61 protein-coding genes and 8 tRNA genes (2 of these 69 running past the window's edge) are annotated in these 55639 nt (G+C 51.2%); 44 read left to right on the top strand and 25 right to left on the bottom strand.

Going from position 1 to position 55639, the window contains the following annotated elements; translation table 11 throughout:
• On the top strand, nt 1–519 hold the 3' portion of the coding sequence (locus tag GWK77_03755; GenBank protein QHU93258.1) for a hypothetical protein. Its footprint begins 3 nt before the window's first position; 519 of the gene's 522 nt are visible here — the last part of the coding sequence; its start codon lies off the left edge, out of view; the stop codon is at nt 517–519.
• 11 nt (nt 520–530) lie between these two features.
• Here GWK77_03755 and GWK77_03750 read toward each other — a convergent pair whose 3' ends face one another.
• Complete coding sequence (locus GWK77_03750; GenBank protein ID QHU93257.1) at nt 531–1064, bottom strand: hypothetical protein; 534 nt, start codon at nt 1062–1064, stop codon at nt 531–533.
• A gap of 58 nt (nt 1065–1122) precedes the next feature.
• Here GWK77_03750 and GWK77_03745 point away from each other — a divergent pair, with 58 nt between their 5' ends.
• The 5 genes from GWK77_03745 (at nt 1123) to GWK77_03725 (ending at nt 3524) form a co-directional block, all read left to right on the top strand.
• Nucleotides 1123–1887, top strand: coding sequence for an A/G-specific adenine glycosylase (locus tag GWK77_03745; protein ID QHU93256.1), 765 nt, complete (start codon nt 1123–1125; stop codon nt 1885–1887).
• A 94-nt stretch (nt 1888–1981) separates the two neighbouring features.
• A complete protein-coding gene (locus GWK77_03740) occupies nt 1982–2203 on the top strand; it encodes a hypothetical protein (GenBank protein ID QHU93255.1) in 222 nt (73 codons plus the stop codon).
• Between the two features lie 50 nt (nt 2204–2253).
• Nucleotides 2254–2529: a hypothetical protein gene (locus tag GWK77_03735; GenBank protein QHU93254.1), complete on the top strand. Its 276-nt coding sequence runs from the start codon at nt 2254–2256 to the stop codon at nt 2527–2529.
• A 43-nt stretch (nt 2530–2572) separates the two neighbouring features.
• Nucleotides 2573–3115, top strand: a complete 543-nt coding sequence (locus GWK77_03730) for a hypothetical protein (protein ID QHU93253.1) — start codon at nt 2573–2575, stop codon at nt 3113–3115.
• The gene (locus GWK77_03725) at nt 3108–3524 is read left to right on the top strand and encodes a hypothetical protein (protein ID QHU93252.1); all 417 of its coding nucleotides are present in this window, start codon (nt 3108–3110) and stop codon (nt 3522–3524) included. Before GWK77_03730 ends, GWK77_03725 begins: the two co-directional genes overlap by 8 nt.
• 7 nt (nt 3525–3531) lie before the next feature.
• On the opposite strand, the gene GWK77_03720 is transcribed toward GWK77_03725, so the two are convergent.
• Nucleotides 3532–4434, bottom strand: coding sequence for a mechanosensitive ion channel (locus tag GWK77_03720; GenBank protein QHU93251.1), 903 nt, complete (start codon nt 4432–4434; stop codon nt 3532–3534).
• Nucleotides 4435–4455: 21 nt separating this feature from the next.
• Here GWK77_03720 and trmB point away from each other — a divergent pair, with 21 nt between their 5' ends.
• On the top strand, nt 4456–5166 hold the full coding sequence (gene trmB, locus GWK77_03715) for a tRNA (guanosine(46)-N7)-methyltransferase TrmB (GenBank protein ID QHU93250.1): 711 nt from the start codon (nt 4456–4458) through the stop codon (nt 5164–5166).
• On the opposite strand, the gene GWK77_03710 is transcribed toward trmB, so the two are convergent.
• A complete protein-coding gene (locus GWK77_03710) occupies nt 5142–6293 on the bottom strand; it encodes a hypothetical protein (GenBank protein ID QHU93249.1) in 1152 nt (383 codons plus the stop codon). The genes trmB and GWK77_03710 overlap by 25 nt on opposite strands.
• Nucleotides 6294–6381: 88 nt before the next feature.
• Between GWK77_03710 and GWK77_03705 the strand changes: the two genes are divergently transcribed.
• Both GWK77_03705 and GWK77_03700 read left to right on the top strand, forming a co-directional pair.
• The gene (locus GWK77_03705; protein ID QHU93248.1) at nt 6382–7086 is read left to right on the top strand and encodes an NUDIX domain-containing protein; all 705 of its coding nucleotides are present in this window, start codon (nt 6382–6384) and stop codon (nt 7084–7086) included.
• Nucleotides 7076–7417 carry a hypothetical protein gene (locus GWK77_03700; GenBank protein QHU93247.1) on the top strand — a complete coding sequence of 114 codons (342 nt, stop codon included), beginning with the start codon at nt 7076–7078 and terminating at the stop codon, nt 7415–7417. Before GWK77_03705 ends, GWK77_03700 begins: the two co-directional genes overlap by 11 nt.
• Here GWK77_03700 and GWK77_03695 read toward each other — a convergent pair whose 3' ends face one another.
• Complete coding sequence (locus tag GWK77_03695) at nt 7418–8056, bottom strand: HAD-IA family hydrolase (GenBank protein ID QHU93246.1); 639 nt, start codon at nt 8054–8056, stop codon at nt 7418–7420.
• Nucleotides 8057–8140: 84 nt separating this feature from the next.
• Between GWK77_03695 and GWK77_03690 the strand changes: the two genes are divergently transcribed.
• The 12 genes from GWK77_03690 to GWK77_03635 all read left to right on the top strand — a co-directional run bounded on the left by GWK77_03690 (nt 8141) and on the right by GWK77_03635 (nt 18007).
• Complete coding sequence (locus GWK77_03690; protein ID QHU93245.1) at nt 8141–9922, top strand: type II/IV secretion system protein; 1782 nt, start codon at nt 8141–8143, stop codon at nt 9920–9922.
• Nucleotides 9923–11149, top strand: a complete 1227-nt coding sequence (locus GWK77_03685; protein QHU93244.1) for a type II secretion system F family protein — start codon at nt 9923–9925, stop codon at nt 11147–11149.
• Nucleotides 11150–11209: 60 nt separating this feature from the next.
• A complete protein-coding gene (locus GWK77_03680; protein QHU93243.1) occupies nt 11210–12259 on the top strand; it encodes a pilus assembly protein PilM in 1050 nt (349 codons plus the stop codon).
• The gene (locus tag GWK77_03675) at nt 12252–12812 is read left to right on the top strand and encodes a hypothetical protein (protein QHU93242.1); all 561 of its coding nucleotides are present in this window, start codon (nt 12252–12254) and stop codon (nt 12810–12812) included. The genes GWK77_03680 and GWK77_03675 overlap by 8 nt, the downstream gene beginning before the upstream one ends.
• Nucleotides 12809–13438, top strand: coding sequence for a hypothetical protein (locus GWK77_03670; GenBank protein ID QHU93241.1), 630 nt, complete (start codon nt 12809–12811; stop codon nt 13436–13438). The genes GWK77_03675 and GWK77_03670 overlap by 4 nt, the downstream gene beginning before the upstream one ends.
• Entirely contained in the window at nt 13435–13722 is a 288-nt protein-coding gene (locus tag GWK77_03665; GenBank protein QHU93240.1) for a hypothetical protein, read from the top strand. Before GWK77_03670 ends, GWK77_03665 begins: the two co-directional genes overlap by 4 nt.
• 27 nt (nt 13723–13749) lie before the next feature.
• Nucleotides 13750–14334 carry a hypothetical protein gene (locus GWK77_03660; GenBank protein QHU93239.1) on the top strand — a complete coding sequence of 195 codons (585 nt, stop codon included), beginning with the start codon at nt 13750–13752 and terminating at the stop codon, nt 14332–14334.
• Nucleotides 14331–14807, top strand: coding sequence for a tRNA (adenosine(37)-N6)-threonylcarbamoyltransferase complex ATPase subunit type 1 TsaE (gene tsaE / locus GWK77_03655; protein QHU93238.1), 477 nt, complete (start codon nt 14331–14333; stop codon nt 14805–14807). The genes GWK77_03660 and tsaE overlap by 4 nt, the downstream gene beginning before the upstream one ends.
• Nucleotides 14804–15178, top strand: a complete 375-nt coding sequence (locus GWK77_03650; protein QHU93237.1) for a hypothetical protein — start codon at nt 14804–14806, stop codon at nt 15176–15178. The genes tsaE and GWK77_03650 overlap by 4 nt, the downstream gene beginning before the upstream one ends.
• A gap of 155 nt (nt 15179–15333) precedes the next feature.
• Nucleotides 15334–16824, top strand: a complete 1491-nt coding sequence (gene rny / locus GWK77_03645; protein QHU93236.1) for a ribonuclease Y — start codon at nt 15334–15336, stop codon at nt 16822–16824.
• Nucleotides 16824–17348, top strand: coding sequence for an NUDIX domain-containing protein (locus GWK77_03640; GenBank protein ID QHU93235.1), 525 nt, complete (start codon nt 16824–16826; stop codon nt 17346–17348). The genes rny and GWK77_03640 overlap by 1 nt, the downstream gene beginning before the upstream one ends.
• A 20-nt stretch (nt 17349–17368) precedes the next feature.
• On the top strand, nt 17369–18007 hold the full coding sequence (locus GWK77_03635) for a 2,3-bisphosphoglycerate-dependent phosphoglycerate mutase (GenBank protein QHU93234.1): 639 nt from the start codon (nt 17369–17371) through the stop codon (nt 18005–18007).
• A 13-nt stretch (nt 18008–18020) separates the two neighbouring features.
• Here GWK77_03635 and pncB read toward each other — a convergent pair whose 3' ends face one another.
• The 3 genes from pncB to GWK77_03620 form a co-directional block, all read right to left on the bottom strand.
• Nucleotides 18021–19259 carry a nicotinate phosphoribosyltransferase gene (gene pncB / locus GWK77_03630; GenBank protein QHU93233.1) on the bottom strand — a complete coding sequence of 413 codons (1239 nt, stop codon included), beginning with the start codon at nt 19257–19259 and terminating at the stop codon, nt 18021–18023.
• Nucleotides 19256–19894: an isochorismatase family protein gene (locus tag GWK77_03625; protein ID QHU93232.1), complete on the bottom strand. Its 639-nt coding sequence runs from the start codon at nt 19892–19894 to the stop codon at nt 19256–19258. The genes pncB and GWK77_03625 overlap by 4 nt, the downstream gene beginning before the upstream one ends.
• A gap of 135 nt (nt 19895–20029) precedes the next feature.
• The gene (locus GWK77_03620; GenBank protein QHU93231.1) at nt 20030–20707 is read right to left on the bottom strand and encodes an NUDIX domain-containing protein; all 678 of its coding nucleotides are present in this window, start codon (nt 20705–20707) and stop codon (nt 20030–20032) included.
• Nucleotides 20708–20797: 90 nt separating this feature from the next.
• Here GWK77_03620 and GWK77_03615 point away from each other — a divergent pair, with 90 nt between their 5' ends.
• The gene (locus GWK77_03615; GenBank protein QHU93230.1) at nt 20798–21286 is read left to right on the top strand and encodes a hypothetical protein; all 489 of its coding nucleotides are present in this window, start codon (nt 20798–20800) and stop codon (nt 21284–21286) included.
• Here the strand turns inward: GWK77_03615 and GWK77_03610 are convergent.
• Both GWK77_03610 and GWK77_03605 read right to left on the bottom strand, forming a co-directional pair.
• Entirely contained in the window at nt 21256–21690 is a 435-nt protein-coding gene (locus GWK77_03610; protein ID QHU93229.1) for a hypothetical protein, read from the bottom strand. The genes GWK77_03615 and GWK77_03610 overlap by 31 nt on opposite strands.
• A 123-nt stretch (nt 21691–21813) precedes the next feature.
• Complete coding sequence (locus GWK77_03605; protein ID QHU93228.1) at nt 21814–22284, bottom strand: CPBP family intramembrane metalloprotease; 471 nt, start codon at nt 22282–22284, stop codon at nt 21814–21816.
• Between the two features lie 264 nt (nt 22285–22548).
• Here GWK77_03605 and GWK77_03600 point away from each other — a divergent pair.
• A tRNA-Pro gene (locus GWK77_03600) sits at nt 22549–22625 on the top strand.
• A gap of 90 nt (nt 22626–22715) precedes the next feature.
• Here GWK77_03600 and GWK77_03595 read toward each other — a convergent pair.
• Together GWK77_03595 and GWK77_03590 are read right to left on the bottom strand one after the other, a co-directional pair.
• Nucleotides 22716–23435: a glutamine amidotransferase gene (locus tag GWK77_03595; protein ID QHU93227.1), complete on the bottom strand. Its 720-nt coding sequence runs from the start codon at nt 23433–23435 to the stop codon at nt 22716–22718.
• Nucleotides 23432–24697 (bottom strand): DUF1727 domain-containing protein, encoded by a 1266-nt coding sequence (locus GWK77_03590; protein ID QHU93226.1) that lies wholly within the window; start codon nt 24695–24697, stop codon nt 23432–23434. Before GWK77_03590 ends, GWK77_03595 begins: the two co-directional genes overlap by 4 nt.
• A 44-nt stretch (nt 24698–24741) precedes the next feature.
• Here GWK77_03590 and GWK77_03585 point away from each other — a divergent pair, with 44 nt between their 5' ends.
• The 3 genes from GWK77_03585 to GWK77_03575 are packed head-to-tail and all read left to right on the top strand — an operon-like array spanning nt 24742 to nt 29013.
• Nucleotides 24742–25122 carry a hypothetical protein gene (locus tag GWK77_03585; GenBank protein ID QHU93225.1) on the top strand — a complete coding sequence of 127 codons (381 nt, stop codon included), beginning with the start codon at nt 24742–24744 and terminating at the stop codon, nt 25120–25122.
• A complete protein-coding gene (locus tag GWK77_03580) occupies nt 25098–27587 on the top strand; it encodes an AAA domain-containing protein (GenBank protein QHU93224.1) in 2490 nt (829 codons plus the stop codon). Before GWK77_03585 ends, GWK77_03580 begins: the two co-directional genes overlap by 25 nt.
• Before the next feature lie 37 nt (nt 27588–27624).
• Entirely contained in the window at nt 27625–29013 is a 1389-nt protein-coding gene (locus GWK77_03575) for a hypothetical protein (GenBank protein QHU93223.1), read from the top strand.
• A 5-nt stretch (nt 29014–29018) separates the two neighbouring features.
• Here the strand turns inward: GWK77_03575 and GWK77_03570 are convergent.
• Both GWK77_03570 and GWK77_03565 read right to left on the bottom strand, forming a co-directional pair.
• Nucleotides 29019–29095 (bottom strand) — tRNA-Arg (locus GWK77_03570).
• A 50-nt stretch (nt 29096–29145) separates the two neighbouring features.
• Nucleotides 29146–29222, bottom strand: a tRNA-Arg gene (locus GWK77_03565).
• 56 nt (nt 29223–29278) lie between these two features.
• Here GWK77_03565 and murB point away from each other — a divergent pair.
• The 5 genes from murB (at nt 29279) to GWK77_03540 (ending at nt 32572) form a co-directional block, all read left to right on the top strand.
• The gene (murB, locus tag GWK77_03560) at nt 29279–30298 is read left to right on the top strand and encodes a UDP-N-acetylmuramate dehydrogenase (protein QHU93222.1); all 1020 of its coding nucleotides are present in this window, start codon (nt 29279–29281) and stop codon (nt 30296–30298) included.
• Nucleotides 30299–30345: 47 nt separating this feature from the next.
• Nucleotides 30346–30933 (top strand): prepilin-type N-terminal cleavage/methylation domain-containing protein, encoded by a 588-nt coding sequence (locus tag GWK77_03555; GenBank protein ID QHU93221.1) that lies wholly within the window; start codon nt 30346–30348, stop codon nt 30931–30933.
• On the top strand, nt 30903–31316 hold the full coding sequence (locus GWK77_03550; protein QHU93220.1) for a prepilin-type N-terminal cleavage/methylation domain-containing protein: 414 nt from the start codon (nt 30903–30905) through the stop codon (nt 31314–31316). Before GWK77_03555 ends, GWK77_03550 begins: the two co-directional genes overlap by 31 nt.
• Nucleotides 31294–31959 (top strand): hypothetical protein, encoded by a 666-nt coding sequence (locus GWK77_03545; GenBank protein ID QHU93219.1) that lies wholly within the window; start codon nt 31294–31296, stop codon nt 31957–31959. Before GWK77_03550 ends, GWK77_03545 begins: the two co-directional genes overlap by 23 nt.
• A 187-nt stretch (nt 31960–32146) precedes the next feature.
• A complete protein-coding gene (locus GWK77_03540) occupies nt 32147–32572 on the top strand; it encodes a prepilin-type N-terminal cleavage/methylation domain-containing protein (protein QHU93218.1) in 426 nt (141 codons plus the stop codon).
• Between the two features lie 89 nt (nt 32573–32661).
• Here the strand turns inward: GWK77_03540 and GWK77_03535 are convergent, their stop codons facing one another.
• On the bottom strand, nt 32662–33084 hold the full coding sequence (locus GWK77_03535) for a prepilin-type N-terminal cleavage/methylation domain-containing protein (GenBank protein ID QHU93217.1): 423 nt from the start codon (nt 33082–33084) through the stop codon (nt 32662–32664).
• A gap of 29 nt (nt 33085–33113) precedes the next feature.
• Nucleotides 33114–34385: an aminotransferase class I/II-fold pyridoxal phosphate-dependent enzyme gene (locus tag GWK77_03530; protein QHU93216.1), complete on the bottom strand. Its 1272-nt coding sequence runs from the start codon at nt 34383–34385 to the stop codon at nt 33114–33116.
• A gap of 67 nt (nt 34386–34452) precedes the next feature.
• Between GWK77_03530 and GWK77_03525 the strand changes: the two genes are divergently transcribed.
• Nucleotides 34453–35976: a UDP-N-acetylglucosamine 1-carboxyvinyltransferase gene (locus GWK77_03525; protein ID QHU93429.1), complete on the top strand. Its 1524-nt coding sequence runs from the start codon at nt 34453–34455 to the stop codon at nt 35974–35976.
• A gap of 24 nt (nt 35977–36000) precedes the next feature.
• Here GWK77_03525 and glgP read toward each other — a convergent pair whose 3' ends face one another.
• Together glgP and GWK77_03515 are read right to left on the bottom strand one after the other, a co-directional pair.
• Nucleotides 36001–37770 carry an alpha-glucan family phosphorylase gene (glgP, locus tag GWK77_03520; GenBank protein QHU93215.1) on the bottom strand — a complete coding sequence of 590 codons (1770 nt, stop codon included), beginning with the start codon at nt 37768–37770 and terminating at the stop codon, nt 36001–36003.
• A gap of 35 nt (nt 37771–37805) precedes the next feature.
• Nucleotides 37806–37880: transfer RNA gene (locus tag GWK77_03515), tRNA-Gly, on the bottom strand.
• Nucleotides 37881–37923: 43 nt separating this feature from the next.
• Between GWK77_03515 and GWK77_03510 the strand changes: the two genes are divergently transcribed.
• Nucleotides 37924–38000: transfer RNA gene (locus tag GWK77_03510), tRNA-Arg, on the top strand.
• 22 nt (nt 38001–38022) lie between these two features.
• Complete coding sequence (locus GWK77_03505; protein QHU93214.1) at nt 38023–38433, top strand: hypothetical protein; 411 nt, start codon at nt 38023–38025, stop codon at nt 38431–38433.
• 59 nt (nt 38434–38492) lie between these two features.
• On the opposite strand, the gene GWK77_03500 is transcribed toward GWK77_03505, so the two are convergent.
• Nucleotides 38493–38569: transfer RNA gene (locus GWK77_03500), tRNA-Lys, on the bottom strand.
• A 73-nt stretch (nt 38570–38642) separates the two neighbouring features.
• Nucleotides 38643–38719: transfer RNA gene (locus GWK77_03495), tRNA-His, on the bottom strand.
• Between the two features lie 80 nt (nt 38720–38799).
• Between GWK77_03495 and GWK77_03490 the strand changes: the two genes are divergently transcribed.
• On the top strand, nt 38800–39609 hold the full coding sequence (locus GWK77_03490) for a hypothetical protein (GenBank protein ID QHU93213.1): 810 nt from the start codon (nt 38800–38802) through the stop codon (nt 39607–39609).
• A 4-nt stretch (nt 39610–39613) separates the two neighbouring features.
• Here GWK77_03490 and GWK77_03485 read toward each other — a convergent pair whose 3' ends face one another.
• Complete coding sequence (locus GWK77_03485; protein ID QHU93212.1) at nt 39614–39985, bottom strand: response regulator; 372 nt, start codon at nt 39983–39985, stop codon at nt 39614–39616.
• Between the two features lie 58 nt (nt 39986–40043).
• Here GWK77_03485 and GWK77_03480 point away from each other — a divergent pair, with 58 nt between their 5' ends.
• On the top strand, nt 40044–41198 hold the full coding sequence (locus tag GWK77_03480; protein ID QHU93211.1) for a hypothetical protein: 1155 nt from the start codon (nt 40044–40046) through the stop codon (nt 41196–41198).
• A gap of 13 nt (nt 41199–41211) precedes the next feature.
• Nucleotides 41212–43383, top strand: a complete 2172-nt coding sequence (locus tag GWK77_03475) for a hypothetical protein (GenBank protein QHU93210.1) — start codon at nt 41212–41214, stop codon at nt 43381–43383.
• A gap of 7 nt (nt 43384–43390) precedes the next feature.
• Here the strand turns inward: GWK77_03475 and GWK77_03470 are convergent, their stop codons facing one another.
• Together GWK77_03470 and GWK77_03465 are read right to left on the bottom strand one after the other, a co-directional pair.
• Nucleotides 43391–43606 (bottom strand): hypothetical protein, encoded by a 216-nt coding sequence (locus GWK77_03470; protein ID QHU93209.1) that lies wholly within the window; start codon nt 43604–43606, stop codon nt 43391–43393.
• 65 nt (nt 43607–43671) lie between these two features.
• Nucleotides 43672–44916 carry a DUF11 domain-containing protein gene (locus tag GWK77_03465; protein ID QHU93208.1) on the bottom strand — a complete coding sequence of 415 codons (1245 nt, stop codon included), beginning with the start codon at nt 44914–44916 and terminating at the stop codon, nt 43672–43674.
• Between the two features lie 136 nt (nt 44917–45052).
• Here GWK77_03465 and GWK77_03460 point away from each other — a divergent pair.
• From GWK77_03460 to GWK77_03435, 6 genes are all read left to right on the top strand, one after another.
• Nucleotides 45053–45127: transfer RNA gene (locus GWK77_03460), tRNA-Glu, on the top strand.
• A 144-nt stretch (nt 45128–45271) separates the two neighbouring features.
• On the top strand, nt 45272–46075 hold the full coding sequence (locus GWK77_03455) for a hypothetical protein (GenBank protein ID QHU93207.1): 804 nt from the start codon (nt 45272–45274) through the stop codon (nt 46073–46075).
• Nucleotides 46076–46399: 324 nt separating this feature from the next.
• Nucleotides 46400–47446, top strand: a complete 1047-nt coding sequence (locus GWK77_03450) for a LysM peptidoglycan-binding domain-containing protein (protein QHU93206.1) — start codon at nt 46400–46402, stop codon at nt 47444–47446.
• Between the two features lie 64 nt (nt 47447–47510).
• Complete coding sequence (gene obgE / locus GWK77_03445) at nt 47511–48830, top strand: GTPase ObgE (GenBank protein ID QHU93205.1); 1320 nt, start codon at nt 47511–47513, stop codon at nt 48828–48830.
• Nucleotides 48831–48868: 38 nt separating this feature from the next.
• Complete coding sequence (gene sbcB, locus GWK77_03440; protein ID QHU93204.1) at nt 48869–50284, top strand: exodeoxyribonuclease I; 1416 nt, start codon at nt 48869–48871, stop codon at nt 50282–50284.
• Nucleotide 50285: 1 nt separating this feature from the next.
• On the top strand, nt 50286–51254 hold the full coding sequence (locus GWK77_03435) for a ketopantoate reductase (protein ID QHU93203.1): 969 nt from the start codon (nt 50286–50288) through the stop codon (nt 51252–51254).
• A 203-nt stretch (nt 51255–51457) separates the two neighbouring features.
• On the opposite strand, the gene GWK77_03430 is transcribed toward GWK77_03435, so the two are convergent.
• Nucleotides 51458–51877, bottom strand: coding sequence for a hypothetical protein (locus GWK77_03430; protein ID QHU93202.1), 420 nt, complete (start codon nt 51875–51877; stop codon nt 51458–51460).
• Between the two features lie 145 nt (nt 51878–52022).
• Here GWK77_03430 and uvrA point away from each other — a divergent pair, with 145 nt between their 5' ends.
• Nucleotides 52023–54857, top strand: a complete 2835-nt coding sequence (gene uvrA / locus GWK77_03425; protein QHU93201.1) for an excinuclease ABC subunit UvrA — start codon at nt 52023–52025, stop codon at nt 54855–54857.
• Between the two features lie 42 nt (nt 54858–54899).
• Here the strand turns inward: uvrA and GWK77_03420 are convergent, their stop codons facing one another.
• A complete protein-coding gene (locus GWK77_03420; protein QHU93428.1) occupies nt 54900–55553 on the bottom strand; it encodes a DedA family protein in 654 nt (217 codons plus the stop codon).
• Between the two features lie 44 nt (nt 55554–55597).
• Nucleotides 55598–55639 carry the 3' portion of an ATP-binding cassette domain-containing protein gene (locus tag GWK77_03415; GenBank protein ID QHU93200.1) on the bottom strand. The gene runs 1722 nt beyond the window's last position, so the window shows 42 of its 1764 coding nt (coding positions 1723–1764); the start codon falls outside the window, past its right edge — the gene reads right to left on this strand; the stop codon is at nt 55598–55600.

Here is a 55639-nt window from a genome sequence, read left to right as displayed (position 1 = left end):
CACGAGAAATTACGTCGCGTTACTGCCGAAGAATTTTACGTGGCAATAAAACAAGCTATGGCTGGTGATAGCAGGGGGTGTTTTTTGTCTGATTACTCACAGGTTAATTACGAAATGATGGTGACGGTTCTTATGTATAATGATCAGGCTGGGTTTGCTCTTGAGGGGGATAATTTGGCAAATATCTTTAGTTCAAGACAAAACCCTGTGAAACAGTCGCTAGACATTATGATGCCGTCGGTGTTATCTTTTGGAGTGACAAAATTAGATTGTTTTGGTGAGGATTTATGTCGTAAATACGCTAAGTACGGGTTCGCGGCAGTTGCTGTAACACGGTTTCTTGATGAATACGCCCCTCGTAATTGGGATTACGGGAAATTTGGCAGGCCCGCTGTATACTTTATGGCGCAAGCGCAAAAACTACCAAAGGGATCTCTCAATAATGTAACAGATAGTGTACCGTATCTATCGTATGATGAGGCCTGGGCGTACCGGGAAAGATTACTCGGTGGCATCTGACACGCTATTGATTATAACTGAACACCCAGCCACGCCGCCAATACATCACCGGCAAAGTACGCCAGTCCAGCGGCGACCGCCCCGAGGAGTAGGGTGATAGCAGCTTCTCGCCATGGTGATTGCTTGCCAACTTTGCCTTTGATGAAGCCAATTGCTAGGAAGGCAACCGCTGTTAGCGCGGAGCTGACATAAAACAGGGTGGTGCCTGGTACTTTTGAGACTGCAACGACATCAATCAGGTAAGGCAGCACCGGTACGCTACCGACGGCGACGAAAGCTAGGAAGGTGACTGCGCCGATGATTTTAGGAGAGGCTCGCTTTTGTGTATCGCGGGCTGACTCTTCGTGTTCGGCGCTGGCTGCCAGGTAAGCACTAGAACCCATTGAAAAGCCGTCAGCAATTAAATTTGCAACGCCCAAAATGAGGATAACTGCACTGGAAATACCGGCTCCGGCCGAAGCTGCCACTACGGCAAAGGTTGTGACTGTGCCATCAACTGCACCGTACACAAATTCCGAAATGTATCGTCTAAAAAGTATTTTCATAACCGTGCCATTATAGCACAATTAGGTGTTGTGAGTTTTATTCGCGTATACTAAAGCAATGACGACTGATGATTTTCAGGCGCTGATCCACCAAAAAGGCCGCGAGCTCTACCGACCAATGCCGTGGCGCGATCAGCCAACGCTCTACTATGCGTTGGTGAGTGAGCTGATGCTGCAGCAAACCCAGGCTGCTCGCGTCTTGACGAAGTTCAGCGAGTTTACTGCGAAGTTTCCGGACATTGAATCACTGGCAGCTGCTGAGCTGACAGAAGTACTGCGTGCGTGGCAGGGGCTGGGCTATAATCGCCGCGCTCGATACCTCCACCAAACAGCGCGAGCCATCGCTGGTGGTGCTCTGGCGGCCACCCTTCATGACCTTGTCCAGCTGCCGGGCATTGGCGTCAATACTGCTGGTGCTATCATGAACTATACTTACCAAGTACCAACGCCGTTCATTGAGACCAATATTCGCACAGTCTATCTCAATCATTTCTTTGCGGACCAGACGGCAGTCGCGGATCGTGACATACTGCCCATTGTCGAGCGGACGATGGACCGGGCAAATCCGCGCCAGTGGTTTTGGGCACTAATGGACTATGGTAGTGAGCTCAAATCTCAGGGAAAGGGTAAATTGTCCGCCAGTCGCCATTACGCCAGGCAATCGCAATTCACTGGCAGTCTCCGCCAGATGCGCGGTGAGATTTTGCGTCGATATGTTGGCGGGCAGTCGCTGGCCGAAATTACCGCCGAGCTACAGGATGATCCGCGATTTGCGGCGGCACTGGATGGTCTGCGACGGGACGGTCTCATTACTGCAAAGTGACAGAACAGAGCGCTAAGCTATTGACATTTCAAACCGCCTATGCTATCATAGCCACAGTCAATACGACAAACATAAACAGTAACAAAGGAAAGGTATGGAAGACATGCAAACAGTTATTATACTGATGACCGTAGTGATTATTATTCACTCGGTGACGATTATCGTCTTGTTCGGTGTAATAATTTCACTGCTGACGAAGCTCAAGCGCCTCGTCAACCAAGCTGAAACGGCGGTGTCTAACATCGCTCAAGCGACTGAGTGGTTGTCTCCAGTAAAATTATTTACTGAAGTTGTGCAACTCTTTCGCAAAAAATAGTCAATCTGTTCCATATATTAATTTAATAGAAACAAACAAGGAGATATTATATGAAAAAAGTATTAACAGTTCTCGGCGCCGCAGCGGCTGGTTTCGCGGCTGGTATTTTGACCGCACCAAAAAGTGGCAAGGAAACTCGTGCTGACATCAAGAAAAAAGCTGGCGAGCTAAAAACTGCCACTGTCAAGACTGCCAAAAAAGCCCAGGCCGCCGCTAAAGACAGTGCTGAAGCGGTCAAGGCAGGTGCTCAGAAAGTTGGCGATGTCGTTACTGGAACTGCTCGTACCGTCAAAGCCGATACGGAAAAGCATTTCAAGAAGTCGTAGTAGCAGTTTGACCTAAACGCAAAAACGCGAGATAATAAAAAAGATGAAACATCTTCGTAGTCTCGCGTTTTTTGTGTGCGGTATTAGCCTGGCCGGCGTAATGATACGGTCGGGTATTGCTGTAGCACAGACTGCGCTGAGTTCGCCGCCGCTCCATCTGATCCGCAGTCAGTGTCAGTCCATTCGTTCGACATTGCAGCGGATTCAGCATAACGATGCCTTGCTGCGGGTTAACGCCGGCCAAGCATACAACACGATATCGACTAATCTCATTGCCAAACTAAATAGCCGCTTGGCATTGGCGCAGATTGATAGCTCGCGGATGGTGATGATCGCTCGCGACTACGAGGAGGCGCGCAAGGCGTTTGCCCAGCAGTACAATGAGTATGAGTCCAACTTGACGGCGTTGGTCAAGACAGATTGTACCGACAAACCGGGCGAATTTTACGCACAGCTGATCAAGACGCGCGACGCACGTCGACAGGTCAGTGAGTCGGTGACGACGATGAGTAAACTGGCGGCGGATTATCGTGTGGCGGTAGAGCAGCTCAAAGTGAAGCTATCGAGCGGAGGTGGTCGTGGATAAGTTTAAGCGACTCGGCTGCCAGATGGCCAAGTTAATTATGCAGCATAAGTTACCGACGATGGTAGTTAGCGTGATCATGGTGTCGATCGTGCTCGTTGGTATATCGATGCACTTATATTACTCGTCAGATGCTTTCCGAGTGGACTTGAGTCGGCCGGACTATGTACCGTATCGAGCGCAGATTGATAATTCCAATAATCATAATCGAGACATGTTTGAGGCGCAGGGTGAGGTGACGGGCAAAGTGCTGGATGATTTTCTACAAAAATATAAGCAAGAAGAAAAGAAAGCTGATGGTGCGCGGGCGTTTGCTAGCGATGTGTTAAGCGATGATCAGCTGGGCGTCAGTGGTAGTGGCAATGGCGCGGGCAGTACGACGACACAGGGTCAAGACGGTTCGTCAGAGTGAGTTATGATTACTTTTTATGCGTTATCGCTGTTGGGATAACAGCTAGTTCGATCTCTTGTTTTTCAAATTCTTTGAGGAGCCGGCGGCGCATCTCTGAGGTAACCGCCCATTGATCGGATGGCTGAACCTTACCGGCAACGATCAATTCAACCGAGCGGCCGGTGATATCACCGACGGAGACAAATTTTGGCGGTTCAATGATTTTCTTATCCCAAGACTTTTCCTTGCTCAGTTGCTGGCCGGTCTCGTTGATGATATCAGCGGCGCGGCTAATGTCGGTGCTTGGATCGAGCTGCAAGGTAAAGCGCGACATGCTATACCCCATCGTTTTATTGATGACATGCTGGATGGTGCCATTTGGTAAGTAGTGCACATTACCGTCAGCATCGCGGAGCACGGTTGACCTGGTACCGACGCGCTCGACAGTGCCGCTCGCACCCATGACGTCAACGACGTCGCCGACTCGGTATTGATTTTCAGCGATGATAAAGATGCCGGCCAGAAAATCTTTGACAAGTGACTGCGCACCGAATCCGAGCGCTACGCCAATGATGCCGGCGCTGGCAAACAGTGGCGACAAGTCGAAGTAGAATAACTTACTGGCGACCATGGCGGCGATATAGGCAATAATAGTGATGCGCCAAAAACTACGGATCAGCTGCGTCAGCGTATTTTCGCGCTTTTCGATATCTTTGCGGTGCCATGAGCGGTGCTTGGCGGTGGAGTGGATCGCGTAGCGAATTGCCCAAGTAATGAAGATGCGGCCAAGATAATAAACGATAACCGTGCCGATGACGATGCTGACTGTCTCAACCATCCGCTCGCTTACCAGCCAGCCTAGTCCATGCTCGGTCATCCATTCATCAAAGCGCGACGAATTTAACAGTTGTTTGATAAGCGTATCCGTCATGAGTTTAGTATAATGAAAAGTATGAGTTTTGTCGATCCAAATCAATTCGTTATCACTCGGCGGCGCAAGAAGTATAAATTTGCGTTATTTAACAATTCGCCGCTTTGTTTTGAGTATGATGAGTGGGCACCGCGGTCGATTGATGTGCTGGAGGTCGGTGCGGGAACGGGACTGTTTAGTGTCGAGCTGGCGGCGCGCCATCCCGAGCAGCGGTTTCTGGCGGTTGATGTTAAGGCCGATCGACTGCAGAAAGGGGCGCGCGTGGCCGAGCGGCGTGGCCTCACGAACATCTGGTTCGTGCGGGCGCGGGCGGATCAGCTGGGTGAGTTATGTGAGGCTGGATCACTCAGTCAGTTGTGGGTCACTTTCCCCGATCCATTTCCACGCCAGCACTCCAGCGGTCGGCGTTTGACGCACCCGCATTTTTTAACGCAGTACGCAAAGTTGCTTGATGAGGGCGGCGAGCTACTACTCAAGCACGATGATCACGACTTTTTCTGTTGGAGCTTGGAGCAGCTGGTGGTGGCTGGCTGGCAGCTTCGGGAGCTAACGTTTGATCTGCACGAATTGGAGCGACTTGATGAGGAGAGCGATGCCCGAATCATGACAACCTACGAACAGCGGTGGGTTGGCGAGGGGAAGGCGATTGGGTTTGTGCGAGCAGTCGACCATCGGATTAATGAAAGCCAAAGTGAGCCCTCATCCCCTCAGGCATTGGTTGGTTGCTGTTGAGCATGATATGCTGGCTCGGCCTCACTCAATAAATAGAGTAGATTTTCCGAGGGGTCGCAAAATTGCGGACGTTCGTTAAGGTCGCGCAGGATACGCCGACCAATACAGGTGGCGATTGGGGTTGGTATTTCGTAGACGAGGCTATTATCGGTGATAATATCAGGTGATTTGGCGTAGATCCCCTCAACGATAATTACTTCTGCTGGGCTAAGCGTACCCGCTATATATGGCTCCGCGGTTTGCCAATTCATGTGGCGATGGTATATCTCCTTATCATTAATGAGGTTTTGTAGATCGACGGCCATTGTTTCGGTGTCGTATACAAACGGGTCATCCCAGTGCCGCCATGGCTGATGATTATTGCGGTAATAAAGATAGGTTGCCCCACGATGATAGTCATCAGTTGACATAGTAATTGAATTAATGTTGAGCTCATCCAGCCGCTTGCGGAGTTGTTTGACGATGGTTGATTTACCAGAGCCACTACGGCCAGCGATATGGATGATGCGCGGAGAGTTTGCGGTAGGGGTGAGAATATCAGAAACAATAGTATCAATGTCAAGCTCCGGCTGAATTGACAGCGCCTCCCGCCCCTCGTGTTGTCGTCGGAAGTCGTAGTGCGCCTGCCACTCACTGGTAGCCATTATTTCACCGGTCACTTCCATGAATATATTACCAAACTGGTCAGTAAATTGTTGCCATGATCCATTATCTTCTAATTCAGCTTGTACTAGGCCGTCGTTTTCGAAAAAATCAATAACGACACCGGGTAGCGGTTCGGCGCGTAGTTTGCGGATAATTGGTGTCTCGTCGTTACGGTAGTATTCATATAACTCGGGGCTAATCTCAGTCGTCACCTCTAGCCGACGCAGACCATCGCCACTCCGGAAGCCATTGTCTTTGAGGGTTGCTTCGTAATGTAGCTTGCCGGTATCACGCTTAAGGGTTGAGCGGAGTCGTAGGCTGAATAGCTCGTCTGGGTGCGATAGATAAAACTGTTCAATCGGCTCAGCTTCTTTGCGTAGATCGGTGAGTTTTTCCGGAAAGATAGCCATGAATTTACGCTCAGTCTCTACGGGCAATCTCCCTTCAAATTCGGGTGTGTGGATGAGTGATTCGATTGACATAAGCGTCGCTCCTTTAGTTGTGTTGATGACACTAGTGATTGTAGTGTAGAATTACTAGTATGAATAGCAAGTATAATTTGACTCAACTATGATTGACCAATTTATCCCCGAACATCACATTCAGAAGCATATCCTTGGCGTGTTGATGCATATGAAATATGCGCGATTTCGGGATATGCGGCCGCCAAAAGTGGATACCAATCTCTATACCTACCACTTAAATATACTGAAGAAGCGAGGATTTGTCATCAAGACGGATGACGGATACTGTCTGGGGCGGGAGGGGTTGTCGTACGTCGATAGAGTTAGTATTAAATCGCTCAAAATTCGTACCCAACCAAAAATTATTACTATGATTGTCGTCCAAAATGCTAATGGTGATGTGTTGCTCCAGCGGCGCACTAAGCAGCCGCATGTCGACACCTGGACACTGCCCTATGGCAAGCTGCATATTGATGACGAGTCGGTATTGGCTGCTGCTCAACGGGAGGTACGCGAGAAATTGGCGGTGGACAAGCTACCGCTGACACACGCGGGTGATTGCTATATTCGTGTCCTTGTGGGGAAGGAAATATTATCATCAACGTTGGCGCACGTGTTTTATGGTGAGACTGATGAAGTCGTGGCGGGCAGAGAATTGGTGTGGGCCCGTCCGCATCGATTGGCGGATTATGACTTAGCACCAGCGGTTGAGCAAATCGTAGCACGAACATTCTTCCGGGACCCGTTCTTTTTTGAGGAATTTGTGGCAGAATTAAATGAGGTAATTGAAAGGAGAGACTATGACAATTGATGAGTATGCCAAGAAGGCTATCGCGACACTAATTGGTACGCATGAATATGGGGACGTTGATGCGCGGCTGATGGCGCAAGTACTTGGGCTAGTTGGCGAGTCGGGCGAAGTGGCTGAAAAGTTCAAAAAGCTGGTTCGTGACAAGCAGGGCGTGTTAACAGACGATGACCGCACAGAGATTCTCAAGGAATTAGGCGATGTGTTGTGGTATGTCAACGCAGTGGCACACCTGCTCGGTTCTAGCCTCGAGGAAGTTGCCCAGATGAACAACCAAAAGCTCGCCAGCCGCCAAGCCCGCCAGCAGCTGCACGGGCGGGGTGATAATCGCTGATCATAGCACAACGCCAAGGGATAGTAGTTTATCGGTTATTCCCATAATGATCGTTTGCTCAGTTTGCGCTTGTGTTGCTTGGCGCATTGCGAGGAGGGTATGCATGCCACAAGCCGCTGCTGCGTCGAGATTATTTTGATGATTGTCAATAAACAGTACGTGCTCTGGATGGTCAGATAGGTTTAATGCTGAGAGGGCAGATGTAAATGCACCCCGTTCAGGTTTGTGGTAACCAATCTGCCACGATAAAAGACATGGTCTAAAACCGTCATAGATACCTGCTTGCTGCAAGATAGCAGAGTGGCTCGGCATAGCATTGCTGAGGATACCGATCTGTAGTCCATGCGTCGTCAATGAACGTGCAAATGTGATGACATTTTGGAAGTATACTTGATGATCACGGAAGCCACGAGTTAGCCGATCGTATTGCTCTGGGGATGGATGATCACAACCTAGCCTCCGCAGAAATACGCTCTCGTCTATGAAACCACTTTCGTAGTCGTGCAAGGCTTTTGGCCATTGTTGGTCGAAATGATCGGGGTTGTGCAGGGCGTTTCTCAGGTCACTTTGGATGTCGTAGTCACTTACAAGTACACCACCAACATCAAAAAGGATTGCTGAAATTACTGAATCGTTCATGTCTGATATTGTAACATGTACTACTTTTTCTCTTTTTATTGAACTCCCATACGATATGCGCTATACTCAAGCATAAGGGTAATTATGCGCATTTCTGACAGTAGTATTGAGAAGATTTTGCGCCAGGGTGAGGTAATTTCTGAGTCACAGCTGGCCGAGTTAAAGATGGAGGCGGAGCGCACGCACCATTCATTGCAGACGATTATCTTGGAGCGCAAGGTCTTGAGCGAGGTCCAGCTCGGGCAAAAGATTGGTGAATATATCAATGTGCCGTTTGTGACCATTGAGCCAAAGGATATCCCTGATGACGTCCTCAAGCGCATCCCCGAGCACATCGCTCGCCAGTATAATGTTGTGTTGTTTGCGGCCGACGATAACGGTGTCTTGAGTTTGGCGATGGAAGATCCGGATGATGTGCAGGCGCTGAACTTCATCCAGAAAGAGATTGGCTATAACATCAAGGTGTTCCTGGCGACAAAAAATAACATTCTTGACTGCCTGGAGAATTATCGCGGTAATATTACCGATGAGCTGGATGAGGTGGTGTCAATCCAGAGCGGTGCTGAATCAGATTCACAAAACGTCTCTGAGGAGGAGATTTCTGAGAATTCGCCGATCGCCCAGACGGTTAACTTGCTGCTGGAATATGCTATCAAGTCGGGTGCCTCAGATATCCACATTGAGCCGCGTGAGGATTTCGTCCAGGTTCGTTACCGAATTGATGGTGTGCTCAAGGAAGTAAATAAGTTGCCGCGCAATGTCCAAGGTGCGCTGGTTAGCCGCATCAAGATCTTGTCAAACCTAAAAATTGATGAACGCCGCGTGCCGCAAGATGGTCGCTTTAAGATCAAGGTTTCGGGTAAGCAGTACGCGCTGCGTGTGTCGACGCTGCCGATCGCTGATGGCGAGAAAATCGTCATGCGTATTTTGGACGAGTCCAACCAGGCAGTTGCCCTCGATAGCCTTGGCTATTGGGGGTTGTCGCTGAGTACACTTAAAGACGCTATGGCGCAACCAAATGGTATGATCTTGGTGACCGGGCCAACTGGTTCGGGAAAGTCGACTAGCTTGTTTAGTGTGCTATCAGAACTTAATACGCCAGATGTGAATATCTCAACCATTGAAGATCCGGTTGAATACAAGATCCCCGGGGTTAACCAAACCCAGACTAACTCAAAAGCCGGCATGACCTTCGCTTCAGGACTGCGCGCACTGCTCCGCCAAGACCCGAACATCATCATGGTTGGTGAGATTCGCGACGGCGAGACCGCCAACCTCGGTGTGCAGGCAGCGCTGACTGGACACTTGGTGTTCTCAACCCTCCACACCAATAATGCAGCGACCTGTCTGCCGCGCCTATTGGACATGGGAATTGAGCCGTTCTTGATCGCTTCGACGGTCAAGGCGGTGATCGGCCAGCGCTTGGTGCGGCGGCTGTGTATGCATTGTCGTCAGCAGTATGTGCCGGACGCTGGGGAGCTCGCCTACATCGTTCAGATGTTTAATCTCAAGCAGGGCTCGATGCAGCGGCTGCACGCACTGGAGCAGCAGGCGGCGGCTGATAAGATTGGTGGCAATACACCGCTCGGCTCGACTGACGTGACGATTCAATATTTATGGCGGCCAAATCCCGAGGGTTGCGATGAGTGCGGCCATAACGGCTTCAAGGGGCGCGTCGGTATCTACGAGGTTCTCGGTATTTCGATTCCAATCCAAAAGATGATCACCGCCAATGCCACCAGTAATGAGATTCAGCAGCAGGCGATTACTGAAGGAATGGTGACAATGCAGACGGACGGTTTTGTCAAGTCGCTGCGTGGCGTGACAACGCTAGAGGAAGTTTTGAGAGCAACAAGGGAGCAATAAATGACAAAATTTAAATATATCGCAACTAAAAATAACAATCAGCCGATCAACGGCGAGCTAGAAGCCAGTAGCCGCGCCAGTGCTATCCAGCTCATTCAAGCTCAGGGTATGAGGTTGGTCGACCTCAAGGAGGCTGGTGACGAGAAGAAAGGTTTTCGCTTTGGGGGTGGCAAGAAGTCAGTGCCGACCGAGGAGCTGGTTGGTTTTACCAGGCAGCTTAGTACCATGGTGTCTGCCGGTGTACCGATTCTCAGGTCGCTCAACTCAATGGCGCAGCACGCCGAGAGTCCGCATTTTCGCGAGATTTTGAACGCAGTATCTAAGGAGATTGAAGGCGGTGCCTCGTTCGCTGATGCGCTGAGTAAGCACCCCGAGGCCTTCAGCGATGTGTACGTGAACATGGTGCGGGCTGGTGAAACGGGTGGTATTTTGGACGATATTTTGAAGCGCCTGGCCCTGCAGCAGGAAAAGAACTCATCAATGAAAAAGAAGATCAAGAGTGCTATGACCTATCCGATGGTGCTGATAGTCATCACCATCGGGGCGTTCTTTGGTTTGATGATTTTTGTCTTGCCAATGATTGGCAAGACGATTAAGGATCTGGCGGGCGAGGACGCAGAGCTGCCGGCACTGACGCAGATACTGATGAGTATCAGCCAGTTTATGGTGAGTTTTTGGTATATTATTTTCCCGTTATTATTTGGCGGTGTGTATGCGCTTCTTCGCTATATCAAGTCGCCAGGAGGCAAGGTTAAGTTCCATCATTTCGTCCTGAAAGCGCCGATCATCAGCAAGATTATTCGCAAGGTGGCGGTGGCACGGTTTACCCGTACCTTCTCGGCGCTGATTGGTGCGGGCGTGTCGGTACTGGAGGCACTGGAGGTGACGGCCCGGGCAGTCGGCAACACAGTATATCAAGATTCATTGCTTGATGCTGCCAAGCGCATTAAGAATGGCGAGGTTTTGTCGCGGATTATCAATGAGCGCGAAGACCTCTATCCGCCAATCGTTGGCCAGATGCTGGCGGTCGGTGAGGAAACGGGGCAGACGGATAAGGTGCTGGTCAAGGTGGCGGATTTTTATGAAGAAGAGGTTGATGCGGCGATTAGCGGTTTGAGCTCGACGATTGAGCCGGTGATGATCGTCTTTATGGGCGGTATGGTCGGCTTGATCGCGGCAGCGGTGATGATGCCGATTACTGGGTTAGCAAATCAAATTAAGGGGTAGTTGGTTTTTTAAAATGCTTATGCTATACTTAACAAAAAGAAAAGATGTGGGCAAACGATAGTGGCAAATATTTTCTACAAGTCAAAGCCGATCATCGGGCTTGATATTAACAAGGCCGGCGTTCGGGTAATGTCAGTCGATATGGCGCGGATGACGGTGCACGGATACGGCGCAATTGAGCTGGATCCGGCGAAGGACGAGAGCGATGACCGGGCAGAGTATCTCTGCGGCAAGATTAATCAAATGTTTGAAAAGAATATTGTTGGGCGGCTCGGCAGTAACCGCGTGGTGCTGGGACTACCGACGACCAAGACATATGCACGTACCTTTGCGCTGCCGATCAAGCAGGAAAATAAGATTGAAGAGGCGGTGAATCTCGAGGTTGAACAGTATGTGCCGATGCCGCTTGATTCGCTCTACGTCGATCATCAGATTATCAAGCGCGGCAAAGAAAATTTATCAGTCTTGATGTGCGCGGTGCCGCAAAAGATCGTTGACGAGCAGCTAGCGATTGTTGAGTCATGCGGTATTGAGGTGGCGATGATTGAGCCGAGTATCAATGCGGTGGCGCGACTACTTGAGCGAACCAAAGAGGGGTCGCTACCAACAGTTATCGTTGACATCGGCCCGGCGACGACTGATATCGCTATTCTTGATGCGGCAATTCGCGTGACCGGTGGTCTAAACATTGGTGGCAATACATTGACGCTTGACATCGCGAAAAAATTGAACGTACCACTTGAGACGGCGCACCAATTCAAGGTGCTTAATGGCCTCAACACTGGCCCGCGCCAAGAAAAAATTACCGAGGCACTAAAGCCGAGTCTGCAGCGGATCATCGGTGAAATCCAGAAAGTTATTCGTTACTACACCGATCGCTTCCCGGATGAATCGCGCCTTGAACAGGTGCTAATCGTTGGTAGCGGCAGTAGCGTGCCGGGGCTTGGTGAGTACTTTACGGGCGAGCTGACCTTACCAGCACGAGTGGCTAGTCCGTGGCAGTCGCTGAACTTTAATAATTTAGCACCACCGGCCAAACAGCTACGACCGCGGTTCATGACGGCAGCTGGTTTGTCGCTAGTGCGAGCGGAGGAGATTTGGCATGATTAATCTGTTACCGCCGAAAGTTAAACGCGAGATTGTCGCTGGCCGGTCAAATGTGATACTGTGGCGTTACTGCGTGGTGTCGTTGATTCTTGGCTTCTTACTCATCGTGGCGACAGCGGGTATCTACTTTATTATGGCGCATACTCGGACAACTGCTCGACAGACGATTGAAACGGGTAATCGTCGAGCGCTGCAATATCAAAAAGTTCAGCAGGATTATGAATCGTTCAGCGCAAACCTCAAGATTGCCAAGGCGATCATTGATAAAGATGTGCGGTATTCAAAGGTAGCACTCAAGATCGCTCAGGCGATGCCGTCAGGAACAATTTTGCAAACGTTGACACTGGATAGCAAGAAGCTCGGTACGCCGATGACTATCAACGCACGCGGTAAAACGTATGGCGATGCGCTGCGGCTCAAGGACAGTTTTCAGCAGTCAAGCCTCTTTAAGGACGTTAATCTCGCCTCGGCGGTGGCCGAAAAAGAAAACAAGGACGGCTATCCGATCAATATTACAATTAATGTGACGATGGTGCCGGAGGTTGCGAAGCAATGAGTGAGAGAAAACGAGAAAAAATGACACCGGCGGTGACTATGCGGATCGTCTTTGCGCTGTCGCTGGTACTGATCTTGGTCGGCATGGGAGGGGTCGTCTATTTTGGCTACACCATGCTGCAGGGTACTGCCGAGGAAGTTTCTAAGATTCAGACTGAGGCAAAAGCGGTTGATGCTAAAGTGCAGAATCTAGCGCGGCTGGAAAAAGAGATGGAGAAATATAAGGATAGTGTTGCCAAGGCGCAGCAGCTAGTAGCAGAAACGCAGCAGTATCAGTATCAGAACCAGATTATCAATGACCTCACGGCCTACGCCAATAAATCTGGTGTTGGCATTGCTGGGTTCACCTTCACATCAGGTTCGGCTGGAGCCAAATCAAACTCGGGCTCATCAGGCACTTCGGGTACGAATAATAGCTCCGGTTCAAACAGCGCTGCTGGGCCGAAAAGTATGAAAGTGTCGGTCCGCCTCAACGAAAAAACAGACTATATGGCACTCCTTCGATTTATGCATTTAATTGAGCAGAACTTGACACGGATGCAAATTGCTAGTGTCAGTATGTCCAAGACCGAGGGGACAGGTCAAGTGAATACACAAACCTTGGAAGTGGAGGTATATGTTCGATGAAAAACTCACCTGATATTTCACAAATCGGTACGCTAGTATCGCGGTTTTTCCATCGCTACCACGTTATTCTCTATACGTTGACAGTGGTGGTTGGTGTATCGGTGGCAATTTTCCTGCTCTACAGCCTGCTCGCCTCGTCAAATCCAAAAGAAGATACCATCCAACAACAGACGACGCGATTTGACCAGAAGACAATTGACCAGATCAACAGTTTCCGTACGCGCGATACCGCCAACGCCAATTTTAGTCTGCCGGCAGGGCGGACGAACCTGTTTGCCGAATAGCGTGGATATCGCTATAATGTGAGAAGTATGCTAATTTCTGCTGAACGATTTGATAACGCACCGGTGATGAGCCTACAGACTGGCTCAGAGTTAGCCCGGACGTCGCGAGCGGTGATCGACCCGCGCAATTTATCGATCGTGGCGTATGAGCTGGAGGGACCGACGCTTGATCAATCGCCGAGTTTACTACGGATCGCCGATGTGCGGGAAATTGGGCCGCTAGGTCTGATCATTGATTCGGCGGACGAGCTGATTATGCCGAGCGACGTCCTGAAGATCAAGGAAGTGTATCAGTTTCAGTTCGCACTAGTTGGTAAGCAGGTTATTGATGAAAAAAAGCATAAGGTCGGTAAGGTCATCGGCTATACGCTAGAGGCTGGTAATTTTGTCATTCAGCAGCTCCGGGTGCGGCGACCGCTGCTCAAGAGTTTTGGCGATACTGAACTGCTGATTCATCGTTCGCAGATTGTTCGCGTGACTGACGAACATATCGTTGTCAAGACGCCAGAGATCCGCCACAAGGAGCCGGTCGTGCAGCCACAAGCAACGTTCGAAAATCCATTCCGAAAGGCGCACCCTGCGGCCGAAGCTGACGGCAGCGACAGCAAATGAACCAAATTATTACCAGCACCGCAGCGATGCAGCGGCTGGGTCAAGTGATTGGGCGCAGCCTGAAGGGTGGTGAGGTGATTGAGCTGGTCGGGGACATCGGCGCTGGCAAGACGACGCTAACGAAAGGTGTTGCCAAGGGGCTCGACATTACTGAACCGGTGCAGAGCCCAACATTTACTATTTCCCGTGTGTACCAGTCGCCGGGCGGCTTGACGCTGGCTCATTATGATTTTTATCGATTGGGTGAGGCGGGCATCATGGCGGAGGAAATTCATGAGGTAACCATGCAACCACAGACCGTGACAGTGATTGAGTGGGCTGGTGCCGTCGAGCAGGTGCTGCCAGCCGATCGACTGACAGCGAGGATTCTAGCAATTGACGAACAGTCGCGGCGTGTCACGCTGAGTGCTGGCGGGCCGACGAGCCAGGCACTCCTCGCGGTAATCAGCGCGGCGGACGAGGAGTCGGCGTGATTATTCTGCTCGATACATCGACGATGACGTGCTATCTAACGATCGTTCAGGGCGATACCCGGCGAGAGGTGGCTTGGGAAGTGGGTCGTGGTTTGGCTCGGGGGCTGCTACGATTTTTGGATGAACAGACCGGCGATATTCACCACATCAGTGGTATCGGCATCATGCGTGGGCCGGGTAGCTTTACGGGACTGAGGATTGGCTGTGCGGTGGCAAACACGTTGGCGGAGGGACTCGGTGTTCCGATCGTTGGCAGTAGTGGCGATCACTGGCGAGATGACTGCCTGGAGCGGCTGAAGTGCGGCGAAAACGACACGATTATTCTCCCCGAATATGGCGGCGAAGCTCACATCACGGCTCCGCGCAAATAGTGGTATTTTCCTCCGCAATATCGTACAATAAAAGTAAGGCGGCTTTAGATTAGTGGCTTGGGCCGTTTTATTGCATCAGTTGAATATGGTCAGTCGTTGATACATTTCTCGGGGTGTATACCCGGGGCGATTGGTCAGAAAAGAAAGGAAATCATATGGTAGGAATAGTTATTGGCGGCTTGGTTGGCGCGGCACTTGGCGTGGGCGGTTTTTACGCCTATCAGCGAACAAGGCAAGCTAATGGCAAGTCGCAAATTGAGCGTGACATTGCCGAGGCAAAGAGTAAGGCCAGCGACATTGTCCTGAAAGCTAAGGACGAAGCCTTAAAAATCGAAAATGAGCGCCGGCGCGAGTGGCAAAAGACCGAGAATCGGTTGGCGGATCGCGAGCAGACGCTGGATCGGAAATTGGACGAACTAGATAAGCGGGCGGAGAAGCTGCGTACGCACGAGGATGAGGTTGACAATCTCAAGGAAGAGATTCGCACTATCCGCACGCGTCAGCAGGAGAAGCTCGAGAAGATTGCCGGCCTAAAGAAAAAGGATGCTGCCGACAAGCTCATGCAAATGACCGAGCGCGATATCAAGAACGACCTAGTTAGCTTGGTGTCGAAATTACAACATGAGGCTATGGATGATGCCGAGGAACGGGCGCAGATGATCTTGCTCACAGCGATGGAGCGGATGAGCAGCGAGGTGACAGCTGAGCGAACAGTCACGGCCGTCAAACTGACTGATGATGAGATGAAAGGTCGAATCATTGGCAAAGAAGGCCGCAACATTCAGGCGTTGCAGCGCGAGACTGGTGTCGATATTTTGGTGGATGACACGCCGGGTATGATTGTGCTCTCAAGCTTTGATCCAATTCGCCGGCAAGTGGCTCGCTTGAGCCTCGAGATGCTGATGAAAGATGGCCGCATCCATCCAGCGCGCATCGAAGAAGTCGTCGCCAAGGCGAAAAAACAGATCGATAAAGAAGTCAAGCAGGCTGGCGAGGATGCCATGCGCGAGACGGGCGTCGTCGGCATCCCGAAGGAAATGCAGCGACTGCTAGGTGAGCTGAAATTCCGAACGAGTTACGGGCAGAACGTATTGAAGCATTCCACCGAGATGGCTCAGATGGCTGGAATGATCGCTGAGGAAATTGGTGCCGATGTCCGCATCACGAAAATCGCGACACTGCTGCATGACGTTGGCAAGGCGGTGACGCACAAGATCGAGGGCAAGCATCACCACATCGGTGCCGAGCTAGCGCGCAAATACGGCATGGATGAGCGGATCGTTCACGCCATCGAAGCGCATCACGATGATATCGAGGCGACGACACCAGAGGCACTGATCGTGCGAGTGTGCGACGCTGCCAGCGCTGCTCGGCCAGGAGCGCGCAATATTTCGGCTGAGAACTTTGCTGAGCGGATGCGTGATCTAGAAAATGTAGCAACCAGCTTTGCCGGCGTTGATAAGGCCTATGCGATATCGGCCGGGCGTGAAGTGCGGGTGATTGTCCGGTCAGAGGACATTGATGATCTAAGCGCATTTAAGTTATCGCGCGATATTGCCACCAAGATTGAATCGACCATGCAGTACCCAGGCACCATCAAGGTTAACGTTATCCGCGAAACACGGGCAATCGAGTATGCAAAATAATGAGAAGTGGTTGGTTGCCGCATGAGGAGTGGCTGAAGACGCAGGACACTCGGATCGCCAGCGCCGCACTGCTGATCGAAAATTCAGCGGGCGAGCTGCTCACAGTCAAGGCGTATTACAAGACGCATTGGAGTCTGCCTGGTGGTATGGTTGACGCTGGCGAAACGCCGCTACAGGCAGCACTTCGCGAAACCCAGGAAGAGGTCGGTCTAGTGGTTGCTGAGGAGGAAGTTTCGTTTTTTGCGGTGGCGTCACGCTCCAGCGACAAAGGGCTGGCGCATCAGTATGTGTTCAAGGCAGTACTGGACGATGAGCGGCTGGAGCGAATTGTCTTGCAGCAGTCAGAAATTGATGCTTATCAGTTCCTGAGTCGTGATGCAGTGCTGGCAAGCAATGAAGGATTCGCGTGGTCAATACCGCATTGGGCTCTTCATCGGCCAGGCGGTTATGTCGAGACGCGAATCGTTGACAGCGATGACGAACGTCAAGAGGCGGTTACGCAATTCGTGGGATTTGGTTCGTAGGAAAAATAAACGGAGGAGGAATGATGGGAATATTGGTTATCAGTCGACACGGCGAGAGTGAATGGAATCTGCTCGGCAAGTGGACGGGCTGGACTGACGTGGGACTTACGGAAAAGGGGCGGGCCGACACAGTGCGGCTGGGTGCTCTACTCAAAGACATCAGGTTTGATGAGGCGTATACGTCGGCGCTGCAGCGGACGCACCAAACGCTGGACGCATTGCTCGAGGGGCGCGGTAAGGGCAGTTTACCAACAACGCAGGCGGCCGAGCTGAACGAGCGTGATTATGGTGATCTGACCGGTAAAAATAAGTGGGAAGTCAAGGCTGAGATTGGCGAGGAAGCGTTCAATGGCATCCGACGCGGTTGGGACTATCCGGTGCCGGGCGGTGAAACGCTTAAAGACGTCTATGCGCGGGTCGTGCCATACTTTGAGCGAGAAATTCTACCGAAATTACAGGCGGGTGAGAACATTCTATTGGTGGCGCATGGTAATTCTATCCGTGCGTTAATGAAGCACCTCGACCACGTACCAGAAGCAGATATGGCCCATGTGGAAATGCCGTTTGGTCAGTTACTGGTTTACACCTTTGAGCCGACGTCTGATCTACCGACGAATAAAGACGTGCTGTCGGTGGAGATTGAGGCGGTGAACGCGTAGCTGATTGCGTTACTCATGCGGCAACCGATTGGCGTAACGCCTGATGTCCGATCGCTGTTTTTACATGTGTTTTATATTCTTCAATTTTATCGTCTGGGCCCGTGTGCTTACCTTCAACGTCGCTCAGTTTAACTGTCGGCACGCCATCAACCGCAGTGGCTTTCATGACGAAATTATTTGCCTTAACTCCGAGGTCGTTTGTCAGTGTTGTGCCCCAGCCAAATGTTACCTTGATACGATCCTTGAAATAATCAGCCAGTTTGATAATTGTCTCGATATCCAGTCCATCACTAAAGACGATTGTCTTTTGGCGCGGATCGATACCGTGCTGCTCGTAAAATGCAATCACCATGTCACCAAACTCCATCGGGTCACCAGAGTCATGACGCAGGGCTTGCCATGAAGCCATTTGCTCCGGCGTGAAGTCAGCGAAAAAGAACTTAGTCGTAAACGTGTCAGTTAAGGCAGTTGACAAACCTTCGCCATACAGTTGCTGCCAATCTTGGAGTACCTGATAGTGGCCATCTAACGGATTGTCGCCAGCCTTGTCGGCCAGTGCCGCGTAAACCATCGGTAATTCATGTGCGAATGTACCAATTGGCCGCAAGCCAAGCTCATGTGCCAAATAAATATTTGAGGTGCCAACGAAATTATCAGGAAGTTCACGTGCAACGCGTTCAATGACGTGCTTTTGCCAGTCGTAGCTGAACCGTCGTCGTGTACCGAAGTCCGAGAACTTGATTTCTGGGCGATTTTTTAACATATCAATTTTCTCGCTTAAGCGCCGATCTCCTTCGGCATATAGTTCTTTTAGTGAACTACCTTCATGGGCAAGTTTATTCTGGAAATATAATTCGTTCAGCTCGCTCATGACCACTGTTTCCCAAAATGTAACCAGTGGCCATTTGCCTGTAGTACTAACCGCTAAATCACCGCGCTCATCATAACCAATGTTAACAGGTGGTAGGGGATTGTCGCGTAAAAAGTCAAGGTATTCTGGCGTGAATTGTGCTGTGCTGTCTTGATTTTGTAGGCTGGCGAGGTAGGCGATCTCATCGGGCTGCCAACCATGTGCTACATTACCGAGCCGGTCGTGTAATTCTTCTGCGCTTACAAATTCCGATAGCAGGGTATGGGCGCGATTCTTCAAGGTGAAGGTGACCTCGGCATCAGGATGCTTGGCGTGCTCCAGCTGGCCCATGGTCGCCTTATAATAATCTAGTCCTTGTGATAATTTAGGTTCACGGTTCATTGAACACTCCTTTCGATCATCGTTTTAGCCTCACTGGTTGAAACCGCGAGAACGTGGGCCTCTTTCATGGCGGCTAAGGCCTCTTCTTCGTCAGTTGGTGTGAGTCCAACAGCACGGATAGCCTCTCGCAGTAGATGGATGGAAACGCGCGCATCGTCTCGGAAGTGGTTGGCAATATCCAGAGCAGTCGCTTTGACGCAAAAGTCAGTTGCGAGCCCGCCGAGAAATACTTTAACCTTCTCGTGAGGTGTTCGTGGTGTGATGATGGTCTCCAGCGTCTCGCCTGTGTCACTTTGACCCTCCCAACCAGAATACCCGTCAGTTTGACCCATGCCTTTGTTGATAACAATGTCATCGGGTCGCACGTCAAGCTTATCATGAAAGGCAGCGCCGGTTGTGCCAGCGACACAATGAACTGGCCACTGGCCACCAAAATTACTAAAATGTGGTGTTTTAGCGGGGTGCCAGTCGCGAGTAAAAACCACTTGTCCATCATGGTGCCGCACCGTCTCGGCGATGGTATTGAGCGGGGTAACGACCTGCTTACCCTCGGCAACTGCTAGGCTGCCATCGATAAAATCATGCTGCACATCAACGGCAACAAGTACATTTCGGGTTGGGTTTACTGTTTCCATAGATTACCTCCTTACTTAATGTATAAACTACACTTACTGTATAGTCTAGCAACTAGTTATTGTGTAGTCAACACTAATTGGTAAAATAATATAAAAAATCGATACCCTATCCTGCCCCTGGCTTGGTGATATTAGCTAATCAAAGCTCCGCGATAACGTCTCGAGGTTTTGGGAATTAAACTCGTATAGTTTTGCTGGACGATGTGCGCCGTCACGCCACAACTCGTCGGTTTCATGAATGAGACTGAGGCCGAGGAATTTTTTGCGAAAATTACGCTTGTCAAATTCACGATCAAAGATAATTTCATAGGCGTTCTGTAGTTGGGTCAGGGTAAAACGCCGCTCCAGAAATGCCGACACAGCATTCGTATATGTTAGCTTGGCGATCAGTCGTTCTCTGGCGTATTCAACAATGCTGGCGTGATCATAAGCCAGCGGCGGTAGATTATGTACATCAAAAAATGTTGCATGTGACGTCGCCTCGTCGAGCGTGATAGCGCGTCCACACCCGAGGTACGTCACCGATACAGCATGTCCTCGTGGGTCACGGTCAACCGTGTCAAAGGTATAGAGCTGCTCAATATAGCTCAGGTCACTCTCAACATCTACGCCCGTTTTTTGGGTAACGATACGTCTCAGTGCGGCTGTGGTCGTCTCGCCCTTGGCATTGTATCCGCCGGGTAGCGCCCATTCACCCTTGAACGGTTCGTTGGGGCGCTTTAGGAGTAGGACTTCTAGTGCGCCGCTGCTAATTTGAAATATCACTGCATCAACGGTGAGCGTCGGTGGAACGTATGGTTTCGTGTATTTCATACAATATATAGTACCCTGAAGCAGCTGGTTTGCCAAGGCAGACATTGTGCCCTTGAAGACTGATGTGAATTGTGTAATAATAGCTGGGAAATGAAAGGAAGAACCACTATAACCCCCCGAAGAGAATCCAATGGGTCCGAGCGTCGTCACGCAGCTGTCGAGAATAGTAAGTGTTTCAGGGTACCCATCGTCGAAGGAGGCAGCCTTAAGAGAAAGGCACGCCGTGAGGGGCGCCCTGATAATCTTGACATTGATGACCAGATCCCTGGCCAAACCGTAGAGTCACCTTACCTGCAGCACGAGAGGGACCAAAGATTACTGGCGGCAGCGGCATTGTTGGCCGTTCAAGTTCGTCAACTACTTTTAAGGCATCCGATGAGGGGACGATATGTGAATGCGCTTCAAGCCCTCATGGCTGGTGAATCAGGTGATGTCGGGAGGATAGCCTTCCTCACTACCAGCCCTGTAGCAAAGACAAGAGAGGAACTCCGCTCATTAGCAGACACAGGGATTGCTTCGGTCGAGGTTGATGAGATTGGTTTGGTGCACTATTCATGTGCGGAATTCCCAGTAGAATAGCCACCATACCCATCATCTACCGGATCATCTCTGCGCTCTGCGATCTTGATCAGGGCTGCCAGACTGATTCCTCGCTCGGCAAGTTCTTCTTCTGAGGTGAAAAAGTGGTCGCGACTTAAAAGCAATTCACCGATCCTTCGGTAACCCTCTTTCTTGTCAATGAGCCCCTGTTCAATCTGATCACCAATCTCCCGGCATGCCCTGGCTCTACGAATATTATCCTCCGAGACTACTTTATCCATACCGACAGTCTCATCAACCCCATAGGCCTCAGAAAGTCCTGAATGCACATAGACTTCAATTCCCCCGGGAGGATCCCACAACTTCTTCCCAGGAGGTGGCTCTGGCCAATCCATCTCTCGACGCCAACGTGGCTGAAAAAGTGAGCGTAATTTATCTTTCATACTCATACTTACTATGTATTATCGCACACCACTCCCCTTAGTAAAACCCTCTTCCTAGGAGATCCTTGTCCCATCCCTCTCATCTTGTTTACCATTAAACAAAATGGGGGTAACTTGTCAATGTTAATCAATAATCCCCAGGGCAATTGTCATCACGCCAAGTATCACGTGACTTATCGTTACGCCGATGACGTTCAGTGACTGCTGATACGCTCGGTACCAGAAAAGGCCAACGATGCCCATGATAACAACAGTGAGTATGTCGCCGTAGATGATATGTACATAGCCAAAGAGGACGGCTGCTAACCCAAGCTCCAGTGTTCGGTGTAGTCGCAGTTCTTGCAGTATACGGCTGAGGATGCCGCGGAATAACAGTTCTTGTGCCGGACACGAGATGAGAATATAAAATATATAAAATCCTACCCCTTCGGTTGGTGAGAATCGAGGTTTTTCGAGGAGTAGAAACAGCCCAGCCGCGATAATGAGAGCTACAGTTATCGGTAGCACGGTTTTGAGTGAATAGATAGTACGTTGCCGCGTGATACCGATGTCACTATGCGTATGGCCGAGAATTCGCATTAATATATACATCATCGCCGCACCGACTATAAGTGCCACGAATTTCATATTCCAAGGAATAATGCCGATACAAATCAGGATGGGCAACATGAGATACACGCAGACAATGGTATAGAGATATATCATTTGTCGGCGGTGAGTAGTGTGGGTAGTGTGATTAGTATTGGGCATGATTATGAGAGAGTACAGTTATATATTAACTGAAATCGCTAATTATTGCTGTATTTAATGTGTAAAGTATGGTAGAATGAAGCGGAGTGAGTATCGAGATTAGCTTCTCGGGGTGTGGCGCAGTTGGCTAGCGCGCGCGGTTTGGGACCGTGAGGTCGAAGGTTCGAGTCCTTTCACCCCGACCACACTCATCTTGTTCGAACACACGCCCTCGGAGCTCCGCTCCAGGGGCATTTTTGTCGCAGAAGGTTGCATGTGAACCTAATCTGGTTGGCTTACCGCCCTCGCTCCATCGCCACTCGCTGCGCATGCTCTGCGGTGCGGTCGATTGGTAGCGCGCTGAGCTTATCGGTATAGCCTTTTCGCGTGAGTGCCGCGGTGATCAAAAAATCAGCAAGCCGTGGATTCTTTGGCAAGATTGGCCCGTGCAGGTACGTTGCCACGATGTTGTGCAGCCTCGCGCCCTCAACTTGGCCAGTCTCATCATTGCCAGCACCCCGCACCACGCGCCCCAGTGGTGACACTCCTTCATCGAGCAGTGTCTGGCCGCTATGATTTTCATAGCCAACGATCTGCCCAAACTCCTCGCTCTCGAGCGTGATGTTACCGATCAGGCGCCCTGCCTTGGCGTATGTCTCTAGTGGCAAAATCCCCGCACCGCGAATCACGCGTCCCTCGTGTGTGGTGAACGCTCGGCCAAACAATTGATACATACCACAGATCATCAACATCGGCACGCCGCTCTCCGCTAAGCGCCGTAGCTCATCTGCTCGTGCCAGCAAATCGTCCTGGATAATTTCTTGCCCGGCATTCTGACCACCACCGCCGATGAACATATCTCCCGCCGCAAAGTCAGTCGTATCGCCCGGATTATGATCAATAATACGTACCGTGAAACCGCGCCATTCCAGCCGCTTTTTCAGCGCCAACGTATTACCCCAGTCGCCATATAGGTTCATGTCGCGCGGATACAATTGAATAATCGTGATCGTCATCGGATGGCCTCCACATCGGTTTTGATTGATAATAATTTGCGCAGTCGCATCATCGCTGTGTAGGTGCAGTAAATGTGTTTTGGTCTGCGTGGATGATGGGCTAGTAATTTCTCCAGCGCCGCCGCCAAATCTGGCTCAATGATTTCTGGCGTGATGTCGTCATACTCCAGCCGCAATGCCATATCGTGAGCGCGCACGCCGCTGACCACCGCCACCTGCTCGAGGCGTGAAACATCCACGTCCCACAGCCAGCTAACGTCGCGTCCGTCAGCATAATTATCGTTGATGGCAATCATCGTATCCGCCGTCCTGTCGGTAAATGACAGCAGGCTGAGCCGAAAGCCGCTTGGATTCTTCACGAGAATCAGTTCGATCGGCGTACCGTCGATCACGATAGTTTCACCTCGGCCAAATGCTGGTGCTACGTCTGACAGGGCGCCCAGTAGTGTCGTTAGCTCGGCCTTCTCTCCCATAATTTGCCGCACCAAACTCAGCGCTGCCGCCGCGTTCAGCAGATTATACACGCCATTCAGCCGCATTCGCACTGCATGCTTGGCCCCATCAATCTGAAAGGCTGCCGTTTGCTTATCAATGTCAGCGAGCAGCACGTCGGCTGGGGCCGTCTGATTTGCCTGAGCTTGGCCGGTCTTGAGCGCATCATCAGTTGGCATCAGCTCCAGCAGCTGGTCGGTCGTGCCAAAAAACGCTACGTTTGCCGCTGTGTTTTGGCGCAGGCGGTAGATGCGCGGGTCGTCGCGGTTGAGCACCACGGTATCAGTGGTTGCCTGGGCGATTTTTGCTAAGAAACCAGCTGCCGTGTCGATCTCGCCAAACCGATCCAGCTGATCGCGCATGACATTGAGCAGTAGGCTGTAGCGCGGTGGTACCAATTGAACAAACTTGACCGCCCAGGCCTCGTCAAGCTCCAGCACCGCGATGTCGGCATCCAGCCGCCCGCGCATGTTTACCTCGCCGAGCAGCGCTGCCGCTACGCCGCGCGAGAAATTACTACCCGTGCGATTGGTAAAAACCTTAAGGCCGGCCGCCTCGAGCAGTTCAACAACGATTTTAGTAGTAGTGGTCTTACCATTCGTGCCGCTGATAACCACCACGCCGTGCGGTATTTGCGCCAGGGTACGAGCGATAAAACCTGGATCAATCTTTTCGATAACTAACCCCGGGAGTGCCGAGCCGCCACCGCGTAGGCGAGCAGCTTGTTTGACGGTTTTGCCGATGAGTGTGCTGAGAATCTGTCGTGACATATTTCGTATTATACCGCGCCCAAGCAGTGTGCTACAATAGAACTATGTTTTTGGTGGGTATTTTCCAGTGGTGGTATGGCGCAGGTTGGCGGCGGCATATGCAGCGCGTTGGTCTCGGTGTGTTGCGGACAGCTGATTTTTTCTCAATCGGTTTGTTGGTGCGGACGCTGTTCGATCCATTTCGCCAAATTTCCGCAGGGCAAGTTCGTGCTCAGGCGCCGCTCGCTGTCAAGATGCAGGCCTTTTTCGACCGACTGTTCTCACGGGCAGTTGGTGCGGTGGTGCGGCTTTTGGTGCTGTTTGCGGGGCTGGTAGTTATCAGCCTGCGGGCGGTGTGGGCGGTCGGTAGTATCGTGGTGTGGGCGCTGTTACCCGTAACACCGGTGATAGGAATTATCTTGTGGCAGATGAGGGTTTTGGCATGAACGAGGTGCGGCCGGAGTTTCGCTATCACAGCTTGCGGGCGCAAAAGGCACGGTTTACGGCGCGGTTTGGTACAATTTGGCATGTGCTAGTGGTGCTCGTCGCTGCTGCGTTGGGTCTGGGTGGTGTCTGGCTATTGATCAAGCACGGGCCGATTGGCTGGTTGATGATTGGCCTCGTGGGGCTATTGGCGATGCTCAGCGTGTGGTGGCAGGGCGATCTCAAGACGATGGCAGTGAGTGTGCGAGTGGAGACGATTGATGATGTGATGGCGGCGGATGTGCTGGGTCGTCTGAGCCAGCGGCCGTCGCCAAAAGAGATCGCGCTGGCGGTTGGTCAGTCGCGGGCCGGGCAATTCCTCGGGGTGCGGTTGGGCCTCACACCGAACTTTTTGGCGAATATCGCTTCGGATGATCCCAATAATACGCCAGCTGTATGGCAATCGGCGCTGCGAATTTGGCGTGACACCAATAGCCCGAAGGTAACAGGTGCGGTGTTGGCGGCGGCGATTGTTGAGCAATTTCCGAATCATGATGCCTTGCTCGCGAATTTGAAAATTGATTTTCGCGATGTATTGGGCGGCATCATGTGGTATGAGCGCCTCAAGTCGTTGATTGAGCAGTTCAAGCAAAAGCCGCTTCACACCGGTGGTATCGCTCGCGACTGGTCGTTTGGTTATACGCCGCTATTGAGCCGGTTCGCCCAGAACCTTAGCCTGCAGGTATCGGGTGGGACGATGATCGCGCAGCTGGACGCTCATCAGGCGGCGCTGGATCAATTGATGACAATTTTTGGCTCGAACGGCCGGCAAAATGCGGCGCTGGTCGGGCTTGATGGGGCTGGCAAAAGTACGGTCGTGGCGGCGTTCGCCGAGATGCTCATTGATGGACATAAAACCGTGCCGTCGTCGCTGCTCTATCGGCAGATTTTCCTACTGGACGCCTCATCGCTGATTTCGGCGGCAGCCGGTCGGGGCGAGCTAGAAGGACTGGTGACGCAGATTCTCAACGAAGCATTTTTATCAAAGAATGTGATTCTGTGCCTCGATAATGCCCAGCTGTTTTTCGAGGAGGGCGTTGGTTCAGTTGATCTGAGTAATTTGTTACTGCCAATTTTGGAGGCGGGCAGGCTGCGAATTATCTTGACCATGGATAGTCAGCGCTATTTGCAGATTTCTCAGCGCAACGCCCAGCTGGCGACGGCGCTCAATACCATCGTTATCGAGCCGTCGTCACCCGAGGAGACGGTGCGAATTATGCGTGATCAGCTGCTTGGTCTCGAACATCGCCATAAAGTGACCTATATGTATCAAGCCATCGCTGAAGCTTACCGCGTCGGCGAGCGGTACGTCCAAGACGTGGCGATGCCGGGTCGGGCGCTCAAGGTGCTGGAGGCGGCAGCTCACTATGCGTCGTCCGGTCTGGTGACAGCTCAGTCGGTCGATGACGCGGTCGAAAAAACCATGGGCATCAAGATCGCGACCGCCTCGACTGATGACGAACGGGAAAAACTCTTGAACCTTGAAGACTTGATCCATCAGCGCATGATCAATCAAACGCGTGCCGTCAGCGTCATCTCTGATGCGATCCGGCGAGCGCGTGCCGGCGTGCGTAACCCTGATCGGCCGATTGGCACGTTCTTGTTCCTCGGACCAACTGGTGTCGGTAAAACCGAGCTGTCCAAGGCGCTGGCGGATATCTATTTTGGTGGCGAGGGCAACCTAATCCGGCTGGATCTCAACGAATTTGTGCGGGCCGAGGACGTGGCGCGGCTGATCGCCGATGGGGCGAATGATCCGATGAGCCTGACCGCCCAGGTACAGAAGCGGCCGTTTTCGGTGGTGTTGCTTGATGAAATTGAAAAGGCCCATCCGCAGGTGCTCACGACACTGTTGCAGCTACTGGACGAGGGAATTTTACGCGACGAGAAAAACCGCGATATTAGTTTTCGTGACGCCATTATTATCGCCACGTCAAATGCTGGTGCTGAGAGAATTCGCGAATACATCGAGCGTGGCTACCAACTGGAGCAGTTCGAACAAACATTTATCAACGAGCTGATTAATGCCAATCTGTTTCGTCCGGAATTCTTGAACCGCTTTGATGAAATCGTGCTATTTCGTCCCTTGGGCAAAGAAGAGTTGCTGCAGGTCGTCGATCTCATTTTGGCTGGTATCAATCGGACGTTGGCGCCGCAAAAAATCCAAGTCGCCGTCGAAGAGGCGGGTAAAAAATTACTGGTCGACGCTGGCTACGATCCGCGCCTCGGTGCTCGCCCGATGCGCCGCGTGGTGCAACGAGCTGTCGAGAATACCGTCGCCAAACAATTGTTGGTTGGCACCGTCGCGCCGGGCTCAACGACGATTATCACGGCGGAGCAGATACGAGCGGTGGTCGGCGAGGCGGCTAATGGTAGCAGTATGGTGTCCCCAGGCCCGGGCGCGCCACCGATGTCGCTTGAACAGTAGGGTTGCAAGTATATTTGTATTATTGTATAATAGTCACGTGGCTAAGAGTAGTATGGAGTTTCCCGGTCGTGGAAATGAGATTAAAAAGCAGTCACCTCATTCAATTGAGGGGCTTGTGGAGGGTGGTTTTATTGATGAAAGTGGGCAACTAACCCAGCGGACACGTCGTGCCATACCGCGAGGGGGTGTGGAGATATTAACACCTATTAAGGTGCTAGAGGATGGAGAATTGGTTGACCCGAAGCTTTCAAGAGAGGTGCAGGACTCCTGTTTTGTTATCGCGGACGGGGTAATTGTAGGGGGGTGTTTTCTTGATCTCCCCGGGTCTGAGAGGGTTGAATATAACGGCCGCATCTCCAGCCAGGGCTTTGTTACCATATGCCAAGATCCTATGCTCGTGAATATCGTCGAGCAACTTGAAGATATAGCTCGGGAAGATCGACATACTAGGCTAACACTACGGGATATGGGTGCTCTCGGATTTGGCGGCTTTGTCGCTGGTGGAGGTATGTCATGGCTAGGTTCTGGCGAGCCATTTCTGACGACAGCTGGGACTGTTGTGGGTGGTGCGGCTGGGTCGATTGGTTTTCGACTGACTGAAAGAAAATGGCTTGAGGGGCAGGTAGAACAACTTAGTCGGGTAATACATGAACGCCCCGACAACATTACCATTAACCTCGACCTTATTGACAAGGCGCGAGCGAGCAAGCCGTCACCGGTGGTATCTAGTCTGCAGTGGTTTTGGGAGACGAGCAGAGTCGACCCTAACTTTAGATTTGATGCACAGATAATAACTATCAATAATATTATTCGGTTTATATTTAGAGATCCGCGATATAACTCGGACGCCCTTATGTTTGCCAAGAAGTGCCAAGAGTGCCAACAAGAGTATGACGCGATACGGCGCGAACGAGCCGCACTGGAAGTTCGTACTAGCATGGGCATAAAAACTAACGATGGTCAATTGGACGCGCGTGAGAGTCATACTGATGAATATTTGGCGGACTGTTTCTTGCAGCTGTTCGATGGTGTGAAAGAGACACACGACCGACTAGAGCGGGAAGAACAGCAACGACAATCGCGGCGCGAGTTTGATGCCACGATAGAGCGCCTCACGACCGTTACCGAAGCAGAAATTAAGTGTCAATCAGCGAAAGTATTTCATGATAAGTTGATGCGGTCTCTGAGCGGAGAAACGCTGATGAGTTTTGGTGAAGGTGAGCAAGGCATCTGTATGCGAGCAATAGAATGGGCAATGGACTTTATTCATAAATTACCGCAGATGATCACCCCCAGTCTATCGATACACGAGGCGTATGATCATTTTCAAGGTACAATTAACGATATGACGAATGGCAAGTTGGCATTGCCAACAACTGAGGAATTCCAACAAAAATACCCCGTCATCGACCAGGGTATCGTCTAGTATAGTGGTACCCCGCACAGGAATCGAACCTGCAACCTTTGGTACCGGAAACCAACGCTCTATCCAGTTGAGCTAACGGGGCATAACTAACGCGCTGATAGGAAAAGGTCCGGTGGAAAAGCGCGAAATTCATGGTACACCCGGCAAGATTCGAACTTGCGACCCCTTGGTTCGAAGCCAAGTACTCTAATCCACTGAGCTACGGGTGCACACGAGGGTATTATACCACGCACCGCGCCTAAATAGAAATGATATAATGTATCACATGGAGATACGAACAGATATTCCGTTACAACAGTATACGACGATGCAGCTCGGTGGCACAGCACGCTTTATGGCGTCGGCGACGTCGGTGAATGAAGTGAGAGAATTATATAAAAGTGCCAAGGTGCAAGGTATACCGATCTTTGTCTTGGGCGGCGGTAGTAATGTCATCGCTCGCGACGAAGGGTTTGAGGGGGCGGTGCTGCTCAATCGAATCAAGGGGTTTGAAGTGCTGACTGATGATGGCCAGACGGCAACGATCAAGGTTGGTGCGGGTGAAATATGGGATGAGGTGGTTAAGCGTACAGTTACCATGGGCCTGAGCGGCATTGAGGCGATGTCGGCCATCCCTGGTACAGCCGGCGCTGCGCCGGTGCAAAATGTCGGTGCGTATGGCCAGGAAGTTGCTGATGTGCTCACTGAGCTAGAGGCGTACGACTCACTGACTGACCGGGTGGTGACCTTAGGCGCAGCGGAATGCGGGTTTTCATATCGGCATAGTATTTTTCGTGGTGAGGCGAGCGGCCGCTACTGCATTCTCTCAATTACCATCAAGCTCCATCACGCAGCGCCAAAACCGCCATTTTACGCCGGCCTCCAGCGGTATTTGACCAACATGAATATCACGACCTTTACGCCGCAGGTGATCCGCGACGCGGTGATGGCGATTCGGTTTGATAAGTTACCTGATCCGACCGAGCGACCTAATGCTGGCTCATTCTTCAAGAACGCGCTGATCGAATCATGGCAACTGAATGAACTTCGTGAACGGTATCCAGATGCCCCATCCTATGATATGCCGGACGGCCGACACAAGGTGCCAACGGGCTGGTTGATCGAGCAGGCTGGGCTCAAGGGGGCATTGCTTCACGGCATGCGGGTGCACGACAAGAACGCGCTGGTATTGATCAATGAGTCGGCGACCAGCTACCACGATCTGGCGGCGGCACGTGACACCATCATCCAGTCAGTCTACGATAAGTTCCACATCCAGATCCAGCAAGAACCGTTGGAAATTTGAGCGCCAAAACGCTTGCGCTTATGCATATTTCCGAGTATGATGGGGGTATGAAGGGACGGGGGTTTACGCTAGTCGAGCTGATCATTGCTATTGCTGTCATGGCAATTCTACTGGTGCTCGCAACATTGAGTTTTCGTAATTATCAGGCGGCGGCACGCGATAAGGAGCGTGAGGCCGATGTACTAGCCTTGCAGAACTATCTCGAGAGCGTCTATCCACGGGAAATTCGCGACAGTGCCGGTAACGTCATCAAGCCTGCTGGCGGCTATCCGGCGTATGTTTCTGGCGCCAGCGGTGCTGGCAAGATGACTGCGGCGCAGTTTGCAGCGGCGTTTGACGAACTGGGTGGTGCCGCCAAGACCGGCCCACTGGATCGAGAACGCCTTATTTCGGCGATTAACGGTACATTCGGTGTCAATCCGATCGCTAACGTGGGTCAGCTGTTTGCCAAGAAGGATGATTACGAAAACACCAAGATTACTAATTATCCGAACGGTGCGTACGTCTACATTGCTGGGGTTTACGGTGGCGTGTGTGACGAGATAGGTACGGCCTGTCGGCGCTATACGATTTTTTATCATTTAGAAACAAAGGAGCCGGGTAAATGGCAAGTACTCAACAGCAAACGTCTCTAAAGCATGCGGGCGGTTTCACCGTTGTCGAATTGATGATCACCTTAATTATCGCCGGGATCTTTATAATGAGCGGCTACCAACTGTATGGGGCGGTGTTGGCGCGCAATACTGAGGCTCGCCGTACGTCGGAGGCCGCTAGTATCGGATACAGCATTCTGCGTGAACGCGGCCTGTACAAAACGGTGTCTGAAGTTTGTGGCAGCGGTGCGGTCAAGACTGAACACGTGACACCACCGACCACGCCAACATTGCCGGATCCAGTACGTGCTCGAGTCGAATATTGTAAAGTGCCAAACAGCGTCGCAGTGATTCGCGTCGCAGTGATTATTACTTATGGAACGCCAGCGCAGGAGGTGGTGCATGCGACGTATATTTCGGGCTAATTCTAACCGGCGACAACACAGCCAAGGTTTTACGCTGATCGAGATCTTGGCGATTGCGCCAGTCATTATCTTGGTACTGGCGGGTATCATCGGCCTAATTATCAACCTTACTGGCTCATCAATGATCACTAGTGCCAGGTCACAGCTACAGAGCGATGTGCTAACGGCACTTGATCGGATTGAGGCAGACGTGCGGCTTAGCACTACGCTTGAGGGAACAACCTCGTCATACGTGCGTATGCATAGCCTCGCCACCAGCGACAACCCCTACAGCTCGACGCGGCGTCTGATCCAAAAAAGCGATTGCGGTGTGGCGTGGGGAGCGGTTGCTATCGCTGATGCCAAGACCTATACCACTGAGTATTTCCAGAGCGGCTCGGAGCTCAAGCGCAAGACGATGTACGATGGCTCATGCCCGAGTGCCAGTGATCGTATCTGGCAGCTGGATGGGGCGGTCGAGACAATCATCGACACCAGTACGGTGCTCAATTTCAATGTTTGCAAGATTAACGACGGTACGCTTAAGGTCAGCCTCGGGGTGACTAAAACCGTTGCTGGTGAAAATATCCAGTACTCCAGCCAGCGCCTCATCAAGTCAATCAATGTTGCTGTTAATGGCACTGCCGGCGCCTCGTGTCCATAGCGGGTTCGGGTGGGTCGTGTGGATAACGCCCGTTTCGAGCAGGAAGTGCTTTGAGGTACTACCTCTGTTTTTATGGCCAACGTGAGTCGAATCGGGGAATTATTCGTAAAATGCTTGCGCTTTTATAATCGCTTTGTTACAATCAAGTTACAATAATAACTAACTAAAAATAGGGGGCAAATCAGAAATGATTTCTTCAAACAAAACTAAAGGTTTCACATTGGTTGAGCTCTTGATCGTTATCGTGGTCATCGCTATCTTGGCTGCTATTTCGATTGTAGCGTACAATGGTGTGACAAATAAGGCTCGGGATGATGAGCGTGCAACCGATGCGCGTAACATTATTAACGCAGCAGCTGCATATAATTCTGAAAAGGATAAGTGGCCAACGGATACCGAAATCAAGGGATTTGATACGATTAAGCTATCAAAGAATGCGAAGGATAATATAGGCAACACTGCCCCAGGTCCAAACGATAAGGGTAAGTACAAATACGAACTTTGTCAGGACTCAAACAATAACAACACCGGTGCTAAAGTTACCTACTGGAAAGATATTATCGAAGGAAGTGCTCAGCACGAGCAGGTGATTACTACTGGTAGCAACTGCTAGTAAGCTTACTGTAGTATTATTACACTAAAGCCCCGGAATTACCGGGGCTTTTTATACGAGCAGCATAACAGTTTGTTTGTCTCTTTGTTTTAACAACCGCTACCGCTACTGACTATCTTCTCGTGAGCTTCGTGTCCATCAATAGCTTCTTTCCAGTAGGTAACTTTTGCTCCGGTAACGTTTGGAGCAGTTCCGCACAACTCGTATAGATACTTGCTTTTATCGGTTGGACTTGGTGCGGTAGTTCCGAGGCGACTTTTTACCTGGTCAGGTAACCTAATCGTATTAAATGACCCCAGCTCTGCTATTGTCGGCCAGTGGCCTTTTTCTGAGTTGTACACGGCGGCAGCATTGATGATGTCGCGTGCGCTGGCTAACCTCTCGCTATCCCGAGCTTTGTTGGATACACCATTGTATGCTGCTATCGAGATAGCAGCCAAGATAGCGATGACCACGATAACGATCAAGAGCTCAACCAATGTGAAACCTTTAGTTTTGTTTGAAGAAATCATTTCTGATTTGCCCCCCAAGTTATTTAGTATTAGTTATATGGTAGCGGAAAACGCGCTGCAAGGCTAGTAGTTTGTTGCTTAATTTTTGTGTATTCTGCTGGATTTTCTGTATTTATCGCTGCAATAATCCACTTGGCAATTTGTTTAACTTCCGCCTCTGTCATGCCGCGTGTAGTGAGTGCTGGCGTGCCGAGGCGCAGGCCGCTTGGACGGAATGGCGGTAGGGTGTCGTTGGGGATGGCGTTGGCGTTGGCGGTGATACCGCTGGCCTCTAGCCGCTCCTGAGCAGTTTTACCATCAATGCCGAAGCTGCCATAGATGTCCGCTAACACTAGATGGTTGCTGGTGCCGCCTGTTACTAATTTCAAGCCGCCGCGCTTTAGTTCATCTGCCAGAACGGCTGCATTTTTAACGATTTGCTGGGCGTATTCCGTGAACTCTGGGCGTAGCGCCTCGCCAAAGGCGACTGCTTTGGCAGCGATGGTGTGCATGTGCGGGCCCCCTTGGGTGCCAGGGAAGACCGCCCGGTCGATCAGTGTTGGCAAGTTTTCCAAGGTTTTTTCCGGCCGCTTCAAAGGATTGCTGGCTATGCCCCTCGACAAAATCAAGCCGCCGCGCGGGCCGCGCAAGGTTTTGTGCGTGGTAGTGGTGATAACGTGAAAGCCATAATCGAACGGATTTTTGGCTACGCCGCCGACGATCAGCCCAGCGATGTGGCTCATGTCTGCCATCAACATAGCGCCGACTTCGTTGCCAATCTCGGCAAACTTGGTGTAATCTAGCTCGCGCGGATAGGCCGAGAAGCCCGCCAAGATGATTTTTGGCTGATGTTTCAGCGCCAAGCGGCGAATTTCTTCATAGTCAATTTCGCCAGTCTCGACATCCTTGATGCCGTAGCGGACAAAGTTATATTCGCGGGCTGAGCGGGTGACTGGCGCGCCATGCGTCAGGTGGCCGCCGTGCGCCAAATCCATCGCCAGAATGGTATCGCCAGGCTCGCACCACGCATAATACACCGCCTCGTTGGCCTGGGCGCCGGAGTGCGGCTGGACATTGGCGTGGTCGGCCTTGAATAGCTTTTTAGCGCGGTCAATCGCCAGCTGCTCAATTTGGTCGGTGTTTTCTTGTCCGCCGTAATAGCGTCGTCCGGGGTAACCCTCAGAATATTTGTTGGTAAAGACGCTGCCCAGCGCTTTGAGTACACTAGTTGAAACGTAATTTTCGCTTGGGATCATTTCGATCCCCAGCTGCTGCCGTTCTATTTCTGCCGCAATTAAATCGGCGACCTGCGTATCTTGCATGACACTCCCTCCTTTTCTTCTATTATAGCACTTTACAACATATATCATGTGTGATATATTGTACGCTATGAGTATGAATGACTATCTCCAAAAAATCGGCGTTATTATCACTGAAAATCGTAATCGCAAAGGCCTCACACAGACACAACTAGCTGAGGCCATCGGTACATCACAAAGTGCCATCAATCGCATCGAGAACGGCGGTCAGAATATTAGTGTCGAGATGCTAGTGAGGATTAGCGATGTGCTCAACTGTAACATCGTTACGCTCAATCACTCGGGCAAAATGAACTTTCGGGTGCATGGCGGTAAAAAACTTTCTGGTGATATATCGGTCAAAACGAGCAAGAATGCGGCCGTGGGGCTGCTCTGTGCCAGCTTGCTCAACAAGGGAAAAACGACGCTGCGTCATGTGGCACGTATCGAGGAGGTTAACCGGATCATTGAGGTGCTCAACTCAATTGGCGTTAAAACCCGTTGGCTGCGAAAGAACGACCTGGAGATTATACCACCGGCGCGGCTGAGGCTGGAGGACATGGATATCGCTGCTGCCAAGCGCACGCGTACCGTGATCATGTTCCTTGGCCCACTACTTCATCAATATCATGATTTTCGGCTGCCATTTGCTGGTGGATGCAACCTCGGCAAGCGCACGGTCGAGCCACACCTATCAGGGCTAAAGCACTTTGGGATGCAGGTGGACGCTGAGAGCGAATATTATCATGCGCGCGTCGATCCAACAACAGGCGATAGGACAATTTTATTGACTGAACGTGGCGATACCGTGACGGAGAATGTTATCATGGCGGCGGCACTGTCTCCGGACACCACCATTATTCGCAATGCGAGCCCAAACTATATGGTGCAGGATGTGTGTTTCTTTTTGCAGAAATTGGGCGTGAGCGTTGAGGGTATCGGTACAACGACACTGAAAATCACGGGCCGGTCGCACATCAATACAGCGGTTGATTATTGCCCGTCTGAAGACCCGATCGAGGCGATGAGCTTTATCGCGGCGGCCGTGGTGACTGACTCAGAAATCACGGTGCGCCGGGCGCCAATTGAGTTTCTGGAAATTGAGCTGGCAACGCTGGCGGAAATGGGTTTGCAATATGAGTTAAGTGAGGAATATGCAGCCAACAACGGTCGTACTCGCTTGGTGGATATCACGCTGAAACACTCTAGGTTGATTGCGCCAAAAGACAAGATTCACGCGCTGCCGTTTCCGGGGATTAATATGGACAACTTGCCGTTCTTGGGGCTGATTGCGACCGTTGCTAAAGGTCGGACATTGGTGCACGATTGGAGTTATGAGAAGCGAGCGATTTATTTCACCGAGCTGAGTAAATTGAATGCGCAGATTGAGCTGGTTGATCCGCATCGGGTGTATATCACTGGCCCGACCAGGTGGAAGCCCGCTGATGTTGTGGCGCCGCCAGCGCTGCGGCCGTCGGTTGTGGTACTGCTCGCCATGTTAGCGGCGCCGGGCGTGTCAATCTTGCGTGATGTGTATTCAATTAATCGCGGCTACGAGGAACTAGCGCAGCGGCTTAATTCGCTGGGTGCAGAGATTGAAGTTATCACCGAGTAGCTACGGAGTGTTCTGCTATCGGCTCTATTTGGTTGTATGACGGGCAGGAAACAGAAACTTGAGATAATCCTTGAGCATTCGTGCACCCGATATGATCGGTAGATAGGCTGTGAGCTGGCGATGAATGTGCTGTGTCAGTAGCTCGTCGTTAGCGATAATTTGTGCCGCCCGCCGCATATTAGCGTAGAGCGAGGTGGTCTCATCCTCTAGACTCACGCCGCTCACCTCGAGGCAGGCGATTGGCTTGATATCGGCAACGCCACCGTCACTGGTGGAGATAAGCAGCTTGAGATTGGCAATGTCTTTTTCCCATGATGTACCGCAGGCCTCGAGGCCAATGATCGGCACGTTGATAGCAACGTCTGAGCCAATCGCCAGCGCTCGTCCTAGGGTCTCGTCGTAATCTTGGATGTAGTGGACACGCTCACGCAGGACAGGGTCGCTATCGACGAGTTTGAGGATGGTCAGGAGCTGCTGATACATATCATGATCGCCCTGATGAACCTTACCGGCAAGAATATAGTGAGCGTTGCTATCAAGCAAAATCTGCTTGAGCACTTCCGGGCGTTCAAATGGTAGATGTGGTCGCTTGTAATTGGCAAATCGCCGCTTGAAGTCGAACACCAGTGCGTCCTCGGGTAGGTGAACTGGGTTGTTGTATTGATCCTTGCGCCTGGCGAGAACTCGATTTAATTCCAGCCGGCCAGTACGCTTGAGTGATCGAATAGTGGCGGCTGATAGCCCGCTGATCGCCTCTTGGCACTGTTCGGTCGGTAGGCCAAATTTATCAATAATGGCATGTTCGCGATAAGCCTGCAGAATTTCCGGTAGCACCCATGTCTCGAGGTCAATGCCGTTAGTGATGGCATGGAATTTGACTTTGTCGTTGTTGCGGTCGCGGAAATTAGCCACGTGGGCGTGCAGTTTACTGACGCCGTTTTTGGCTTCGGTTAGCTCAATTGCCAACAAGTTTGGTCGCAGGCGATCATTACGAAATTGCTCCATCAGCCAGCAGCGCACGGCGTTGCTTTTGAGGTTTGGCAGTACCAATTTTTCAAATTGCGAGCGGTGGAACTCCGGTTCAGCTGCCTGGAGTAGAGTGTGGTTGGTGTAGAGCGTGTGTTTGCGGACGTAAACAATTGCTTCATATAAATTCATGCCGTTGGCGCATAGCTCGTCCAGCCGAGCCAGTGCCGCAAAAATTGTTGCGGTTTCATTGAGCTGAATGACGGCTGGTTTGATGCCGAGCAGCTTCAGGGCCTTATAGCCGCCAAACCCAAGCGCTACTTCTTGGTAGAGTCGGTGATCGCCCGAGCCTTCTCCTTCGTACAATTGTCCAAAGTTTGGCTCTGAGATGGTGACAAATTGAGTTGAGCCGAGTGTCTTGCGAAAGACACTGAGGCTAGCATCGGGAAAGCCGGCGGAGCTAACCGAAACCTCATCAATATAATGAAAGCCATACTCTTGGGGCGAGACCTTCTCAACGTATTCAGTTTGTGCGAGGTCGGTAATTTTTTGGTGCGACTCGCTACGATAAAATGGCGTAACCACCACAAACGGTACCTCTAACTTTTCGGCCACCCGTCGAGTATCTGCCGCCAAAACACCGAGACCGCCGCCGCCCTTAATGCCGTTGGCTTTGTCATAAATTTCCATTGTCCAGTAAACGTACGGCCGTGACTCAGACAGTTGATGCGTCAGGCTGCTGCGCTCAATCACGTCATAAAACTCGGAGGCGTCTTCGATGTCCTGTGGCTGGTATGGTGAAGTGTTTGTGTATGAATATGAACCCATGATGCCCTTTTTCGCGGATTGAAATTATCTTACATTGGTGCGGGTGGGGAGAATCGAACTCCCATCTCAAGTTTGGAAAACTTGCATACTAGCCGCTGTACTACACCCGCGAGCTTGCACTATTGTACCAGAAAGATGCTATAATGTGAACATGCCCTGATAGCTCAGCTGGATAGAGCAGAGGACTTCTAAGCCTAAGGTCGTAGGTTCGAATCCTACTCGGGGCGCCAGGAATGATCGAAGGAGGGTCATATGGATGCTAGTGGTAAACCGCGAATGTCGCGTCGGTTAGTTCAGCGGTTAATGGCGCATCGGCCACGGACGCAGCCGGCGTTTGGTAATACCGGTCGAAGTCGTCGAGTGAGTGACCGCAACTGCGATCGCCAGCGGATCGGGAATTATCAGTCATCAGCGCTGGGTGCGCGTGGTTATGTACCATCAGCAAGCACCGGCGATATAGCGGAAGACCATGACACGACTAGCGACGCTCCGCTTTCCAATCGTACCTTTGTGGGTAATTCACTGCGCCAAGCGGAGCCGTCGTCATCGGCACAAAATACACCGCCGCCTCGCCCCACTAGCGAGGGCGGTACCGGTTGTCCGTCACCATCATCGCCTCGATTTCAAGAGCCGCCTTCACGCGGCTATAATCCATTTTCATAAACAGTATGATTTACCAGGCATACTAAAAACCCCAGACAAACTGGGGTTTGATAATTCCTTGGAGGGCCAGGAGGGGCTCGAACCCTCGACACCCTGCTTAAGAGGCAGGTGCTCTAACCAGCTGAGCTACTGGCCCAATCAGTCCAGATTATAGCATAATGAGCGGTGAAGGTAAACATAACGTCGCGCCTTTTGCTACGGACAATGCTTGGGGCGAATGATGGGGCTCGAACCCACGGCCTCCGGAGCCACAATCCAGCGCTCTAACCAACTGAGCTACATCCGCCAAGCTTCCCGATTATACCACAGACGGCTACCATCCTCAAGGTGCTCGACGTGCTCATGCTGATTTGCTACAATCAAACAATGAAATCTCTCAATGGTGCAGAACTCGCGTCGTTTATCAAGCAGCGTCAGGCCAAGCAAGTGCGCATGCTCCGTCAAGCGCACCACATTCAGCCACGCCTCGCCATCGTCACCGATTCGGACAATCCAGTCATTGCTACCTACATGCGCCTCAAGCAGCGCTACGGTGCGGATATTTTGATTGAGGTAGAAATTTGTCGGGTGGCGACTCGTCAGCTACCGGAGACGATCACGGCACTGAACCAACGTGATGACGTCCAGGGAATCATTGTCCAGCTGCCGCTGGCTGAGCCAGAGCAGACTAAGCAGATCGTACGATTGGTAGCGCCAGAAAAAGACGTCGATGGCCTCAATTCTGAGCGAACGCTGTTTGACCCGGCGACACCGATGGCCATCAATTGGCTATTGGCGGGCTATAGTGTGGAGCTAGCTGGTAAGAAGCTGGCTATTGTCGGGCGCGGACGACTGGTCGGTGCGCCGCTGGAGCGGATGTGGCGAGCGTCGGGACTGGACGTAACGGTATTTAGTAGAGGCGATGATTTATCGCGACTACACGAATATGACGTCATCGTCACGGCAACCGGCGTGGCAGGACTGATTCAGCCAAATATGATCCGACCTGGTGCGGTGGTGGTTGACGCAGGAACCGCCTCGGAGGATGGCAAGATTGTTGGTGACGTGGCACCGGCGAATCGGACGCGCACCGACATTCACTTGACACCAGAAAAAGGCGGCGTCGGCCCGCTGACGGTGAGCGCATTGTTTGATAATGTGATTACGGCGTGCCTGCGCCGGGTTAATATCCGGTAGAAACTCACGGCTTTGTAGTGACTGATTTGACCTGGGCGACAACTTGGCGTGGGGTGAGGTTGGCTTTGACGATGTAGCCTTGGATGCCAAGTGAGCGCATCTCGCGCGGGGCTTCTTCTTCGCCGAGGTTGGTCAGTACGATAACCGGTATGGTCTTGCCCCACGCGTGTGAGCGAATACGTCGCAGGGCCTCGGCTCCATCCATCTCTGGCATCTGGATATCAAGCAAAATAACATCTGGACGAAACGATTCGACGAGCGCCACGCCAATTGTGCCATTACTCGCTAGTCGCACGTCAAACCCGTCCGCCTCGAACTTCATTCGGTACATCTGACTGATCGTCGCGTCATCTTCAATGATAGCAATTTTAACCATAATTGTATTATAGCAGGCAGTGGTGTATTGTAAAACTAGCACAAAAGAGGTGGGCAAAGTGACAATAAAGCAGCGTGAAAGCATAACTATTCAGCCAGATCGTTATGGCTGGGTTGAGTTGTCAGAGCGCAGGGCGGAACTTGAGCTGGATCAGTGGCGGATTCATCCAGTGCCGATGCGTGACCGATATCAGACGCAATCCCACGAGAAGGTAGTGATGGAGCTAGAAAAGCTGACTGGTATGGGCTTTCATGGTGATTATGATCTTAACGCAGCGATTGGGCGCCAGCGAACGAGGATTGATGATACCAATCCAGCGACACGTGAGTTGATCGCTCGGGTTCCTGGTGTCGAGGATTGGCTGGAACTGATACCGACGGCGTCGGCACTAGACTTGTTATATGATCCGAGCATTGAGCAATTAGCGAATGGCAAGCCAGTCTCGCCAGAGGTGCGCGACTGGGCCTGTAATATTTTGGATGCGCACGGTATTCGCAGTCGCGGTGAAATTGTTCAGGCTATTCTTGCCAGGCACGTTATTGATCAAGCGTCTCTGGGCGCTACAGAGCAGCAGTGGGTTAGTCTAGCTTGCGGCGCTGCTCAGCCGGTTTGTCATGCGCTCCGGCACATCAAAGAGAATGGTCATGCTGTGCCGCGAGTCACACTGGTTGATCTTGACCGGTCGGCACTCAGGGCCGCAAAAACGTATGCTCAGGCAATGAAAGTCAAGCAGTCTATTGATGTTCGCTGTATGAATATTCTGTGCCCTCAGGGTGTAGTTCTGCCTGCGGTAGACGCACAAATGAACGTAGCAGCTCGAGCACTGCGGCGACGGGTTGGCCTTGAGGGGGCTGCATATGATGCAGTCGATGCTGTTGGAATTTTGGAGTATGTGCCTGAGGTGCTTTTAGGTAAAGGCTCGACGGTGCTGCAGGTTGATGCCGCAACTTTTCTAGCCAATGCTGCCCAACTGGTGAAACCCGGCGGGTTGCTACTGATTGGTAATATGCGTGATACGCATCCGCAGCTAGGCTTTACGCTCAATGTCGTGCAGTGGCCACATATCCAGCCTCGGTCAATCGAAACAATGCAGCGGATCGCGGGGGCGGCGGGTCTGGGTAATTGGCAGGTCGATGTATATTGTCCTGATGACGGCGTCTATGCACTATATGCTATGCGTAGACCAAAGGTTGGTGGTACACTAGAAATATGACGAGGGAGTGGGCGTGGAAATAGCGGGGTTGATCATTGCTGGGGTGATGTCGCTGGTATTTGGCCTTATGGTTGTGGCTCATCAACCACGCCAGCCGGCAACCCGGTTCTTTTTTGTGCTGACGGTTGGCATTGCGCTGTGGGCACTGGGTATTGCGGCGTTTTTAGCGACGAATGTACTGGCGGCGGCACTAATATACCTGAGGATATATTACATTGGAGCAGCACTGATCGCGGTAGCCATGATCTCGGTGGCGGCTCATATCGGCTCCCGACGAACGATGAAATGGTTACCGGCCACTGCCTGGGTGTTATTTGGTATCGTTGCTGCGGTGATTGTCGTGCGAGTTGATTGGCTGATAGCACAAGTGGTAGTGGATGAGCATACCGTCGTCATCCATCCGATCGGTTATTTCATCTATATGGCGTATTTCATACTGCTGTTTTTGGCGGCACTGGTAATTCTCGCGTATCAGGCTCGTCGTCGCAGTGCGCTTTTGGTGCGCTCTCAGCTACGGCTTATTTCTCATGCGTACGGGATTGCTGGTGGCGTGGGTATGGTATTTAATTTGCTGCTACCAGCTGTCGGTCGCTACGATCTCATTTGGGCCGGTCCGCTGAGCACCTTTATTTTTATACCGTTGGCATACCTAACGATTGTTAAACATCGTCTCTTTGGTCTGAAAGATGCGGCGGTGCGAACGATTGCATATGCGATGTTGTTGAGCTTGTTAGCAATCGTATATTACGCGGCGACGTATATTATCTCGGCGATCGTCAGTGCGCTCAGCGGTCACGACATCGGTGGGATACCTGGCTTTTGGGGCGTGATGGCGGCATTATTGTTAGGGTTTTTGTTTCAACCGACCAAGCAGTTTTTTGATCGCCTGACCGACAAGCTATTTTATCGGCAAGACTATACCATTGAAAGTTTTATCAACGAGATTGGGCAAATTTTGCTGCACACAATGGGGCTGCGGCTGCTGACGACTCGATTAGCGGCGTGCCTGACGCGGCTCCTCAAGGCTCGTCAGGTGATCTTTGCGGTCTATGATGATGGGCGCTTTCGGATATTTGGCTCACGTGGACACACTCGTCCGCCACAAGTGGATCTAACGGGATTGGCAGCGCAACACCAAATTGAACAACTTGATGACGTAGCGGTCGTCGAATCGCTGCCAGAGCAGCTACGGCGGACGATGAAACTACAAAAACTGGCTATCGTCATGACATTATCGCTGCAGGAAGACATCGTTGGTTTTGTGCTGATCGGCGAAAGTCAGAAAAATAATTATGTCGAGCGCGATCTCTCAATGCTTCGGGCGGTGCGTGGTGAGCTGGCGATTGCGATTAAAAATGCTCAGTCGATGGAGGAGGTGAATGAGCTGAATGCCGAACTACAGCAGCGTGTCGAGGCGGCGACGCAGGAACTGCGGATGAGTAACCAGCAGCTACAGCGGCTAGACGAAGCGAAGAATGAGTTTATTTCTATGGCATCGCATCAGCTGCGGACACCGCTAACCAGTATCAAGGGCTATCTCGATATGTTGCTCCAAGGTGATCTCGGCCCAGTTCGTCCGACCCAGAAGGCTGTTCTACGCGAGGCTTTTTCCTCGAGTGAGCGCATGGTACAACTGATCAATGACTTTCTCAGTATCTCTCGCTTACAGACCGGGACATTCACTATGAATCGTCAGCCGGCTAACCTCGGTGATATTGTACAAAGTGAAATGGCTCTGCTGAAGATTGTGGCCAAGCAGCATAACATCACTCTTTCGGTGCATATTGACGATGATGTTCCGACGTTGCCGATTGACGCCGAAAAACTCCGCCAAGTCATCATGAACATGATTGATAACGCAATCTTTTATTCTAAAGAACGAACGACGGTCAAGGTGTCGCTCTGTTGCGATACGCGGGAAGTGGTGTTTACGGTCGAAGACCAAGGCATCGGCGTGCCAAAAGCTGAGCAGTCTGGCGTGTTTGGTAAATTCTTTCGCGCCTCAAATGCTCGCAAGCGTCGTCCTGACGGCACGGGCGTTGGCTTGTTTTTGGCGCGTAAAGTCGTGCTGGAGCACGGCGGGGCGATGATTTTTACCTCGAAAGAAAACAAGGGCAGCACGTTTGGTTTTCGTCTGCCACTTGATAGGCCGGCCGTGAACAAGAAAAAGGCGACAAGTCACTGAGAAAGTTTTACCGGAATAAACTAATGATGCCAGTGATAATCACAATGACGATGATGACTATTACTACGCCGATGCCGACACCACGCAGTAATTTTTTGCGTTCATATAGCCACTGACCGGCCGACGAGCGACTGACCGCCTGGATGCGCGTGACACTGGGCCGAGTTGTTGCGGCGTCAACGCCAGAGTATTTCTTAGAGCGCTTTTTCTTCTGTTTTGCCATAATACTATTGTACCATGAAATGCCCCTCGGGGTGCGAGGGGCATCCAAGTCAACCAGATTTATGATTACACATGACGTCGACTGATGAGGTAGGCGACTCCAGCAGTGAGCAGGGCGCCAAGACCCAGTCCACCAACGAGCGTGTCAGTGGCGTTACCAGTCCGTGGCAGTTCGCCAACGGTCGTCGGTGCAGCAGGTGGGTTGGTGGTTTGTGTGCCGCCCGAGGCTGAAGGTGACTGCTGATTATCGTTGGTCGATGGCTGCTTCGACTGGTCTGGCGTTTTTGGCTCAGGTTTTGGTTGGGGAGCTGGTTGGGCTGGGTTTGGTTGTTTTGGGTCAGCCGGTGCTGGCTTTGGTTGCTTTGGCTGTGGCGTTGGCGCTGGTTTCGGTTGGGGAGCCGGGGCCTGCGGCTTAGTCACCTCTATAGTAGCGCTGCTGCAATTGCTATGACCCTCAAGCGAAGCCTGCTCGCTCTTGAGACAGGTTGTGCTGGTCAATGTGCCCGCGACGTATTGTTTAACGACCGCGTCAATAGTAAATGTCTTTGACTCATTTGGCTTGAGCTCACTAATCAATGTCTGCCAGGTATTATTTTGAATTGTGCCGCCAGACGCCTTTAGATAGGTTACACCTTGTGGTGCGGTATTGGTGGCATACGTATCCCGCAGCGTAACCGTCCCCGTGTTGGTGACAGTTACCTGGTAGGTGAAGGCCTCGTTGACGGCAACTGTCTTGTGCTGCGCACCATTGACGGTAGTCTTGACGGCAAGCGCTAGAGTGATTTTCGGTGGTTTATCTGGCTTTGGCTCTGGTTTTGGTTCAGGTTTCGGTTGTGGTTTTGGCTCAGGCTTTGGTTGTGGAGCCGGGGTTTCGCCAGGGACTGTGGCCTGTTTGGTGCAGGCATCGCTGGTCACCGTCTCTTCCTTGCCGTTTACGTCAACGACGATAAAGGCTTTAACCGTGTACGTGCCTGGCGCGAAGCCCTTAAACTCGTTACCAGTTCGGTATACTTCTTTGCCGCTGGCGTCGTAGACTTTGTAAATTGTTGTCTTATAGGTTGCGCCACCATGAGCGGAATATTTGACCGAGAACTTGAAACTAGTAGCTGAAAACTGATCAATGCTGAGCGCATTACAGCTGTAAACCGGCGTAGGTTTTGTGTTCGTCGGCGCTTGGGTATTGGTGTTGGCGGAGTGATCAGAATCTAGCGCCCATAATGTAGTTGGCACTGCCGCTGTAACTGCGACTACCGCTAAAACGGCATAGTGGCGCAGCGATAGCGAGCGGAATAGTGATGATAAGTTTCGCATAGCTTCCTCCTTTATCCTCATAACTCTATGTAGAATACACCAAAATGTTGTAAAAGTCAATTTTTGCCACAGCCAGCAACCGCAGCTAATTCCTAGACAAAATATTGCCAATCTGCTACAATACAATCTGTTTGATGGCCTCATCGTCTAACGGTCAGGACACCAGGTTTTCATCCTGGCAATCGGAGTTCGATTCTCCGTGAGGTCACCATTTTTATGAGATGCTTATCTCGTTCGTATTTGCAGTAGCTCGCTCAGCTTTGATAGCGGGCTATTTTTGTTGACGTCAAAACGTAAAAATACTCTGGTATAATAGACAGTAAAACACCTCAAAAAGAAAGGAGAAAATCCTCGAATGACAAAGACGACAGCCACGACTACAAAGAATAAACCTAAGAAACAAGCTGCATCTTCACCAGAGCGTAATATTCGATGTGAGGCAGTCATTGTCATTGAGGCGGCAATACTTGTTTGTTCAACAGGGGTATTCATAGGTCAACTACCGCTATTCTTTCAGAACCTTCAGGATATGCCGTTAGTACTGGCTGTCATTGGCGTAGCTATCGCATCACTCCTCGTTCAGGGTCTCATTGTCTTGAAGCAGTCCCGTCGAACTGACCAGTACCGGCAACGCATCGCTGCGCTTGCCATGGCTGTGGTGTATCCGGTGGTGCAATTCGTGGTATTGGCGCTGTTCTATATCTCTCAGGTTGGCCCATTTAGTTCAGCACTTCGAGAGGTTACCCGTGCGATATTTAGTGCTATACTAGCCTTTAATAACTCGCTCCCGGCTATATTGTTTATGGTGGCGTGTACGACTATTGGTTCGCTGTGGCTATGGAAGATTATCGCGATGCCTAAGGGAGCGTCATACTGGCAGCCGCGTTCAGCCGATCAACTATCTGAGGCGGAGAGAATCAAGCAGAGGCGGGGTCTGCGTTATCGCAATATTGGTCTAACCTTGATGGTGCGAGTGCCGTTCGCACTCATATGTGCGTTCATACTTGTCGCGACACTGTTGTATATTACTCCCGCAACTATTCTCTTTGTGATGATGATGGCGATGTCTGCGGTGGTGCCACATGCAGTCATTTTGAGCTTTGTTGTTGGGCTGGTGTATATGCTAAAGGGTGAGGTGTATTACAAGATAAAGCATTGACAAATTATGAGAGGATCGCGTATAATGGAAACAAGCTTGCGCTCATACAGGGTACACGCCGTGTAGGCGCGCGGGCCTACCAGAACGGTCGCACGGATGCGGAAAACTAATCGTTTAGCAATATTAACTAATTATTAGGTCGACAATGCATCCTGTTCTTATGCGAGAAGAAAGACTTAGTACGGTAGTCAGTGTTGATGGAGACATTGACACGGGAGAAGCGTTATTCGTAATCAAGCATCTGCCCATCGGGGCAAAAAACTCAAGTTAAGCGCAGTATCGGCGTACGGTGGGATTTTTCTGTTAGTTATTTCATTTTTGGCATTGAGCTACCAAACGGGCGGGGTTGCCAGCCGGCAGGGCTCGGTGTCTGCCTCCCAGCCGGTCGCACCGTCTGCTGGCCCAGCTCATGAGACGAATAAGGCCAATAAGGTCTCGGTAGACCAGCTAGCGGCTGCTAATGCGGTAACTGATCTAGCCGAGACAGTTAATCTGCCGACTGCGGGTGATTTGCGCGAAGCGACGGCAACGCTGTCGATCAAAAAAGAACTGGCTCAGGGCGATACTGAAGTTATCTCCAAGCCGCAAATTGTCCAGCCAGAAAAGTCGGCCCAGCGCGGTATCAAGACTTATGTCACCAAGCAGGGTGATACGATTAACTCTATTGCCAAGAAGTTTAACGTGACAGCACAGACGGTACGCTGGGCGAATAATATGACATCTGATGCGGTTGAAGCTGGTAAAACATTGACTATCCCGATGGTTGATGGTGTGGTTTATACCGTTAAGGACGGCGATACTATTGAAAAGTTGGCAGAAAAGTATAAAGCAAATCCTGAACGGGTGGCACTATATAACGACCTAGCAAATGGGGCGGCGCTAACCAAGGACACACGGATTGTCTTGCCGGGTGGCGTACTGCCAGAAAATGAGCAGCCAGGCTACGTGGCGTCGCGCTCGGGTCGTCGAGGCCATGGCTATACCGGGCGGACAACGGTCGGTGCGGTTAATGGCATTAGCTACGGCTATGCTCGGGCATCAGTTGGTAATCGATATGCTCTCGGTAACTGTACATGGTACGTGTATGAGCGGCGAGCAGCACTTGGTCGACCAATTGGCAGCTTCTGGGGCAACGCGACGTCGTGGGCAGCAAGTGCTCGGGCGGCAGGCTTTGTCGTTAACCATACACCAGCACCAGGGGCAATCTTCCAGACAACATGGGGCGGCGGCGGTCTTGGTCACGTCGGTATGGTTGAGCGGGTTGAAGGTGGCACGATCTACGTTAGCGATATGAATTATGCTGGGTATAACGTCGTGACGCATCGAACAATTCCGATGTCTGAAGTTGGTCGGTATAACTTTATCCACTAGGATGTTCTAAAACAATAAGGCGCCTCCGCTATCTCTCGGGGGTGCTTTTTGATATACTAAAATTATGTTTGTAGATACAGCGAAAGTGTTAGTACGGGCTGGCAAGGGTGGTAATGGCACAGTCAGTTTTCGGCATGAGAAATATGTTGACAAAGGCGGTCCTGATGGTGGCGACGGTGGACGCGGCGGTGACGTCATTTTTTTGGCGACCAAAGACCTTAACACGCTCCTGAATTTTCGCTACAAGCCAGAACTAAAAGCAGAACATGGCGGCGACGGTAGTAAGCGCAACAAGCGCGGTAAAAGCGGTTCGCCACTGGTCGTCAAAGTGCCAATGGGCACGTTAGTCAAGCGTGACGGCAAGGTAGTGGCAGATTTGACAGCAGACCAGCAACAAGCGGTTGTTGCCCGTGGCGGTGATGGTGGCTTTGGTAATGCGCACTTTACCTCCAGTACGCGCCAAGCGCCGAAGATGGCTGAACTTGGTGAGGCGGGTGAAGAATTTGAGGCGGAGCTGGAATTGAAATTGCTGGCCGATGTTGGTTTGGTTGGGTTTCCGAATGCTGGTAAATCGACATTCTTAAGCGTGGTTTCCAATGCTCGACCGGAAATTGCTAATTATGAATTTACGACATTGACGCCAAATTTGGGTGTGGCGGATGTTGACGATGGTTCAGTGTTGATCGCTGACATTCCGGGGCTGATTGAAGGTGCGTCGGAAGGTAAAGGCTTGGGCGACCAGTTCCTGCGCCACGTTGAGCGGACGGCGGTGTTACTGCATATGATTGATGCGTATAGTGACGACCCGGCGGAAAAATACCAGACCATTCGCCGCGAGTTGGAAAAATATTCTGAAGAATTGGCGGCGCGTCCAGAAATCATTGCTTTGACGAAGTGTGAAGGACTGGACGATGAGATTATTGCTATGCAGTCGACGGCGCTACAAAACGTAGCGAACGGTTCGCCAGTGGTGGCGATTTCCTCGCAAACGCATGCTGGCGTGACTGAGCTGCTGCGTTTGCTGCGCCGTGAAGTTACTGAATATCGGGCACGTGAGGCGGAGATGGTTGAGGAGGAGAGCTATGACCTACCTGTAATCGCGCTGGATGCACAAGCAGCGTCTGACGCCTGGACGGTGGAGCGGGCGGTTGGCGCGGAGCCTGAAAATGTGGACGAGGAAGATACGGTTAGTTTCATCATCCACGGGGCTAAAATTGAAAAGTTTGCTCGTCGTACTAACTTTGATCAATTTGAATCGGTCAATCGCCTGCGAGATATCATGCGAAAAATGGGTATCGCTCACGAGTTAATTCGTCAGGGTGCAGTCGGTGAGACCGTAGTGCAGATTGGCGAATCGATGCCATTTACGCTGGTTGAGCAGTAGGTTTGGGTGTCATCTCGTAGCTTTGCTATACTATAGGTATGGCACAAACATTTTTCTTCTATGACCTAGAAACCAGCGGATTAAATCCGCGGCAAGACCGCATCATGCAGTTTGCTGGGCAGCGGACGGACATGAATCTCGAACCGATTGGCGAGCCGTATAATCTATTGGTGGCGCTGAATGATGATACTTTGCCGAGCCCCGATGCGCTGATGGTGACTGGCATCACGCCGCAAAAGACGGTCGAGGAAGGCTACACCGAGGCGCAATTTGCCCGGATGTTGAGTGAGGAGATTTTCACGCCGGATACTATTGCGGTTGGCTTTAATAATATTCGGTTTGACGACGAATTTATCCGCCATTTGTTGTGGCGCAATTTCCATGATCCTTACGAATGGAGCTGGAAAGACGGTCGCTCGCGTTGGGATTTGCTGGACGTGGTGCGATTGACGCGGGCGCTTAGGCCGGAAGGAATCAATTGGCCGCTTGATGATAAGGGTGAGCCAAGCAACCGCCTGGAACTAATTACTAGCGCCAATGGTATAGCTCACGAAAATGCTCATGACGCTTTGGCGGACGTAACAGCACTGATCGCTGTGACGAAATTGATCAAGCAAAAGCAGCCACAACTGTATGATTATTTGCTGAAGATGCGTGATAAAAAATTAGTCCAGCAGCTGGTTAATGTCGACGACAAAAAACCGTTTGTTTACGCTAGCGGGCGCTACGACAAAGAGTTCGCTAAGACTACAGTAGCCTTTCCACTAACAACCAGCCGAAATGGCGGCGTGGTTGTCTATGATTTGCGCTATGATCCGACACCATTTGTTGGGTTGAGCGCGGAGGAATTGGCGAAGAAAATCTTTGCGTCGTGGGAGGAGCGGCAGGCTGAAGATTTCGTTAAATTGCCAGTCAAAGAATTGCAATATAATCGCTGTCCGGCGGTGTCTCCGCTGGGTGTGCTGGAACAAGGCGATGGCTGGCGGAAAATTTCGCTTGATCTAAAGACAGTACAGAAACATCAAAATATTTTACTGAATCACCCAGACTTTGCTGAAAAATTACGGACTATTTTTGAAAATAAGCCAGCCTTCAAAAAACTGCCTGATCCAGAAGCACAGTTATACGACGGCTTTTTGAACGACCGCGATCGTATCCGTGTTGAAGCGGTGCGCAATGCCGATGAGCGTGAACTAGCTGATTTTCATCCAGAATTTCAGGACGAGCGGTTGGCGCCACTGCTGCTACACTACAAAGCGCGCAATTTTCCGCGCTCGCTCAGCGAAGATGATTTGGCGCAGTGGGAAACGTGGCGGGCTCAGCGCCTGCAGGTGCAGTTACCAGGGTTTATGACGGCTTTGCATCGTTTAGCGCCAACAGCGACTGACGAGCAGCAGTTTATTTTACAAGAATTGCAATTGTGGGCAGAGGCAATAGTGCCGACCGAGGAATAGGATGCGGTACCTGATTTATGGCGCGGGAACAATCGGTCTGACGTACGCGTATTTATTAACGGCACACCATGATGTTGATGTGCTAGCGCTGCCTGAGCGGTATGAGAAGGTGTCGCAAGGCGTGCCGCTTGCTATAAAGGATTTGCGCCAGCGTAACGATACGTATCAGTCGACAGTATTTCACCCACAGTGTATCACGTCGCCAGAAGGTTATTACGACGTTATACTAGTGACGGTGAATCGCTGTCAGCTTCAATCGGTACTACCGATGCTAGCAAAGTATCAGCCGAAGGCTAGGTGGATTGGATTTATGCAAAACAATTGGCATCTGGCTGGTGAGGTTGATCAATATATATCGCCTGATGATTATTTTATCGCCTTTCCTTCCAGTGTTGGCGGTGGGCGTGATGATCATGGCATAAAGGTTATTGTCTTTCCGACACCGACGCGGGTTGGTGGCATAAAGGCGGGAGCAAAGTTGTTTATGCAGCATTTAAAAGAGGCTGGTGTGGCAACTAGCTATGATGCTCATCTGCTTGATTGGATGAAGGTTCATTATCTCCAGCAGTCAGCGACCGCTGGCGCCATAGCTAGCAGCGGTAGTTTCTCGGCATTAACGCACGACCCAGGGGCGATTCGACGGCTAATTATGGCACTTCGTGATGGTATGTCCCTATGTCGTCATCAAGGTGTTGCAGTGTGGCGAGTTTTCCCCCTTAATGTATTATCAATAATGCCACTAAGGGTGGCAACTCCGATAATGCAGCATGCACTTCAACAGCCTGATGTTGTTGATATGGTAACAGGTCATATGAAGCACGGATTTGGTGAATGGCTGGCTGGATATGACGAGGTGCTAGCCGAGGGGAGGCGATTGGGCATCCCGATGACAGCGTGGCAATTATATAATTCGGCTGTTCAGCGCTATAAGTCGACTGCTTTGGCAGAGAAACAAATAGCAGCTGGGTAAAAGCCGGCCGCTTCGCGGTTACATTGACGCTAAACATCCACTTATCATCACAGGCACTTGGTATCAATTATTGGCGTGAGTTGGCGGCGGATATTGGTGAGCACCGTTTCGCTACTTGGGATAGTCTGGGTGCAAGATGAGGCAAAGAGCAGAAACTGACGTTATAGAAACAGATCAGATTGAATAAGCGAGGCATAGCGTATTTAATTTGTTGCGACAGCTAATCGCGCAGTTGACTGGTCCTCCGCTTTCGTAGCAGTGTCAGTGTGTGTCACGTAGCGCTGGGTTACCACTAACCACGCGGCAACCATCGCCAGGCTAATCTGTTGCGTTGCGGTGTGACGAGCGCGCGCTGCCAAGCGGACTTGTCGGTTGATACGACGCTGATCAAGCTTTCCGAGCATCTCGATACTATTCCAGAAGGTAATGCTAATCGACTTACCCCAGACGATACATACCGGCACAACGACCATCCAAAACCCCATCATGACGGCCGCCGGTAGGATCATGCTAGTAAACGGAACTCGGCCTATGGTTACGAATGAAAACCACTCTTCGCGGGTCACATAGAACAAGGTTGCGACGGCAACAGCAATTCCACAGATGATCACAAACCTCTTCATGTCTTTTACTATAACAGCCGATCCTTATATTTGCAATCATAAGCATAATGTGTTGCTATAAATACATCAAAATGTGATATTGGGGAAATTGTTCCGTCCGCTGCAACTGGAAAAATAAACGCCTATTCGGTATAATAGACCAGATATGCCAGAGGTAATTCGCGTCAAGGGCGCTCGTGAACACAATCTGAAAAATATCGACGTGGGAATTCCGCGCGATAAACTAGTGGTAATCACTGGCCTGAGCGGCAGCGGTAAGTCGTCACTAGCGTTTGATACGATTTACGCCGAGGGCCAGCGCCGCTATGTCGAAAGCCTGTCGAGCTATGCGCGGCAATTTTTAGGCATTATGGATAAGCCGGATGTTGATAGCATTGAGGGCCTAAGCCCGGCAATTTCAATTGATCAAAAGTCAACCAGTCGCAATCCGCGTTCAACCGTGGCGACGGTGACCGAGATTTATGATTATCTGCGCCTCTTGTTTGCGCGGATTGGCACGCCGCATTGTCCGGCTCTCAAGCCAGACGGCACGCGCTGCCATAAGCCAGTTTCGCGCCGCACAGCCGAGGCGATTATCCAGGAGATTGCTAAGCAATATGACGGTAAGCGATTGCTGCTACTCGCGCCAATTGTCAAGAATAAGAAGGGCGAGTTTGCACACATTCCAGAGCAGTATCGACGGTTAGGTTATGCCCGGGTGCGCGTGGATGGCGTGGTGTATGCATTGGATGAGTTTCCGCAGTTACAGAAAAGTTACAAGCACAGTATTGAGTTGGTTGTTGATCGCCTGGCAATGAACGATGACCTAACTAGCCGGTTGAGTCAGAGTGTCGAACAGGCGCTGGAGCTTGGCCAGGGTGTGGTTGAGGTGCTGGATGCTGATACTGATGAATTAAAGACATTCTCGCAGCGCTATGCCTGTGTTGATCATCCGGATGAGGAGATCCCAGAGCTTGAGCCGCGTCTGTTTAGTTTTAACGCACCGCAAGGGGCCTGTCCGAGCTGTACCGGACTTGGCAGCCGATTGGAAGTCGATCCTAGTTTAGTGCTGAATGAGAATCTGACGATTGCTGAGGGGGCGATTCGGCCATACAACCGGATCAATGTCGATAACTTTTACATGCGCAAGATTTCGGCGGTAGCCGAGGCGCATGGTTTCAGTATCCGGACACCAGTCGGGCAGTTGTCTGATGAGGCGCGCCAGAAAGTGCTCTATGGTACGGGCGATCAGAAATATCCAGTGCAGCTCGGCAATGGGCGGCATTACGATACAACCTATGAAGGGGTGATCCCTAATCTGGAGCGGCGCTGGAAAGAAACCGATAGCGAATTTATGCGCAAGGACATTGAGCGGTTTATGCGCCAGCGGGATTGTTATGTTTGCGGCGGCGCGCGGCTGAAGCCAGTTGTCCTAGCGGTAACGGTGCAGGGTCTGAATATCATGGATATTTGCGACCTTGGCGTTGATGATGCGCTCGACTTGTTCACTCACAAGTTAACATTGAACGAGCAGCAGGCAATGATCGCGCGGCTTATTTTGAAAGAGATTACCGCCCGCCTCGGCTTTATGAGTAATGTCGGGCTGAATTATTTGGAGTTAGGGCGCGCCGCCAATACACTGAGCGGTGGCGAGGCGCAGCGAATTCGGCTGGCGACACAGATTGGCAGCGGTTTGCAGGGCGTGCTGTATGTGCTGGATGAGCCGTCGATTGGTTTGCATCAGCGCGATAATGATCGGCTGATTGCTACGCTGAAGCACCTACGTAATCTCGGCAATACGGTGCTGGTAGTCGAACACGACGAGGATACCATTCGCCAGAGTGACTTTTTGATTGATATGGGCCCAGGCGCTGGTGTGCATGGCGGCTCGGTGGTGGCACTGGGTGCACCAGATGAGGTCGCCAAATGCACAGATAGTATCACTGGTCGGTATCTGTCGGGTGCAGAAAAAATTGCCGTACCAAAACATCGCCGCCAGGTTGATGCGAGCCGTCAGTTAATCGTTCGCGGCGCTCGCGAGAATAATTTGAAACAAATTGATGTGGCATTCCCCTTGGGCTTGATGACTGTAGTATCTGGTGTATCGGGCAGCGGTAAATCAACTCTGGTCAATGATATTATCGCCAAGGAATTAGCGGCACGGCTCAACCGGGCTAGTGACGTACCTGGCGCACACGATAAAATTGAGGGAATAAAGCAGTTGGATAAAGCTATCGTCATCGATCAGTCACCAATTGGCCGTACGCCACGCTCTAATCCAGCGACCTACACTGGTATTTTTACGCCAATTCGCGAACTGTTTGCCAGTACTCCTGAGGCTAATGTCCGCGGTTATAAAGCTGGTCGGTTCAGTTTTAATGTCAAGGGCGGTCGCTGCGAAAACTGCCAAGGCGACGGTATGATCAAGATTGAAATGCATTTCTTGCCGGATGTCTACGTCCAGTGCGACGAATGCCACGGTAAGCGTTACAATCGTGAGGCGCTGGAAATTAAGTATAAAAATAAGACGATTGCTGATGTACTCGATATGACGGTTGAGCAAGCAGCGGACTTCTTTGATAGCGTGCCTAATATCGCTCGGAAATTACAGACACTGGTCGAAGTCGGCCTTGGTTATATTAAGCTCGGTCAGCCAGCAACTACCTTTTCGGGCGGCGAGGCGCAGCGTATCAAGCTGGCAACGGAGCTCTCCAAACGCTCAACCGGCAAGACGATGTACATTCTGGATGAGCCGACAACTGGGCTACATTCTGCCGACGTCAAGCGGCTGCTGGGGATTTTGCAGCAGCTGGTTGACGGCGGCAACAGTATGATCATCATTGAGCACAATCTGGATGTCATCAAATCGGCCGACTGGATTATTGATATGGGGCCTGAGGGTGGTCTCGGCGGCGGTACGGTGGTGGCGAGCGGCACGCCAGAAGAAGTCGCCAACGTGCCAGAATCATTTACCGGTAGGTATCTGAAAAGTTTGCTGTAGTTGGACGTATAGCTACTAACGAGCAGGCTTTATCATGAAGGCTTATTGCTTTTTGCGGCGAGTCTTGCCGAGCAGGACTGATACTTGTTGGCGCAACGCCGCGCGAGTATGCTCCTGCTTGAGGGCGTGAATGATCATTGGCAGCACTGACAAGAAGATGATGACCAGTGCGGCGACTTCTATATTAACACCAGCGTCGGTGAGTGCCTTGCCAGCAAAGAATCCAAGGTAGGTGAAAAGCGTGGCCCAAATAACGCCACCGATAATATTAAAAATAATAAAAGTTCGATAGTGCATCTTGCTAGCGCCGGCCACGATTGGCGCAAACGTACGCACAATCGGTACAAACCGTGCCAGCACCACAGTAAGTGAGCCATGCTTTTCGTAAAACTTTTCGGCTTGCACGAGATATTTCTTCTTAAAGAAGCGAGAGTTTTTGCGTTCAAATAATTTACGGCCAACTTTATGTCCAAATGCGTAACCGACACTGTCGCCGAGAATAGCCATTAATGAGAGCAGGAGCGCAAAGAAATGAATATCAATTGGTAAAATATGCTGCTGAACCATATAGCCAGCCGTGAACAGTAGACTGTCGCCTGGAAAGATAAAGCCAAAGAGTAGGCCCGATTCGGCAAAGACAACCAGCAAAATCGCGACAACACCAAAATGAACAATAAAATCAATAAACGCGTGCATCATATCATTATGCATTATAGCATACTACCTAGAGACTGTGCTGGTTAGGCGTCAATAAAGCCGCCAGATTGATGCTGCCACAGTTT

It is taken from the genome of Candidatus Saccharibacteria bacterium oral taxon 488 (assembly GCA_010202645.1).
In the GTDB taxonomy this organism is placed as follows: domain Bacteria; phylum Patescibacteriota; class Saccharimonadia; order Saccharimonadales; family Saccharimonadaceae; genus Nanosynbacter.
Note: the sequence above shows the minus strand (reverse complement) of the source record. Positions and strands in the feature narration are given on the sequence as shown.

Coding starts and splice junctions, on each gene's coding strand:
- GWK77_03420 (QHU93428.1), bottom strand. CDS start 55,553: ATGCACGCGTTTATTGATTTTATTGTTCATTTTGGTGTTGTCGCGATT.
- GWK77_03590 (QHU93226.1), bottom strand. CDS start 24,697: ATGTCACGACAGATTCTCAGCACACTCATCGGCAAAACCGTCAAACAA.
- GWK77_03585 (QHU93225.1), top strand. CDS start 24,742: ATGTTTTTGGTGGGTATTTTCCAGTGGTGGTATGGCGCAGGTTGGCGG.
- tsaE (QHU93238.1), top strand. CDS start 14,331: ATGAACCAAATTATTACCAGCACCGCAGCGATGCAGCGGCTGGGTCAA.
- trmB (QHU93250.1), top strand. CDS start 4,456: ATGAGTTTTGTCGATCCAAATCAATTCGTTATCACTCGGCGGCGCAAG.
- GWK77_03740 (QHU93255.1), top strand. CDS start 1,982: ATGGAAGACATGCAAACAGTTATTATACTGATGACCGTAGTGATTATT.
- GWK77_03455 (QHU93207.1), top strand. CDS start 45,272: ATGACAAAGACGACAGCCACGACTACAAAGAATAAACCTAAGAAACAA.
- GWK77_03505 (QHU93214.1), top strand. CDS start 38,023: ATGGATGCTAGTGGTAAACCGCGAATGTCGCGTCGGTTAGTTCAGCGG.
- uvrA (QHU93201.1), top strand. CDS start 52,023: ATGCCAGAGGTAATTCGCGTCAAGGGCGCTCGTGAACACAATCTGAAA.
- GWK77_03535 (QHU93217.1), bottom strand. CDS start 33,084: ATGATTTCTTCAAACAAAACTAAAGGTTTCACATTGGTTGAGCTCTTG.
- GWK77_03700 (QHU93247.1), top strand. CDS start 7,076: ATGACAATTGATGAGTATGCCAAGAAGGCTATCGCGACACTAATTGGT.
- GWK77_03610 (QHU93229.1), bottom strand. CDS start 21,690: ATGAAAGATAAATTACGCTCACTTTTTCAGCCACGTTGGCGTCGAGAG.
- obgE (QHU93205.1), top strand. CDS start 47,511: ATGTTTGTAGATACAGCGAAAGTGTTAGTACGGGCTGGCAAGGGTGGT.
- sbcB (QHU93204.1), top strand. CDS start 48,869: ATGGCACAAACATTTTTCTTCTATGACCTAGAAACCAGCGGATTAAAT.
- GWK77_03660 (QHU93239.1), top strand. CDS start 13,750: ATGCTAATTTCTGCTGAACGATTTGATAACGCACCGGTGATGAGCCTA.
- GWK77_03670 (QHU93241.1), top strand. CDS start 12,809: ATGAGTGAGAGAAAACGAGAAAAAATGACACCGGCGGTGACTATGCGG.
- GWK77_03690 (QHU93245.1), top strand. CDS start 8,141: ATGCGCATTTCTGACAGTAGTATTGAGAAGATTTTGCGCCAGGGTGAG.
- GWK77_03705 (QHU93248.1), top strand. CDS start 6,382: ATGATTGACCAATTTATCCCCGAACATCACATTCAGAAGCATATCCTT.
- GWK77_03525 (QHU93429.1), top strand. CDS start 34,453: ATGAGTATGAATGACTATCTCCAAAAAATCGGCGTTATTATCACTGAA.
- pncB (QHU93233.1), bottom strand. CDS start 19,259: ATGAACCGTGAACCTAAATTATCACAAGGACTAGATTATTATAAGGCG.
- GWK77_03430 (QHU93202.1), bottom strand. CDS start 51,877: ATGAAGAGGTTTGTGATCATCTGTGGAATTGCTGTTGCCGTCGCAACC.
- GWK77_03675 (QHU93242.1), top strand. CDS start 12,252: ATGATTAATCTGTTACCGCCGAAAGTTAAACGCGAGATTGTCGCTGGC.
- rny (QHU93236.1), top strand. CDS start 15,334: ATGGTAGGAATAGTTATTGGCGGCTTGGTTGGCGCGGCACTTGGCGTG.
- GWK77_03595 (QHU93227.1), bottom strand. CDS start 23,435: ATGACGATCACGATTATTCAATTGTATCCGCGCGACATGAACCTATAT.
- GWK77_03635 (QHU93234.1), top strand. CDS start 17,369: ATGATGGGAATATTGGTTATCAGTCGACACGGCGAGAGTGAATGGAAT.
- GWK77_03485 (QHU93212.1), bottom strand. CDS start 39,985: ATGGTTAAAATTGCTATCATTGAAGATGACGCGACGATCAGTCAGATG.
- GWK77_03720 (QHU93251.1), bottom strand. CDS start 4,434: ATGACGGATACGCTTATCAAACAACTGTTAAATTCGTCGCGCTTTGAT.
- GWK77_03530 (QHU93216.1), bottom strand. CDS start 34,385: ATGCAAGATACGCAGGTCGCCGATTTAATTGCGGCAGAAATAGAACGG.
- murB (QHU93222.1), top strand. CDS start 29,279: ATGGAGATACGAACAGATATTCCGTTACAACAGTATACGACGATGCAG.
- GWK77_03555 (QHU93221.1), top strand. CDS start 30,346: ATGAAGGGACGGGGGTTTACGCTAGTCGAGCTGATCATTGCTATTGCT.
- GWK77_03730 (QHU93253.1), top strand. CDS start 2,573: ATGAAACATCTTCGTAGTCTCGCGTTTTTTGTGTGCGGTATTAGCCTG.
- glgP (QHU93215.1), bottom strand. CDS start 37,770: ATGGGTTCATATTCATACACAAACACTTCACCATACCAGCCACAGGAC.
- GWK77_03745 (QHU93256.1), top strand. CDS start 1,123: ATGACGACTGATGATTTTCAGGCGCTGATCCACCAAAAAGGCCGCGAG.
- GWK77_03625 (QHU93232.1), bottom strand. CDS start 19,894: ATGGAAACAGTAAACCCAACCCGAAATGTACTTGTTGCCGTTGATGTG.
- GWK77_03545 (QHU93219.1), top strand. CDS start 31,294: ATGCGACGTATATTTCGGGCTAATTCTAACCGGCGACAACACAGCCAA.
- GWK77_03615 (QHU93230.1), top strand. CDS start 20,798: ATGAAAGGAAGAACCACTATAACCCCCCGAAGAGAATCCAATGGGTCC.
- GWK77_03710 (QHU93249.1), bottom strand. CDS start 6,293: ATGTCAATCGAATCACTCATCCACACACCCGAATTTGAAGGGAGATTG.
- GWK77_03750 (QHU93257.1), bottom strand. CDS start 1,064: ATGAAAATACTTTTTAGACGATACATTTCGGAATTTGTGTACGGTGCA.
- GWK77_03470 (QHU93209.1), bottom strand. CDS start 43,606: ATGGCAAAACAGAAGAAAAAGCGCTCTAAGAAATACTCTGGCGTTGAC.
- GWK77_03540 (QHU93218.1), top strand. CDS start 32,147: ATGATTTCTTCAAACAAAACTAAAGGTTTCACATTGGTTGAGCTCTTG.
- GWK77_03640 (QHU93235.1), top strand. CDS start 16,824: ATGAGAAGTGGTTGGTTGCCGCATGAGGAGTGGCTGAAGACGCAGGAC.
- GWK77_03685 (QHU93244.1), top strand. CDS start 9,923: ATGACAAAATTTAAATATATCGCAACTAAAAATAACAATCAGCCGATC.
- GWK77_03605 (QHU93228.1), bottom strand. CDS start 22,284: ATGATGTATATATTAATGCGAATTCTCGGCCATACGCATAGTGACATC.
- GWK77_03435 (QHU93203.1), top strand. CDS start 50,286: ATGCGGTACCTGATTTATGGCGCGGGAACAATCGGTCTGACGTACGCG.
- GWK77_03465 (QHU93208.1), bottom strand. CDS start 44,916: ATGCGAAACTTATCATCACTATTCCGCTCGCTATCGCTGCGCCACTAT.
- GWK77_03550 (QHU93220.1), top strand. CDS start 30,903: ATGGCAAGTACTCAACAGCAAACGTCTCTAAAGCATGCGGGCGGTTTC.
- GWK77_03735 (QHU93254.1), top strand. CDS start 2,254: ATGAAAAAAGTATTAACAGTTCTCGGCGCCGCAGCGGCTGGTTTCGCG.
- GWK77_03490 (QHU93213.1), top strand. CDS start 38,800: ATGAAATCTCTCAATGGTGCAGAACTCGCGTCGTTTATCAAGCAGCGT.
- GWK77_03695 (QHU93246.1), bottom strand. CDS start 8,056: ATGAACGATTCAGTAATTTCAGCAATCCTTTTTGATGTTGGTGGTGTA.
- GWK77_03665 (QHU93240.1), top strand. CDS start 13,435: ATGAAAAACTCACCTGATATTTCACAAATCGGTACGCTAGTATCGCGG.
- GWK77_03620 (QHU93231.1), bottom strand. CDS start 20,707: ATGAAATACACGAAACCATACGTTCCACCGACGCTCACCGTTGATGCA.